At 60.8% G+C, this 56,621-nt stretch carries 53 protein-coding genes and 1 rRNA gene; 25 read left to right on the top strand and 29 right to left on the bottom strand.

The window, feature by feature from the left end; all coding sequences use genetic code 11:
• Together rrf and mrdA are read left to right on the top strand one after the other, a co-directional pair.
• Positions 1–112, top strand: a 5S ribosomal RNA gene (gene rrf, locus QCBJ_RS13000); the annotation flags it as partial.
• A gap of 303 nt (positions 113–415) precedes the next feature.
• The gene (gene mrdA, locus QCBJ_RS13005) at positions 416–2,308 is read left to right on the top strand and encodes a penicillin-binding protein 2 (RefSeq protein ID WP_102060965.1); all 1,893 of its coding nucleotides are present in this window, start codon (positions 416–418) and stop codon (positions 2,306–2,308) included.
• Position 2,309: 1 nt separating this feature from the next.
• On the opposite strand, the gene QCBJ_RS13010 is transcribed toward mrdA, so the two are convergent.
• Positions 2,310–2,711, bottom strand: a complete 402-nt coding sequence (locus QCBJ_RS13010) for a GFA family protein (protein WP_046036764.1) — start codon at positions 2,709–2,711, stop codon at positions 2,310–2,312.
• A 98-nt stretch (positions 2,712–2,809) separates the two neighbouring features.
• Here QCBJ_RS13010 and QCBJ_RS13015 point away from each other — a divergent pair, with 98 nt between their 5' ends.
• The 5 genes from QCBJ_RS13015 to QCBJ_RS13035 all read left to right on the top strand — a co-directional run bounded on the left by QCBJ_RS13015 (position 2,810) and on the right by QCBJ_RS13035 (position 7,799).
• Entirely contained in the window at positions 2,810–3,277 is a 468-nt protein-coding gene (locus QCBJ_RS13015) for an SRPBCC family protein (protein WP_064052974.1), read from the top strand.
• Between the two features lie 131 nt (positions 3,278–3,408).
• Positions 3,409–5,766 carry a DNA polymerase II gene (locus QCBJ_RS13020; RefSeq protein WP_102060966.1) on the top strand — a complete coding sequence of 786 codons (2,358 nt, stop codon included), beginning with the start codon at positions 3,409–3,411 and terminating at the stop codon, positions 5,764–5,766.
• Positions 5,767–5,835: 69 nt separating this feature from the next.
• Positions 5,836–6,414 carry a GNAT family N-acetyltransferase gene (locus QCBJ_RS13025; RefSeq protein ID WP_012723313.1) on the top strand — a complete coding sequence of 193 codons (579 nt, stop codon included), beginning with the start codon at positions 5,836–5,838 and terminating at the stop codon, positions 6,412–6,414.
• Positions 6,415–6,426: 12 nt separating this feature from the next.
• Positions 6,427–7,059, top strand: coding sequence for a glutathione S-transferase N-terminal domain-containing protein (locus QCBJ_RS13030; protein ID WP_012723314.1), 633 nt, complete (start codon positions 6,427–6,429; stop codon positions 7,057–7,059).
• Between the two features lie 164 nt (positions 7,060–7,223).
• Positions 7,224–7,799 carry a DUF4174 domain-containing protein gene (locus tag QCBJ_RS13035; protein ID WP_043205117.1) on the top strand — a complete coding sequence of 192 codons (576 nt, stop codon included), beginning with the start codon at positions 7,224–7,226 and terminating at the stop codon, positions 7,797–7,799.
• Positions 7,800–7,858: 59 nt separating this feature from the next.
• Here the strand turns inward: QCBJ_RS13035 and QCBJ_RS13040 are convergent, their stop codons facing one another.
• From QCBJ_RS13040 to QCBJ_RS30690, 13 genes are all read right to left on the bottom strand, one after another.
• Positions 7,859–8,908 carry an acyltransferase family protein gene (locus QCBJ_RS13040; protein ID WP_046036738.1) on the bottom strand — a complete coding sequence of 350 codons (1,050 nt, stop codon included), beginning with the start codon at positions 8,906–8,908 and terminating at the stop codon, positions 7,859–7,861.
• Between the two features lie 22 nt (positions 8,909–8,930).
• A complete protein-coding gene (locus QCBJ_RS13045) occupies positions 8,931–10,340 on the bottom strand; it encodes a lipid II flippase MurJ (RefSeq protein WP_093544931.1) in 1,410 nt (469 codons plus the stop codon).
• Positions 10,340–11,767, bottom strand: a complete 1,428-nt coding sequence (locus QCBJ_RS13050) for an O-antigen ligase (protein ID WP_102061058.1) — start codon at positions 11,765–11,767, stop codon at positions 10,340–10,342. The genes QCBJ_RS13045 and QCBJ_RS13050 overlap by 1 nt, the downstream gene beginning before the upstream one ends.
• Positions 11,768–11,769: 2 nt before the next feature.
• Complete coding sequence (locus QCBJ_RS13055; RefSeq protein ID WP_102060967.1) at positions 11,770–12,873, bottom strand: glycosyltransferase family 1 protein; 1,104 nt, start codon at positions 12,871–12,873, stop codon at positions 11,770–11,772.
• Positions 12,864–14,081: a glycosyltransferase family 4 protein gene (locus tag QCBJ_RS13060; protein ID WP_093544937.1), complete on the bottom strand. Its 1,218-nt coding sequence runs from the start codon at positions 14,079–14,081 to the stop codon at positions 12,864–12,866. Before QCBJ_RS13060 ends, QCBJ_RS13055 begins: the two co-directional genes overlap by 10 nt.
• An 8-nt stretch (positions 14,082–14,089) precedes the next feature.
• Positions 14,090–15,418 carry a cellulase family glycosylhydrolase gene (locus tag QCBJ_RS13065; protein ID WP_093544940.1) on the bottom strand — a complete coding sequence of 443 codons (1,329 nt, stop codon included), beginning with the start codon at positions 15,416–15,418 and terminating at the stop codon, positions 14,090–14,092.
• Positions 15,408–16,598: a glycosyltransferase gene (locus QCBJ_RS13070; RefSeq protein ID WP_012723322.1), complete on the bottom strand. Its 1,191-nt coding sequence runs from the start codon at positions 16,596–16,598 to the stop codon at positions 15,408–15,410. The genes QCBJ_RS13065 and QCBJ_RS13070 overlap by 11 nt, the downstream gene beginning before the upstream one ends.
• Positions 16,598–18,589, bottom strand: a complete 1,992-nt coding sequence (locus tag QCBJ_RS13075) for an exopolysaccharide transport family protein (RefSeq protein ID WP_046036743.1) — start codon at positions 18,587–18,589, stop codon at positions 16,598–16,600. The genes QCBJ_RS13070 and QCBJ_RS13075 overlap by 1 nt, the downstream gene beginning before the upstream one ends.
• A gap of 15 nt (positions 18,590–18,604) precedes the next feature.
• Complete coding sequence (locus tag QCBJ_RS13080) at positions 18,605–19,381, bottom strand: polysaccharide biosynthesis/export family protein (protein ID WP_102060968.1); 777 nt, start codon at positions 19,379–19,381, stop codon at positions 18,605–18,607.
• 29 nt (positions 19,382–19,410) lie between these two features.
• Positions 19,411–20,322, bottom strand: a complete 912-nt coding sequence (locus QCBJ_RS13085; RefSeq protein WP_012723325.1) for a glycosyltransferase family 2 protein — start codon at positions 20,320–20,322, stop codon at positions 19,411–19,413.
• A 1-nt stretch (position 20,323) separates the two neighbouring features.
• Positions 20,324–21,784 carry a mannose-1-phosphate guanylyltransferase/mannose-6-phosphate isomerase gene (locus QCBJ_RS13090; RefSeq protein WP_012723326.1) on the bottom strand — a complete coding sequence of 487 codons (1,461 nt, stop codon included), beginning with the start codon at positions 21,782–21,784 and terminating at the stop codon, positions 20,324–20,326.
• Entirely contained in the window at positions 21,784–23,223 is a 1,440-nt protein-coding gene (locus tag QCBJ_RS13095) for an undecaprenyl-phosphate glucose phosphotransferase (protein WP_046036744.1), read from the bottom strand. The genes QCBJ_RS13090 and QCBJ_RS13095 overlap by 1 nt, the downstream gene beginning before the upstream one ends.
• Before the next feature lie 292 nt (positions 23,224–23,515).
• The gene (locus tag QCBJ_RS30690; protein WP_080943355.1) at positions 23,516–23,788 is read right to left on the bottom strand and encodes a TonB-dependent receptor; all 273 of its coding nucleotides are present in this window, start codon (positions 23,786–23,788) and stop codon (positions 23,516–23,518) included.
• A gap of 167 nt (positions 23,789–23,955) precedes the next feature.
• Here QCBJ_RS30690 and QCBJ_RS13105 point away from each other — a divergent pair, with 167 nt between their 5' ends.
• Positions 23,956–24,585 (top strand): LysE family translocator, encoded by a 630-nt coding sequence (locus QCBJ_RS13105; RefSeq protein ID WP_102060969.1) that lies wholly within the window; start codon positions 23,956–23,958, stop codon positions 24,583–24,585.
• 618 nt (positions 24,586–25,203) lie between these two features.
• Here the strand turns inward: QCBJ_RS13105 and QCBJ_RS13115 are convergent.
• Complete coding sequence (locus QCBJ_RS13115; protein ID WP_093544956.1) at positions 25,204–25,884, bottom strand: DJ-1/PfpI family protein; 681 nt, start codon at positions 25,882–25,884, stop codon at positions 25,204–25,206.
• Positions 25,885–25,974: 90 nt separating this feature from the next.
• Between QCBJ_RS13115 and QCBJ_RS13120 the strand changes: the two genes are divergently transcribed.
• Complete coding sequence (locus QCBJ_RS13120) at positions 25,975–26,979, top strand: GlxA family transcriptional regulator (RefSeq protein ID WP_043205119.1); 1,005 nt, start codon at positions 25,975–25,977, stop codon at positions 26,977–26,979.
• On the opposite strand, the gene QCBJ_RS13125 is transcribed toward QCBJ_RS13120, so the two are convergent.
• The 3 genes from QCBJ_RS13125 to QCBJ_RS13135 form a co-directional block, all read right to left on the bottom strand.
• Positions 26,913–27,827 carry an alpha/beta fold hydrolase gene (locus QCBJ_RS13125; RefSeq protein WP_102060970.1) on the bottom strand — a complete coding sequence of 305 codons (915 nt, stop codon included), beginning with the start codon at positions 27,825–27,827 and terminating at the stop codon, positions 26,913–26,915. The two genes, QCBJ_RS13120 and QCBJ_RS13125, sit on opposite strands and share 67 nt — an antisense overlap.
• A gap of 124 nt (positions 27,828–27,951) precedes the next feature.
• Positions 27,952–29,778, bottom strand: a complete 1,827-nt coding sequence (locus QCBJ_RS13130) for a glycoside hydrolase family 15 protein (RefSeq protein ID WP_102060971.1) — start codon at positions 29,776–29,778, stop codon at positions 27,952–27,954.
• On the bottom strand, positions 29,771–30,571 hold the full coding sequence (locus QCBJ_RS13135) for a glucose 1-dehydrogenase (protein ID WP_064055447.1): 801 nt from the start codon (positions 30,569–30,571) through the stop codon (positions 29,771–29,773). Before QCBJ_RS13135 ends, QCBJ_RS13130 begins: the two co-directional genes overlap by 8 nt.
• A 253-nt stretch (positions 30,572–30,824) precedes the next feature.
• Here QCBJ_RS13135 and QCBJ_RS13140 point away from each other — a divergent pair, with 253 nt between their 5' ends.
• The 11 genes from QCBJ_RS13140 to QCBJ_RS13195 all read left to right on the top strand — a co-directional run bounded on the left by QCBJ_RS13140 (position 30,825) and on the right by QCBJ_RS13195 (position 41,393).
• The gene (locus tag QCBJ_RS13140) at positions 30,825–31,529 is read left to right on the top strand and encodes an HAD family phosphatase (RefSeq protein WP_102060972.1); all 705 of its coding nucleotides are present in this window, start codon (positions 30,825–30,827) and stop codon (positions 31,527–31,529) included.
• Positions 31,530–31,554: 25 nt separating this feature from the next.
• On the top strand, positions 31,555–32,778 hold the full coding sequence (locus tag QCBJ_RS13145) for a transaldolase family protein (RefSeq protein WP_093544965.1): 1,224 nt from the start codon (positions 31,555–31,557) through the stop codon (positions 32,776–32,778).
• Positions 32,775–33,503 (top strand): sulfotransferase family protein, encoded by a 729-nt coding sequence (locus QCBJ_RS13150; RefSeq protein WP_012723336.1) that lies wholly within the window; start codon positions 32,775–32,777, stop codon positions 33,501–33,503. Before QCBJ_RS13145 ends, QCBJ_RS13150 begins: the two co-directional genes overlap by 4 nt.
• 10 nt (positions 33,504–33,513) lie before the next feature.
• The gene (locus tag QCBJ_RS13155; RefSeq protein WP_102060973.1) at positions 33,514–34,239 is read left to right on the top strand and encodes an SDR family NAD(P)-dependent oxidoreductase; all 726 of its coding nucleotides are present in this window, start codon (positions 33,514–33,516) and stop codon (positions 34,237–34,239) included.
• Complete coding sequence (locus tag QCBJ_RS13160; protein WP_012723338.1) at positions 34,236–35,372, top strand: hypothetical protein; 1,137 nt, start codon at positions 34,236–34,238, stop codon at positions 35,370–35,372. The genes QCBJ_RS13155 and QCBJ_RS13160 overlap by 4 nt, the downstream gene beginning before the upstream one ends.
• 7 nt (positions 35,373–35,379) lie before the next feature.
• Positions 35,380–36,150, top strand: a complete 771-nt coding sequence (locus QCBJ_RS13165) for a bifunctional 2-polyprenyl-6-hydroxyphenol methylase/3-demethylubiquinol 3-O-methyltransferase UbiG (RefSeq protein WP_102060974.1) — start codon at positions 35,380–35,382, stop codon at positions 36,148–36,150.
• Positions 36,151–36,159: 9 nt separating this feature from the next.
• Positions 36,160–37,389 (top strand): nitrate/nitrite transporter, encoded by a 1,230-nt coding sequence (locus QCBJ_RS13170; protein ID WP_012723340.1) that lies wholly within the window; start codon positions 36,160–36,162, stop codon positions 37,387–37,389.
• A complete protein-coding gene (gene cysC, locus QCBJ_RS13175) occupies positions 37,386–38,000 on the top strand; it encodes an adenylyl-sulfate kinase (protein ID WP_012723341.1) in 615 nt (204 codons plus the stop codon). The genes QCBJ_RS13170 and cysC overlap by 4 nt, the downstream gene beginning before the upstream one ends.
• A 96-nt stretch (positions 38,001–38,096) precedes the next feature.
• Positions 38,097–38,741 (top strand): CGNR zinc finger domain-containing protein, encoded by a 645-nt coding sequence (locus QCBJ_RS13180; protein ID WP_012723342.1) that lies wholly within the window; start codon positions 38,097–38,099, stop codon positions 38,739–38,741.
• A 269-nt stretch (positions 38,742–39,010) separates the two neighbouring features.
• Positions 39,011–39,820: a hypothetical protein gene (locus tag QCBJ_RS13185; protein ID WP_102060975.1), complete on the top strand. Its 810-nt coding sequence runs from the start codon at positions 39,011–39,013 to the stop codon at positions 39,818–39,820.
• A gap of 643 nt (positions 39,821–40,463) precedes the next feature.
• Positions 40,464–41,393: a hypothetical protein gene (locus QCBJ_RS13195; RefSeq protein ID WP_102060976.1), complete on the top strand. Its 930-nt coding sequence runs from the start codon at positions 40,464–40,466 to the stop codon at positions 41,391–41,393.
• Between the two features lie 60 nt (positions 41,394–41,453).
• Here QCBJ_RS13195 and QCBJ_RS13200 read toward each other — a convergent pair whose 3' ends face one another.
• Positions 41,454–42,605, bottom strand: a complete 1,152-nt coding sequence (locus QCBJ_RS13200) for an MFS transporter (protein ID WP_012723346.1) — start codon at positions 42,603–42,605, stop codon at positions 41,454–41,456.
• Positions 42,606–42,954: 349 nt separating this feature from the next.
• On the opposite strand from QCBJ_RS13200, the gene QCBJ_RS13205 reads away from it, so the two are divergent.
• The 5 genes from QCBJ_RS13205 to QCBJ_RS13225 all read left to right on the top strand — a co-directional run bounded on the left by QCBJ_RS13205 (position 42,955) and on the right by QCBJ_RS13225 (position 50,035).
• The gene (locus QCBJ_RS13205; RefSeq protein WP_043205125.1) at positions 42,955–43,941 is read left to right on the top strand and encodes a DeoR family transcriptional regulator; all 987 of its coding nucleotides are present in this window, start codon (positions 42,955–42,957) and stop codon (positions 43,939–43,941) included.
• A gap of 302 nt (positions 43,942–44,243) precedes the next feature.
• On the top strand, positions 44,244–46,262 hold the full coding sequence (gene tssI, locus QCBJ_RS13210) for a type VI secretion system tip protein TssI/VgrG (protein WP_102060977.1): 2,019 nt from the start codon (positions 44,244–44,246) through the stop codon (positions 46,260–46,262).
• Positions 46,262–47,098, top strand: coding sequence for a DUF4123 domain-containing protein (locus tag QCBJ_RS13215; RefSeq protein ID WP_102060978.1), 837 nt, complete (start codon positions 46,262–46,264; stop codon positions 47,096–47,098). Before tssI ends, QCBJ_RS13215 begins: the two co-directional genes overlap by 1 nt.
• Complete coding sequence (locus QCBJ_RS13220) at positions 47,091–47,870, top strand: hypothetical protein (RefSeq protein WP_012723350.1); 780 nt, start codon at positions 47,091–47,093, stop codon at positions 47,868–47,870. Before QCBJ_RS13215 ends, QCBJ_RS13220 begins: the two co-directional genes overlap by 8 nt.
• A gap of 14 nt (positions 47,871–47,884) precedes the next feature.
• The gene (locus QCBJ_RS13225; RefSeq protein ID WP_102060979.1) at positions 47,885–50,035 is read left to right on the top strand and encodes a lipase family protein; all 2,151 of its coding nucleotides are present in this window, start codon (positions 47,885–47,887) and stop codon (positions 50,033–50,035) included.
• A 9-nt stretch (positions 50,036–50,044) separates the two neighbouring features.
• On the opposite strand, the gene codA is transcribed toward QCBJ_RS13225, so the two are convergent.
• From codA to QCBJ_RS13275, 10 genes are all read right to left on the bottom strand, one after another.
• Positions 50,045–51,280, bottom strand: a complete 1,236-nt coding sequence (gene codA, locus QCBJ_RS13230) for a cytosine deaminase (protein ID WP_046036762.1) — start codon at positions 51,278–51,280, stop codon at positions 50,045–50,047.
• A gap of 27 nt (positions 51,281–51,307) precedes the next feature.
• A complete protein-coding gene (locus QCBJ_RS13235; protein ID WP_102060980.1) occupies positions 51,308–52,513 on the bottom strand; it encodes a PucR family transcriptional regulator in 1,206 nt (401 codons plus the stop codon).
• Positions 52,510–53,778, bottom strand: coding sequence for a cytosine permease (codB, locus tag QCBJ_RS13240; protein ID WP_093544994.1), 1,269 nt, complete (start codon positions 53,776–53,778; stop codon positions 52,510–52,512). The genes QCBJ_RS13235 and codB overlap by 4 nt, the downstream gene beginning before the upstream one ends.
• A gap of 191 nt (positions 53,779–53,969) precedes the next feature.
• Positions 53,970–54,593 carry an NUDIX hydrolase gene (locus QCBJ_RS13245; protein ID WP_102060981.1) on the bottom strand — a complete coding sequence of 208 codons (624 nt, stop codon included), beginning with the start codon at positions 54,591–54,593 and terminating at the stop codon, positions 53,970–53,972.
• A gap of 3 nt (positions 54,594–54,596) precedes the next feature.
• Positions 54,597–55,043: a GNAT family N-acetyltransferase gene (locus tag QCBJ_RS13250; RefSeq protein WP_102060982.1), complete on the bottom strand. Its 447-nt coding sequence runs from the start codon at positions 55,041–55,043 to the stop codon at positions 54,597–54,599.
• Positions 55,044–55,069: 26 nt separating this feature from the next.
• The gene (locus QCBJ_RS13255; protein WP_012723357.1) at positions 55,070–55,267 is read right to left on the bottom strand and encodes a helix-turn-helix transcriptional regulator; all 198 of its coding nucleotides are present in this window, start codon (positions 55,265–55,267) and stop codon (positions 55,070–55,072) included.
• Complete coding sequence (locus QCBJ_RS13260; protein WP_102060983.1) at positions 55,264–55,638, bottom strand: hypothetical protein; 375 nt, start codon at positions 55,636–55,638, stop codon at positions 55,264–55,266. Before QCBJ_RS13260 ends, QCBJ_RS13255 begins: the two co-directional genes overlap by 4 nt.
• A gap of 125 nt (positions 55,639–55,763) precedes the next feature.
• Positions 55,764–56,120, bottom strand: coding sequence for a 6-carboxytetrahydropterin synthase QueD (gene queD / locus QCBJ_RS13265; protein WP_003190259.1), 357 nt, complete (start codon positions 56,118–56,120; stop codon positions 55,764–55,766).
• Positions 56,121–56,183: 63 nt separating this feature from the next.
• Positions 56,184–56,396 (bottom strand): AlpA family transcriptional regulator, encoded by a 213-nt coding sequence (locus QCBJ_RS13270; protein ID WP_044483140.1) that lies wholly within the window; start codon positions 56,394–56,396, stop codon positions 56,184–56,186.
• Positions 56,393–56,620, bottom strand: a complete 228-nt coding sequence (locus QCBJ_RS13275) for a hypothetical protein (protein WP_102060984.1) — start codon at positions 56,618–56,620, stop codon at positions 56,393–56,395. The genes QCBJ_RS13270 and QCBJ_RS13275 overlap by 4 nt, the downstream gene beginning before the upstream one ends.
• Position 56,621 lies beyond the last annotated feature (1 nt).

The following is a 56,621-nucleotide window of genomic DNA, read 5'->3' on the forward strand; positions in this document are numbered from 1 at the left end:
ACGACCATAGAGCATTGGAACCACCTGATCCCATCCCGAACTCAGAAGTGAAACGATGCATCGCCGATGGTAGTGTGGGGTTTCCCCATGTGAGAGTAGGTCATCGTCAAGATTAAATTCCAGAACCCCATTTGCGAAAGCAGATGGGGTTTTGTTTTGGGCGGTCGAAAAACGGGCGTGGCAATTCCACACTTCCTCTGTTGGCTTCAAGCAATCCGGCATCGTCTGTGAATACGGTATCTTCAAGAGCCCACGCCTACCCGTTACGGCCTACCAAATCATGCTCCAACCTGCCGTTGGGCAAATGGATACAAAGTGTTTCTGCATTTTTGGTATGGTGCAGCACATTTTCACAGGGATTGATCTTTCATCCGCAGGACGCGGCGTCGACCTTCTTCAACGAGATGCTGTAGAAATGCCTGAACCGATAACGATCAAGGATCACGAAAAAGAGAACCGCCTGGTCAACAAGCGCCTTCTCGCCTGCGCGTTGCTCGTGATTGGCATCACCTGTGCGCTGGTGGGGCGCATGTACTTCCTGCAGGTCGTACAGTTCGACTACCACTCCACGATTTCCGAGAACAACCGCGTCCACGTGCTGCCCATCACGCCGACGCGTGGGTTGATCTATGACCGTAATGGCGTCGTACTGGCCGATAACCGTCCCAGCTACAACTTGACCATCACCCGTGAGCGCACCACCGACCTCAAGGGCGAACTGGACGCCATTGTCAACTTGCTGCGTCTGCCCGCCGAAGACCGCGCTGTATTCGACAAGGCGCTGAAACAGGCGCGTCACCCTTTTGTGCCTGTGACATTGTTTTATGAACTCACCGAAGAGCAGATCGCGCTGCTGGCCGTAAACGAATTCCGTCTGCCTGGGGTAGACGTAGAACCGCAATTCGTTCGCCACTACCCCTTGGGCGCTCACTTTGCCCATTCGATCGGTTACGTAGGACGGATCAACGAGAAAGAATCCAAAGCCCTCGACTCGGTGGAGTACCGCGGTACCCAGTCCATCGGCAAGACCGGTATTGAGCGCTTCTACGAGTCCGAGCTGCATGGCCACGTAGGCTATGAGGAAGTCGAGACCAATGCCCAGGGCCGCGTACTTCGCGTGCTCAAGCACACCGACCCGATTCCCGGCAAAAACATCGTCCTGAGCCTCGACGTCCATCTCCAGGAAGCGGCAGAAGAAGCCCTGGGCGATCGCCGAGGTTCGGTGGTTGCCCTCGACCCGCAAACCGGTGAAGTACTGGCGATGGTCAGCAAGCCGAGCTTTGACCCGAACCTGTTCGTTACCGGTATCAGCTTCAAGGAATATGCTGCGCTGCATGACTCCATCGACCGACCGCTGTTCAACCGCGTTCTCAGAGGGCTCTATGCGCCTGGCTCGACCATCAAGCCGGAAGTCGCCATCGCCGGCCTGGACAGTGGCGTCGTCACCGCCCAAACCCGCGTGTTCGATCCCGGTTACTACCAACTGCCGGACTTTGACCACAAATACCGCAACTGGAACCACAGCGGTGACGGCTGGGTAGACATGGACGCGGCGATTATGCGCTCCAACGACACCTATTTTTACGACCTCGCCCACAAGCTCGGCATCGACCGCCTGCACGACTACTTGGCTGAGTTCGGCCTGGGTCAGAAAGTGTCGCTGGATATGTTCGAAGAGTCAGCTGGCTTGATGCCCTCCCAGGCATGGAAGCGTGCCACCCGCCGTCAACCCTGGTTCCCGGGTGAAACGGTGATCCTCGGCATCGGCCAGGGCTATATGCAGGTCACGCCGCTGCAATTGGCCCAAGCCACCGCGTTGATCGCCAACAAGGGCGTGTGGAATCGACCCCACCTGGCCAAGACCATTAATGGCGTGCCGCCGGTGGACGAAAATCCCATGCCCAACGTAGTCCTCAAGAACCCGCACGACTGGGAGCAGGTCAACCACGGCATGCAACTGGTGATGCACGATCCTCGCGGTATTGCCCGTGCCGCCGCACAAGGCGCGCAATACCGCATCGCTGGTAAGAGTGGTACGGCGCAAGTGGTGGCGATCAAACAGGGCGAGCGTTACAACCGTGAAAAGACCCTGGAACGACATCGTGATAACGCGTTGTTTGTCGGCTTCGCGCCAGCTGAACACCCGAAAATCGTGATTTCGGTAATGATCGAAAACGGCGAGGCCGGTGGTCGCGTTGCAGGACCGGTCGTGCGCCAGATCATGGATGCCTGGTTACTCGATCAGGAAGGCCACTTGAAACCGCAATATGCGACCCCGGCCAAAGCGCCTGGAGACCCAAAGGTTTAAATCAAACCGTCCACTCGTCCCATCGCTCTACGTCCTCATAGACAAGCCAGGGCACATCATGGGCTGTCCAGATGTGCGCGGTGGGCCTGGCGCCCGGATCATCATCCAGCGTCGCCACCCGCACGATGACGTGCGGTTGATGCCCACGCTCCGCCATCAGATGTGAGCCGCAGCGCGAGCAGAAATGCCTGAATTTACCCGGCGACGATTCAAAGGACGCCAACAGCTCCGCGCCCTGGGTCCAGCGAAAGTGCTCACGCATCACGCCGGCTGTCGCTACGAATGCCGCCGCATGCACCTTGCGGCAGCTGTTGCAGTGGCAGTGGCTGATGGGCATGTCGAGGCCGTCTACCTGGTAGCGCACGCCTTTGCAGAAGCAACTTCCATTCAATGGGTCAGTCATAACGTATTGCCGGTTCAAGGATGGGGTCATCATCATTGCTTACAACCTAAGGTTGCGCATTATTTGATGTCGCCTACTGTCAATGGAGGAGGTGACTTATGCACGTATTAGATCGCATAGAACGAAAAGTCCTGCTCAACGCGTCACGTAAAAAGGTGTGGGAAGCCCTCACCGATGCCGAGCAATTCGGCAGCTGGTTTGGTATCGCTCTAAAAGGCAAAACCTTCGTTGCTGGGCAAACCCTCGAGGCGCCTATCACTTATCCGGGGTACGAACACGTGATCTGGAAGGCCAAAATCGAACGCATCCTGCCGCAAACGCTGTTCTCTTTCTGGTGGCACCCCTTCGCGGTCGAGAAGGGCATCGACTACGACCAGGAAACCCCGACACTGGTGGAATTCACCATTGAAGACCGAGCGCCGGGCATTCTGCTGAGGGTGGTCGAATCGGGCTTTGACGCCGTGCCTCAGGCCCGTCGGCAAAAGGCCTTCAAGATGAACTCCCGTGGGTGGGACGAGCAGATGGGCAACATCGAAACCTACCTGAACCAGGCCCGCCAGGCCTGATCCCGATGGGCATCAGGGTTGATGCCCGTTTTTCCTGTCGAAGCCTCGCAACAAATTTACGAGATTAAGATCTGCGCACGCGGATGCCGAGTAGAATCACGCCCTGAAAGCGATTCCTGAGGTGCGGTACGGTGGATTTACAGCAGGGTTTTGTCCTGACCCGGCATTGGCGCGATACGCCGACGGGCACGGAGGTCAGTTTCTGGCTGGCCACCGACCAGGGCCCGAGGTTTATCCGCCTACCCGTGCAGACCTCCGTGATGTTCGTCCCCGAAGCCCATCGCAAGCCGCTGGATTGGCTGCTCAAGGGGGAGCGCGATATCGAATTGCGCCCGTTGCAGCTATGCGATTTCCACCACCGTCCCGTCCTGGGCTTGTATACGCGTCAGCATCGCCAGGCGATGGACGTGGAAAAGCGCCTGCGCGCCGCGGGTGTCGATGTCTACGAAGGCGACGTGCGCCCACCCGAGCGCTACATGATGGAGCGTTTCATCACGGCGCCCGTGTGGTTTGGCGGCACGCCCGATGCCAGCGGTGTGCTCTGCGACGCACAGATGAAGCCCGCGCCCGACTACCGCCCGCCGCTGAAACTGGTATCTCTCGACATCGAGACCACCGCCCAGGGCGATCTCTATTCGATTGCCCTCGAAGGCTGCGGCGAGCGCCAGGTGTACATGCTCGGCCCGCCGAACAAAACTGACGCGGTGGACTTCAAGCTCGACTACTGCGACACCCGCGCCCAATTGCTCGAGCGCCTCAACGAGTGGCTCGCCCAGCATGACCCCGACGCGATCATCGGCTGGAACGTGGTGCAATTCGACCTGCGCGTCCTCCACGAACACGCCCAGCGCCTCAACGTGCCGCTCATGCTCGGGCGTGGCGACGAGCCGATGGCCTGGCGCGAGCACGGCAGCCGCAACCATTACTTCGCCGCGGCCGCGGGGCGGCTGATCATTGATGGTATCGAAGCCCTGCGCTCGGCCACTTGGAGCTTCGAATCCTTCAGCCTGGAAAACGTCGCGCAAACCCTGCTGGGCGAGGGTAAGGACATCTCCACACCGTACCAGCGCATGGATGAGATCAACCGCATGTTCGCCGAGGACAAGCCCGCCCTGGCGCGCTACAACCTCAAGGATTGCGAACTGGTTACGCGCATTTTCGAGAAGACCGAACTGCTCAAATTCCTGCTGGAGCGCGCCAGCGTCACGGGATTGCCGGCCGACCGCAACGGTGGCTCCGTCGCCGCGTTCACCCATTTGTATATGCCGTTGATGCACCGCCGGGGCTTCGTCGCGCCGAACCTGGGCGACAAACCACCCCAGGCCAGCCCCGGCGGCTTTGTCATGGACTCACGCCCCGGTCTCTACGAGTCGGTGCTGGTGCTCGATTACAAAAGCCTCTACCCGTCGATCATCCGCAGCTTCCTGATCGACCCGGTCGGCCTGATCGAAGGCCTCAAGTACCCGGATGACAGCGACTCGGTGGAAGGCTTTCGTGGCGCACGTTTTTCCCGCACCCGGCACTGTTTGCCGGCCATCGTCGCGCGGGTTTCCGAGGGCCGTGAAGTGGCCAAGCGCGAACACAATGCACCGCTGTCCCAAGCCCTGAAAATCATCATGAACGCCTTCTACGGTGTACTCGGTTCCAGCGGGTGCCGCTTTTTCGACACCCGACTGGCCTCGTCGATCACGATGCGCGGCCACCAGATCATGCGTCAGACCCGCGAACTGGTCGAAGCTGAGGGCTACGAGGTGATCTACGGCGACACCGACTCCACCTTCGTCTGGCTCGGCAGCGCGCACTCCCAGGAGGAGGCCAGCCGCATCGGCCGAGGGTTGGTGCAGCACGTCAATGACTGGTGGCGCGAGCACTTGCACACCACATTCGGCCTGCAAAGCGCCTTGGAATTACAGTACGAAACCCACTTCACGCGCTTCCTCATGCCAACCATCCGTGGTGCGGAGGAGGGCAGCAAAAAGCGCTACGCCGGCCTGGTGGTTCGCAGCGATGGCAGCGAAGACATGGTCTACAAAGGCCTGGAAACCGTACGCAGCGACTGGTCGCCGCTGGCCCGCCGGTTCCAGCAGGAACTCTACCAGCGCATCTTCCATCGCCAGCCCCATCAAGACTACATACGCGACTACGTACGCCGCACCTTGAGCGGCGAGTTCGATGAGTTGCTGATCTACCGCAAACGCCTGCGCCGCCGGCTGGATGATTACGAACGCAACGTGCCGCCCCATGTGCGCGCTGCGCGCCTGGCCGATGAGTACAACGACCGCTTGAACCGGCCGCGCCAATACCAGCGCGGTGGCTGGATCAGCTACGTGATCAGCGTTAACGGCCCGGAACCGTTGGAAGTGCGCCAGGCGCCCATCGACTACGACCACTACGTCACCCGGCAATTACAGCCGGTGGCCGATGCGATCCTGCCGTTCGTGAATGACGATTTCAGCACCCTGGTCGGTGGGCAAATGGGCCTGTTTTAAAACGCTTGCCTCGTTTGTGTGAGTGCCTGCACTCTTGGGCACTGACGACCCAAACACGGCGCCGCTTCCATGACCCAGATCACACTGACCGGCACCACGGTCGAACTCCTGCCCCTGCAAAGGGCACACAAGGCCGCCTTGCTCGAGGCCGCCGCCGATGGCGAACTGTGGAACCTCAAGGTCACCCACGTACCGGGCCCGGACACCGTCGATCAATACATCGACACCGCCTTGGCGGGCCGCGACGCTGGCACCATGATCCCCTTCACCCTGGTGCGCCGCGATACCGGCCACGTGGTCGGCAGCACGCGGTTCTGGAAGGTCGACCGGGTCAATCGCAAGCTGGAAATCGGCCATACCTGGCTGGCGCTGTCCGCGCAGAAAAGCGGCATCAATACTGAAGCCAAGCTGCTGTTGCTGACCTACGCTTTCGACGTGCTCGACTGCGTGCGCGTGCAATTCACCACAGACGAACTCAACGAAAAATCCCGCGCGGCGATTCTGCGGCTCGGTGCCGTGCAGGAAGGCATCGTGCGCCACGAACGCATCATGCCCGACGGCCGCAAGCGCAACTCGGTGCGCTTCAGCATCATCGATTCGGAATGGCCGCAGGTGAAAGCCAACGTGCAGGCCAAACTGCAACGCTAGGAGGAAAAGCCCATGTACACGCTTTATGGCATCGACGAGTCCGGCTCCTGCATGATCGAAATCGCCCTGCAGCGCTGTGCGGTGCCATGGCGACGGGTAGATGCAGCCTCTTGGGCCGACGGCGAGGGCAGCGACGAACTGGCCCGCATCAACCCGCTCAAACAAGTGCCCACCCTGGTCACCCCCGACGGCCAGGTGCTGTCGGAAAGCGCCGCGATCCTGATCCACCTGGGCCTGGAGTTTCCCGCTTCTAACCTACTGGCGGGCAACCGCGCGCAGATCATTCGCGGCCTGGTGTACATCGCTGCCAATTGCTATTCGGCGATAGGCATCATCGACTACCCGCAACGCTGGCTGGGCGACGTCAATGAAACGGTGCAGGCGCAACTGGTCACCGGCACCCGGCGCTACCTGCACCAGGCCTGGGTGGTGTTCGCCGATCAGTTTGCCGACCAGTTGTTTGCCGCCAACAACGCGCCCAATGCGCTGGGCTTGATGGCGGCTGCAGTGTCGCGCTGGGACGAGGCGCGGGAGGCGTTGAATGGCCTGGCGCCGGGCTTTGCCCAGACACTCGCGCAAGTGGATGCCGACCCCCTCGTAGCGCCCGTATTTGCTCGGCATTGGCCGGAATGGAAGGTCTCATAATGTTTCCGCAATCAGTGGAAACAATGACAGCCACATCCACCAAACCCTTGCGTAGCGGGCGTCCTGACCTACGCTTTCTTAAAGTGGTGTAGGAATCATCCTTGAATTTGACTGTCGCAGACATGAAACTCAAGAACCCTGCATGGAATTTAAAGGAGGTGCGCATGCTCATCCGGTCGCTGACCCTGGCTACCTTGATGGCTTTTACGGGGCCGCTGTTGGCTGCTGATGATATCAACCCGCTCAAGCAGGACTTGGGCAAAGCCCGGCCGCTGGTGGTGGTGGAGCTTGATGCCGGCAACGACACCTTGGCGACCCTCAAGAAACAGTTGGACGAGCCTGCGACCAAGCAGTCCTTTGAAGAACGCAGCATGGTGTTCTACACCGTGAAGTTCGGCAGCATCGGTGCCGAAGGCGAGAAGTTCGCCAAGGACCCCAAGGACAACAAAAAGCTCACGCCGCCAGAAACCAACGCGCTGATACGCGCCCTCAAGCTGGGTGCGGGCAGCGGCACCAAGGTGATCCTGGTGGGCAAGGACGGCGAGAAGAAACTCGAGAAGACCGTGCCACCGGATACCCTCGACCTGAAGGAATTTTTCAGCGCTATCGACCAGATGCCGATGGCTGAAAAAGAAGCCGCCGCCGCCGCGGAACCTGAACCTGCAGCACCGCCGCCAGCCAAGGGCGCCAAGCCTGCCAAGCACGGCAGCAAGCCAGCCCCTCAGCCCCTCGACGACTGAAATACAAATCTCCAGGTGGGAGCTGCGGCGCCGCTCCCACAGTTGGATCTGCTGCGTCCTTAAGTCGGTGCCTTTTCCCCAACCGCCTTACGCACCGGAAACGGAAAGTAGAAAAACCGCAGGAACGCCACCCGCTTGATCACTTCCCCGATCAACAACGGCACCACCACCGCCACCACAAAACCGATGCAGGCCGCGATAAGCGCGGGCAGCCCCAGACGCTCCATCAGGTCGAAGGTCTTGTGTTGGATTTCGCCGTGGAAGATCAGCAGGATCAGCGTCGACTGGCCGATGTAGGTCATCCCGCGCGTGATCAGCGCCGACACCATCAGCACCCGCGCCAGCGCCCAGCACGCGTACACCCCAATCACCGCCATCAGGCTGGTCCACAGCCAGTGATCGTAGCGACGCTGCGCCAGGTCCATGGTGTCACCTCGGTAGAGGAACACGGCGGCAAACAGCACGACCGACACCAACAGGGTCAGCAGTGAACCCGCATGGGTGCGCAGCCAGTCCCGCAGCAGATAGCCGTAGATGAAACAGGTGCTGCTGATCAGGGTGATATCCAGGCTGAACGGTAGGCCCGGCAGTACCCAAGTGCTGCCGCCCAGGGTCACCGGCCGTTGCCAGAACCACGGCAGCGTCCAGATGCCGATCAGCAAGGGCACCAGCATTACCAGGCAACGCACGGCCAGCGGCAGACGCTGGATCAGTCGGAGCACGACCCAACTGAACAGGATCGCCACCCAGAAGTGTGGCAAAAACCACAGCGCCTGCCACGGGATGGTGTCCACCGAGGCATACAGCACGCCGCCGATATCCGGCAGCAGCGGCTGGCCACGCAGGATACTGCGCACGGTCACATAGGTGAGCATGGTGAAGAAAAACGGCTTGAGCAGGCCGTCAGCCTTGCGCACGGCCATCTCCACAAAGGGTTGTTCAGGCTTGAAGAACACCCCGGACAAAAAGAAGAACAACGGCAAGATGAACGACGCCAGTATCGGATACAGCACGTCCGGCGAGGTGGCGACGAACCAGCTGTGTGCATACACGATCACCAGGATGCCGATGCCTTTGGCGATATCCATTTGAATCCAGCGATGTTTCATCTGAGTCGTCCCGATCGATCGTTCATGCCTTGCGCCACGGCTTCAGCCACAGCCCCATCCCGAGCAACACCACGGCGCCGGCCAGGGTGCTCAGCCCCAATTGCAGCCACACGCCCTCAATCCGAAACAGCGCCAACGCCGCCGCGCCCATCAGCACGCCACTTAGCAACCATTGCCGCGCCCAGGGCAGGGCACCCAGCAAGCCCTGGCGTTGCATCAACAGCAACGCGGTGCAGAGCACTCCCGCCAGGGCCGCCAACGGAATGCCCGCCAGCCCGAATACAAACGGCAATACCCCCAGCAACAGCACATTGACCAGGCTGCCGAGCAGCTCGCACCGCAGTGGTTGGCGCGTGTCACCGGCGGCGTAGGCATAACGTGCGAGCAGTGCGTTCCAGGCGCCGAATACCAGCGGCACGGCAAACCAGGCCAGCAGCAGCGGCAACGGTGAGTCCAGCGATTGCGCGGGCAGCAGCAACGCCACCAGGCTCGGGGCCGCCGCCACCAGGCCGACGCCGGCGGGCAGGGTCAGCACGCTGGCGGTCTCCAGGCCACGCTTGAGCAGGGCCAGGCGCTCATCGCCCTGGCGGCGGCTCATCATGCCCAGCAGGACCTGGTTGAGGCTCATCAGCGCAATCAGCGGCAGGTTCATCAACTTGCGCGCCAGGTTGACCCAGGTCACCGCGCCTTCGCCCAGTAACGACGCCACCAGCCGTTCGATCAACGCCAATCCTTGGCTGGCACCATTGCTCAATAACAAGGGACCGATGCGTTGGCCCAATTCCCGCAGCGGCGCCAACGACAGCTGCCCATGCCACGGCCGCCAGCCCTGGCGCCACATCGATGGCAACAGCGCCAACGGCATCAACAGGCTGCCCGCCAGACAGGCCAGCGCCAGCGAATGCGGTTGGGTGGCGGTGCCGGCCAGTGCGAGGTAGGTCACCGGCGGCAGGTTGAACAACAATGAGCCCAAGCCTGCCAGCACAAAACGTTCGCTGGCCTGCAAAGGAATGCTGAACAGCGCATGCAGCATCAGCCCCGGCACGCACCAGGCGACAATCTGCAAGTTATTGCTGGCGAGCGCCGTGGCACTGGCCGCCAAGCCCGGCCCGAGCAATTGCACCAGCCACGGCGCCAACAGTGTCAGCAGCAGGCTGGTGACCAGCGCGATCAGCAGCAACGCCGGGAACAACACCGCCAACCAGCCTAGTCGCTCGTCGTCCTTGCGCGCCAGGTACAGCGGCAGCGCAGCGGCGCTCAGCACGCCACCGGCCAACGACATGCGCAGCGCCTCCGGTAAAAACAGGGCGATCAGGAACGCATCGCTGCGTTCTCCTGCGCCCCAGGCCGCCACCAGCAGCCATTCACGGGCAAAGCCCAGGCACAGGCCGAGCAGCGTCGCCAGCGTCAGCCAGACGGCGGAGCCCAGCATCAGGGCTGCGCGCCATCAAGCACGGATTCGCGAACGGCCACGCTTTTCACCTGCGGCAGGCGCGCCGGAAACAGTCGCCGCGCCTCCAGCACATTGATCCCGACCATCAGCCAGAACAGCGCAACCATCACCACCGCAAAGCTGAAGTAATGGTCGAACAGACCGCTGACCAGCGCCGAGAGAATCCCGGCGGTGGTGCCCAGCCACAGTGCATTGTCCTTGGTCAGGCGGATCGGGCCGCTGTCCGGGCGCGCTTCACGCCACCAGCGTACCGTCACCGCCACAAAGAACAGCATGCCGACGATGCCGGTCTTGTAGATGAAGTTCAGCCACAGGTTGGAGATGCCCAACAAGTCGGTGCCCGGCACCGGCGGGTCGACCTTGAAACCGATGCCGAACGGATACGCCAACACCGCCTGCGGGAACATGCGGTATTCGTCGAAACGCACTTCGGTACTGGCGTTGCTCGAAGAAAAAATCGTCGCCAGGCGTTCCTGCAACGGCGGATACGCGATCACCAGCGCCACCGTCAGCGCCGCGCCGATCATCAGCAAACGCCCGGTGTACGGCACCCGGCGCGTGGCCATCCACAGCAGCACCAGCGCCAGGCTGACCATCGCGCCACGGCTACTGGCCAGCAGCAACGCCGCCGCACCGAGGCAGGCCACGCTCAGGCCCAATGCGCGTTTCCAGCCTTGCTCGGTCATGCCGAAGCAAAAGGCCAGGGGCAGCAGCAACGCCATGATCCCGCCGATGGCATTCGGGTGCATCCACGGTGAGCCCATGCGCGAAGACATGGCCTCCAGGCCGAATTTCAGCATGTCGAAGTTGCCGTAATTGAACAGCGCCAGGATCGGCGCAATACCGGCCCCGGAGCGCGTGCGCACAAACACCGCGATCGACAGCACCAGCATCGCCAGGCTGCCCAGCAGCAAGGCGATCACCAGGGATTCGCGGTGCTTGTGGTCCACCAGCAATTTGGCGCAGAGGAACACCGACGAGAGGCTCAGCAGCCAGCGCAACCAATTGGCCACGCCGCTGGTGTCGGCGTGGATGGTGACCTGGCCGACGATAAACGGGAACACGCTGAACAGCATCAGCCACAACAGCATCTGGTCGGTGGGTCGGCGGGTGAGGCTCGGTGGGTCGGGCAGGCGTGTCAGCAAGTTGTGCCACAGCACCGCGCCCCAGGTCAGTGCCAGGATGGCTTCGCTGACGGTGCTGCGAATGCCCAGGTTGACGGTGGAGTACGGCATGAACGTGGCGACCAGGGCAAACAGCAACAGGCCCCAGAACGGAAAGCGCAGGATGGTCACTGCCCCGGCCAGGCCGATCACGGCGAGGAACGCCTTGGCCGGTGACAGCAGCAGGGCGAGGGCGCCAAACAGCAGCCCAAAGAGGATCGCGACGAGACTGGGCAGGTTCACGTTCACGTCAGCTCCTTGATCAGTTCGGCCAGGCGCCGTTGATAAGCGTGATGGTTGAAGCGTTCCGCCCATTGCCGGCGTTGCTCGGGCGATGCTTCATCGGCCTGTTCGCTCAGGCTGACCATCAACTGCGTCAACGCCGGGCCATCGGTGGGCGAAAAACGCGGTGCCGACGGTGGCGTGATCTCATCCAGCGACGTGCCGCTGGCCACTGCCACCGGGGTGCCGACGCTCAGGGCTTCGATCACCGGCAGGCCAAAGCCTTCGGCGTACGACGGTTGCCACAGGCGCGAGGCCCGGCGGTACAGCGCGTGCAGTTCGGCATCCGACACGCCACTCAGCGCGCGAATGCCCGGCAGTGCGCGCTGCGCTTCAGGCAGATGGTCGAGGCTGCCCACCAGCACCAACTCCGGCACGGCGGGGGACTGACGCCGCGCCTGTTGCCAGGCCTCCACCAGGAACGGCACGTTCTTGCGCAGCTCGCGGGTGCCCACCAGCAACCAATAGCGCTCGGGCAATTGCCGTGCGCTGAGGTCCGCTGCCAGTGCGGAAAAACCATCGACCTGGTTGGGCAGCACGCGAATCTTGCCGGCTGCCTTGGGGAACAACCGCGCGGTTTCATCGGCGCTGTACTGCGACGGCGTCCACACCCGGTCGGCGCTGTGCACCGCGTAGGCAATCGACAGGCGATCGCTGGTCTTGTAGATCAGCGCCTTCAAGCGGTTGGCGTGGTAGTTGTTCAGGGTGATCTGGAACAGGTCGTGCAACAGCACCACGGTGCGCAGCCCCTTCGGCTTGGGCGGCAAGGGCAGGCCCATGTTGAAGGTGCTGATGTACAGATCGATATGCTGCTCACGCAAGGCACGCGGTAGAAAACCGGCCTCGAAACGCAGGCGATTCTGCGGCTGGTGCATGGCGGTCTTGGCACAGCCCCAGGCCGGGCAGTGGGCCTGCAAGCGGGTTTCATCGCCCAGGGGCGCCACGGTAAACCGCTCAAGCTCAATGCCCGGCAGGCTGTGCAGGGCGCTTTCCAGCGCGTACACCTGGCGGCTGATGCCCGATTGCGGCGAGGTGCCGACGGTGCGGTAATCCAGGCCTACACGCATGCGGGCTCCTTTTGATTTTGCGGTGAAAGGGCGGCGTACACCGTTTCCAGTTGGCTGGCGGCGACGCTCCAGTCATGGGCGCGACGCACATAGGCGCGGCCGGCTTCGCCCATGGGCGCGGCGGCGTCGGGAAATTGCAGCAGGCGCACCACGGCATCCGCCAGCTTGGCGGCGGTTTGGCCGCCGAGGTAGTCCAGGCCTTCCACCAGGTCCAGCCCCGATACACCTTGCTCGGTACTCGCCAGCGGCAAGCCGGCCGCCAGCGCTTCGAGCACCTTGAGCTTGGAACCGCCGCCATGGCGCAACGGCGCCAGAAACACCGAGGAACTCGATTGCAGGCTCAGCAGGTTGGGCACAAACCCCTGCCACTCAATGCGCGGGTCCTGCCAGCGCTCCCGCCAGGTGTCGGGCATGCCGAAGCCGCACACGCTCATGCGCGCGTCCGGGCAACGCTCCCAGACCTTGGGCAGGATCTCGTCCAGGGCCCACTCGATGGCGTCCACGTTGGGGGCGTATTCATAATTGCCGAGGAACAGCACGCGGCGTGCCGACGGGTCAGGGCGGGCGGCAGCGAAGTGGTCGCAGTCCACGCCATTGACCACCACCGACACCGGTTTGCCGGCGATCTTTGCCAGGGTCTGTGCATCGCTGTCGGTCACTGCCACCACCTGCGTGGCCTGGCGCATCACGCGACGTTCCCAGCGGGTGTAGCGCCATTGATCGTAGCGAATGAACGGCAGCGACCAACCCGGCAAGCGGTCGTAGGTGGCGGCGCCAAGGGCTGATTCAACGTTGTGTTCCGTCAGCACAAAGGGTTGGGATTTACGCGCCAGCGCCGCTTCGTACGGCTGGAAGCTGTAGCTGTGCTCGATCTGCACCACGTCCCAGCGCTCACCCAGCAACCAATTGAAAGTGTCCTGCAATTCACCCGACAGCCCATTCACGCTGGCCAGCAGCGGGTAGGGCGCGAACAGCCCGGCCAGCAGCGTTGTGGCGCTGCGCAGCGGGCGGCGCGGCAGGATGATCAGTTGTTCGAGAAACGCTTCCAGCACCTTGCGGTCGGTGAGTGACACCGGGTGTTTGTCCTGCAGCAGTAGGGTGATCTGGTGCCCACGTGCGGCCAGGCTGCGCAGCAGATGGAACTGGCGCGTCTTGCCGCCGCTGGTGGCGGGCCAGGGTGAGTAGGGCAAAATCCACAGAATGCGCATGGCAGGCCTCACTCCCATAACAGAATTTGCAGGTTCGACTTGACCGGTACGGTCAGGCCATTGGTACCGCTCACCGGCGTTTGTGTGCCGCGCAGCGGGTCGTACAGGGTGGCGCTGGCCAGGCCCGGCAAGTGCGCGCTGCCACCCTGGGCTGACCAGAAAAACCACAGCTTGCGGCCGTCGGCGCGGGTCCAGCCGATGCTGAACAGGCCGTCCGGCAGCTGGTCGGCGACCGGCGGATCGCCCGGCGTGAGCTTCGGTCCGCTGACGTCGAGGAAATTCTTCAATGCGGTGTAGACGGGCTTGGGGTTAGTGTCGATATCCAACAAGCCATAGGACTGATCACGGATGCTGGCGCGCTGGTCCAGGTCGCTCAAGGTGAACAGGAAGATCTTGTCGTAATCCATCGCACTCATCAGCGCCAGGCGGCGAACCACGTAGTCGGCCTGTGCCTGGGGCGTGATGATGTCCTGGGCGTCTTTGGGCCCCTTGTAGGTTGACCAGCCCCACTCGGTGCTCCACAGGGTATTCACGCCGCCGTTGCGCAGGGCCTGGTTGAGCTGGGTGGTCTTGGCGATGAAGTCCAGGTTGGCCGGGTCGTTGCCTTCGGGCAATTGGGTGTAGGGGTGATAGGACACCACCGTATTCAGGCTGGCCACGCCCAGCGCGCCCAACGCGTCGAACATGGTCTGGCCATTGGGCATTTCGCTGAAGAATGCCATGCCGGCGGCCACCACGGGTTTGTTCGGGTTTACCACCCGCAACGCTTGGGTGGTGGCGGTGAGCAGTTTGGCGTAACCCGCCGGGTCTGCCGCCGGGCGCCAGAAGCCCAGCAGGTTCGGTTCGTTCCAGACTTGCCAGGCATCGACGCTGGGGTAGCGCTGGGACAGCAACGCCATGCGGTTGGCGAACACGTTGGGGTCTTTCGGTGGGTACTGGTCCGGGTACATCGACAGCGGCGGGGCACTGGTGATAAAACGCGCCGAACCGACCAGGTAAAACACCGACTTGATCTGGTTCTGTTGCAGCTTGCCTACCAGTTCATCGAGGGTCGCGAGCTTGTATTGATTCTGCGCAGTCTCCAGCTGATCCCAGTGCAAATCCAGGCGTACCCACTCCAGGCCCAGAGCCTTGAGACGGTCGATCTGCTTCTGGTAGCGCTCGGGGCTGAACCACAAGAACTGCGCGTTCACCCCCAGGAAATCCTTCCACACCACCTCCTTGCTGCCCTTGAGCACATGGCTTTCGGCGTCCGCCTGGCGACCCCACAAAAATGCGCTGAGACCCAGGGCCGCGACCACCGCGAAGGTGGCAAGGTAGGTGCGTTTACGTGCCATAGGTCGACCCTGCAATGGCTTCTTCGAAGAGCTGCTTGAATTTCTGCGCCGTCAACGGCCAAAGACGTTCGCGGCCAATCTCCCCGGCGCGTTCGGCCCAGTCCCTGGCCAATAGCGGCGTGCGTGCCAGGCGTAACAGTTGTTCGCTGAGCGCGGCCACATCACCTTCGGGGTAGATCGCACCGTTGCCGCTGGCGACTTCCTCGGCGAACGCGCGCGCATCGGAGGTGATCGCGCCGCGCCCGCAGGCGGTGGCCCAGGACAACGCGCCGCTGGTGCCGCGCTGGCGCCCCAGCAGGCCGAGTTTTTTCGATTCGCGATACGGCAGCACCATCACATGGTGCGCCTGGATGGTCTGGGCAATTTCATCGGCGGGCAGGTTCAGCCGCCAGTCGATGCAACCGGTCAGGCCCAGCGCGGCGATCTGCGCGGTCAACTGCTCCAGGTAGTTACCGCCCGCGCCAAACGCCATTTCCGCGGCGGTGCCACCGGCCAGGGTCAGGCGCACGCGGTCGCGCAATTCGGGGGCTTGCTTGAACACATCCGCCAGGGCCTGCACCAGGTCTTCGATGCCTTTGCCACGGTAGATAAACCCAAAGTACAGCAGGTGCAGCGTGTCGAGCGACGGCAACGGTGCCGGTGGAACGGCGAGGTTGGCGTGGTTGATCACCGCCACTTTGCCGGCAGGCAATTGCATGCGCTGGCTCAGGCAGTCGGCGCCCAGGCGGGTGAGGGTCACCAGCCGGGTCAGGCCCTTGGCAACCTGGCGTTCTTCGCGCAAGGTCAGCGGGTCGGCCAGCACCACGGCGGCCTGGGGCAACGGGCTGGGCAGGCGCTCCAGCAGGTTCAGCGGAAACGGCAGGTGCTCACGCCGCCACACCATGCGCTCCGGGTCATGCACGGTGGCCGTCAATGGCAATCGGGGGTACGCCTTGCGCAGTTCACGCAAGGCCAGGAATTCCCCCAGCCGCCCACCGCCCAGTTCGGCGTGCACGAGGTCGACGGCTTGCCAGTCGAACGCGCGGATGGCTGGCTGGATCGCCTCGGAGTTGCCCGCCACACCGGCCAACGGCGTCAGCACCGTCACACCAAGGTGTTCCAAGGCCGTGCGGAAATGGTTCGCGTAGTCGGCGATCCCGTTTTTCTCCGGCGGCAAGGGTGCGAGCAGGGCGATCCGCATCAGAACGCCCCCCGGTATTTACCGATGGTCTGCAGCACCTTGCTCGGCACTTCGAACTTGCGCCGATTGATGATGATGCCGTCCACCTTGCCGAACGCGGTGTTGAGGATCGACAGCGCATGCTCGACCACCGGCACGGTACTTTTGCGCGCTTCCACCACCAGCCCGATCAGGTCGGCGCGGCGCAGCGCGATAAACGCTTCGCGGTTGTCCAGCAGGGCCGAGGCGTCCAGCAGCACTACTTCACCCGGCGCCGCGGGCTCCAACCCGCCGACGCGCACATTGACGCCATTCTCACGCAGCAGCTGGCGCAATTGCTCGACCACAAAGGTCACCCCTTCGCCGTGGCGTGCCGACGTCAGCCCCAGCACCAGGCCCTCTTCGGCGATGCGGTCGGGCTGCAGCAAACTGTACAGCCGGTAGATGCTCGCATTGAACGCGTTGGCGCTTTGCGCGGTGGTGGTGTCCAGCTCCGGCAGGGTGGTCCACAGCGGCAGGCCGAATTTGCGTTCCACCAGGCCACCGTCGTGAATGCGCTGGTCGAGCAGGTAGCACAGGTAGATCACCAGCAAGCCGACGACGATGGCAAACGGGATCGCCAGGAACAGCATCACCAGGGTTTTCGGGAAGATCCGGCCCGGGTTCAGGGTGGCTTCTTCGATCACGGCGATGTTGCTGATCTGGCTGTTGTCCAGCTCGCGGTCGATGCGCGATTTTTCCAGGTTGTCCACGTACAGTGCGTAGTTGCGCTCGGTGGTGTTCAGCTCGCGGGAGAGGCGCGCCAGTTCGGGTTCGATTTCCAGGGCTTGCTTGCGTTGTTCTTCGAGGTTCAACAGTTGTTTTTGCTGTTGGACCAACTGGGTACGCAGCGCCTGGTTGTTGCTGGTTTCGTCCAGCAGCACGCGCTGCAGGTGGATTTCCAGGGTGTTCGGCGCGCGGTTCTCCGAGGCTTGCACCGTGTTGCTCTCATTGGCGACCTGAACCTGCATCGCACGGATCGAGGCATCGAGGGCTTTGACCGGCGGCGCGTTGTCGGTGTAGGTGCGCATCATGTCGGCCTTTTCCAGCAGCTTCTGGTTAAGCAGGCGACGCAAATCCTGCTGCTGCGGGTTCAGTGCGATCTGGCGCACCGTGGTGACTTCCTTGGGCTGGCCCTTGAGCTGGCTGCGCGTGCTCTGGATGGCGCTGTCGGACGAAGCGATCAGTCGCGTGGTGTTGAAGGTCTCGCCGCGCAGCACGTTGATGCGCTCGGACAGGTCTTCCAAACGGTCGGTGATGCTGGCGGCGCCGATCTCATTCAGGTGGATGAGGATCTGCTGCTTGTAGCTCTTGATCTCAGTGGCGCTGTTGGCCGCCTGGCCTTCGTAGAAGGCGTACAGGCTCTTGCGGCCCAGGGCCTGGGTGCGTTCGTTGATGTAGGTTTCGACCCAATCCTTGACCACCGCCTGGGCGATCTCCGGGTCGCCCCACTTGAAGCTGATGTCCATCACCGTGGAACCGGCGGCGTGGCTCACCTCAAAGTTCTTTTCCAGGCCGGCGGCCAGGCGTTCCACCGGGGTGGTTTTCTCAACCACACCGACGGTTTCCAGCACCACGCGGATGCCGTCGAACACCGCCCCCACGCCGCTCTTGACGTAGTATTTGGTGCGCTTCCAGAAGCCTTCCGGCGGCGGCGCGTTGTCGATCACTTCCAGGTAATGTTCAGCCACGGCGCGCACGATGGGGCGACCGGTGAGCAAACGCTCCTCGTCGACAATCGGGTCACGCTGGGTGCTGGGCATCACCAGCGCCTGGCGGTTGCTGATCTCGATCGGCAGGGTCGAATCACGCCCCGGTTTCACCAACAGCCGCGCAGTGGATTCGTACTTGGCCGGCAGCAGGAACGCCCCCAGCAGGATGATCACCAGCGCGGCAATCGCCGCCAGTTTGAACTCGTGCCGGAAGATGAAGAACAAGCGCAGAAGATCACGAAAAGAACGGATCTCGATCATTGGGATGTCGCTCCTTTAGTTGTTGCCGCCGCTGGTTCGGGTGTAGTTGTAGCCAACCCCAATGGACTTGGTGAACGGGATCAGTTGGTTCATGTAGGTGTCCACCCCTTGGATCCGCTCGCCCACGTTCGACTTGGGCACGAACACCACATCGCCACGTTGCAGGTGCACGGGTTTGCGGCCATTGGGGCCGGTGTTAAGCAGTTGGCTGAAGTCCAGGAAATACGCGCGATACGCGCCCTGGGCGTCTTCGCGCAGCAGGGCGACCATGCTGGCATTGCCTGCCGGGCTGACCCCGCCGGCACCGATAATCGCCTGCTCCAGGGTGTTGGCCGTGGCGATTTGCACCGCCGTCGGGTTGTTCACCGCGCCGCCGACAATGATTGAACTGGCGGGCGCCTGGTTGATGTTCACCGTCACGCGTGGCTCGCGGTACACCGGGGCGAGCTTGCTGGTCAGCTCCGTGGCCAGCTCCGAAGGCTGGCGCCCGGCGACCTGGATCGGCCCCAGGAACGGGTAGTTGATCTTGCCGTCGGTCTGCACGGTGTACAGCGTCAGCTCGTAGATGGTGCTGACGTTGAACGCCGACAGCGTCGGCATCTCGCCGGCATCGCGCACGATGCGCAACTGGTCGCCGATGCGGATGCGCTCCACCGCCGGTGGCAGCTGGGCAAGCTGGTCGAGGGCGCGCTTGCCGGCCTCGACGGTGTCGCTGTCCGGCGGGACGATGCGCGCCGGTGTATTGCAGGCGGCCAGGGCCATCATGGCCACGACGAGCAGGGTTTGTTTCATCAAGGGGGACTTCCTGTAGGTCATGATGCTCACCTCCAATAACCGGGAAACATGCTGATGCGCCGCTTGAGGGCGAGGGGGAGGCGACGCTCCAGATGGCCCAGCCGATAGCCGAGCAGTTTGAACGCACTGCGCACCAGCACTTCGGGGACGCGGTGCAAGGCGCCGGCCTTGCGCAAGGCTGCGAGTTCGGCCAGCACATAGCGCTTGCCTTCGCCCCCCGCATCGCCAAAGGCCTGCTTGATCCACGGCTCGCGGCCATAGAACACACCAATGTCGAAGTAGCGGTGAAACTCATCCATGAGCTTGTAATCGTGGGAGTGATGCACCAGCGCCGTGGCGGCGTAGCGCACCTTGTAGCCGTCGAGCAGCATGCGCGCCGCCACGAAAGCGTCTTCGCTGCCGATCACGTCGGCCGGGAACCCGCCCACCGCTTGCAGCACGCTGCGCCGGTACACGGAAAACGAGTCGGAACTGAAGCAGGTCTTGATCCCCAGTTCCGGCGCATCGGCCAGGCTTTTGCTGCGGCTCTGTTCCGGGTAGTTGAAGTGCCGCGATTGCGCGCCCAGCACACCGGCGTCGGGGTGGGGCAACTGGCGCCCGTAGGCCACGCCGTTGAGTGGGTCCTGCTGCAACTCCGCGAGCAGGTTGGCGAAGGTTTCCGGGGTGGCGGGAATCGCGTCCTGGGTCATCACGATCAACGCGTCGCCGCTCACCTGTTCGCTGGCCCAGCGCCGGGTGCCGCCGTGGTTGAAGTCGCGCGCGTCGATCACCTCGACCCGTGCACCAAACGCGCGAAAGCGCGCCACGGTGTCATCGCTGGAGGCGCTGTCCACCACCAGCGTTTCGTCAGGTTGCAGGGTTTGCATCTTCAGCGCCGGCAGCAAGCGGGCCAGGTGGCTGGAGGCGTTACGGGTCGGGATGATCAATGAAGTGCGCATGTCATTTTTTCACGTCTGCCGGGGCGCGCCCGTAGATGTCGTCGAAGCGCACGATGTCGTCCTCGCCCAGGTACTCGCCGCTCTGCACCTCGATCATCACCAGGTCGATGATGCCGGGGTTGGTCAGCCGGTGTTTGTGCCCGGCCGGGATGTAGGTGGACTCGTTGGCGTTGATCAAAAATTCACGCTCGCCGTTGGTGATCTGCGCCGCGCCGCTGACCACCACCCAGTGTTCGCTGCGGTGGTGATGCATCTGCAGTGACAGCGACGCCTGGGGCTTGACCACGATGCGCTTGATCTTGAAGCGACTGCTTTCCTCCAGCACGGTGTAGGTGCCCCACGGCCGTGTGACCGTGCGGTGCAGGCTGTACGCCGGATGGTTCTGACGCTTGAGCTCGGCAACGATGTAGCGCACGTCCTGGCTGCGGTGGGCGTCGGCGATCAATAGCGCATCGGGGGTGTCGACGATGATCAGGTCGCGCACGCCCACGGCGCCGAGTACGCGCTTGGGCGAGTCGATGTAGCAGTTGTGCACGTCATGCAAAATCGCTTCGCCATTGACTTGGTTGCCATGCGCATCGCTGGGGGTGAGCTGGCGCAGGGCCTCCCACGAGCCAATATCGCTCCAGCCGATGTCGCAGGGCACCACGGCGACTTGCTTGGACTTCTCCATCAGCGCCACGTCGATGGACACATCCGGCGCACTGCCGAATGCTTCCGAGTCGAGTTCACGCTGGCGTGAGGTTTTGTTTTGCAGGCTCTGGCTGTGGTCCAGCGCGGCGCGGGCGGATTCCAGCACGTCGGGGGCATGGGCGGCGAGTTCCTCCACCAGGGTGCTGGCCTTGAAGCAGAACATGCCGGCGTTCCACAGGTGCTTGCCGCCGTCGAGGTAGCCCTGGGCGGTGGCCAAGTCGGGTTTTTCGACGAAGCGCTTGACCCGGTTGCCGGTGCTCAGCGGCTCGCCCTGTTCGATATAGCCAAAGCCGGTTTCCGCGTGATCGGGCTGGATGCCGAAGGTCACCAGGTAGCCGGCTTCGGCCAGGTCGCGGGCCTGGGCCACGGCCTCGGCGAACGCCACTTCATTGAGGATCAGATGGTCGGCGGGCATCACCAGCAACTGCGCCTCACCGCCGAAATGTTCCTGCACATGCAGCGCCGCCACGGCAATCGCTGCCGCCGTGTTGCGGCCGAACGGTTCGAGCAACAGGTCCAGGGGCAGGTGGGCCTTGTTGACCAGGCGGTAGTCATCCAGGGTGCGGAACAGCAGGTCGCGGTTGGTCACCGTCAACACGCTTTCCACGCCGGGCAATTTGGCCGCGCGCTGGAAGGTTTTCTGCAGCAGGCTCTGGCCATCGCGCATGCGCATGAACGGCTTGGGCATGTTCTGCCGCGACACCGGCCACAGCCGCGTGCCCGAACCACCGGAAATGATGCAGGGAATTAATCCGTTGAGTGTGTTCATCAATACACTTCCTTGGTGGAAAGGACGGCGGGGACCGTCATGAAGACGATGTACAAGTCAAACCACACCGACCACTTGGAGATGTACTCCAAGTCGTACTCGACACGTTTCTGGATCTTGAACAGGGTGTCGGTCTCGCCCCGGTAACCATTGATCTGCGCCCAGCCGGTGATGCCCGGTTTTACCCGGTGCCGTGAGCTGTATTCGCTCACCGCCACCTCGAAGGGAACGCCTGCCGCCTTGGTCGCGGTGGCATGCGGGCGCGGGCCGACCATGGACATGTTGCCCAGTAGCACGTTGAACAGCTGTGGCAGCTCGTCGATGCTGGTCTTGCGGATGATGCGGCCCACGCGGGTGATACGTGGGTCTTCGCGGGTGGTCTGGCGTTCGGCGGTGAAGTCGCTCTGGTCGGTGTACATCGAGCGGAATTTGAACACGCGGATTTCGTTGTCGTTGTAGCCATAGCGGTTCTGGCGAAACAGCACCGGGCCCTTGGAGTCGAGCTTGATCGCAATCGCCGTCGCCAACATCACTGGTGACAGGCACACCAGCGCCAGGCTGGCCAACAGTAAGTCCTCGCAGCGTTTGATCACCGGCGACCAGCCGCGCAGCGGCAACTGCGAGGTGTTGAACATCAAGATGCCGCCCACATCGGTGATTTTGCTATGGCCGTAGCGCAGGGCAGCCATGTCCGGCACCAGCATGACATTCACCGACAGCTGCCGCAGGCGGTTGACCAGCCCGTGGATGCGCTGCTCGGCGGCCCAGGGCAGGCAGATCATCACCTGATTGACCTGCTCGGCGCGGATCAGCTTTTCCAAGTCGCGGGTGTTGCCCAGCAGGGGCAGGTTGCTCAGTTCCTTGGGAATGCGCTCGGTGCGGTCGTCGATAAACCCCACCAACCCGGAGCGGATATCACCGTTGCGCTGCAGGTGATCGGCGACATGCACAGCGGTGTCGGTAAACCCCAGGATCACCGTGCGTTGCAGGTATTTGCCGGCGCGCATCAGCCGGCTGTACAGGCGCAGCATCACCAGGCGCTCAAGGCAAAACAAGCCCAGGCTGGCGATGTACCAGACCACCAGGTTACGCGGGGTCAATTGCGGGAAAAACTGCAGGATCTGGTACATGAACAGCAGAATGCAAAACGCCGCGGTCCAGGCCTTGATCTTGATTTTCAGGCGCAGGCGGTTGCTGAACAATTCCTCGGAATAGATGCCCAGGGCCTGGAACAGAATAATGGTCAGGACCGCGAAAAAAACCAGCAGGCCCAGGAAGTGGGCGCGCAGCTCGGGGTCCATCGGGTCCAGGATGAGCACCAGGACCAGTGGGGGTAAAATGGCACTCAAGCCATGGATCAACTTGACGAATACAACAAAGAACTCAACAAAACCGGCGCGCGTTAAAAACAGGCTGTCGACGGACGACTTATCTCGCATATAAACATCCCTCATTGCACTCCAGATTCCACTGTTCGGCTATTGGCTCAATAAGGCGGCGAGCCGCTTTAGAACGTAGGCCGAACGACTACTCTGGGTAATACGCAACTTTCCAATTCAAATGCACGATACAAAAACAACTAACCATTTGAATTGATCTTGCGGGGGTAGTGACTAAAGGAGTGTTCCTTGTATGGTTAGTCAATTGATTGACGATGCTGCGGGAGTGGCGTGCTAGATAGGTTAAACGGTCTTTTTTGAGGCATTTTATTGACGTTCCTTGTCTGAAAACTCAGTCATTGGCTGTGTTTTTGAGTGTAGGAACAAATGCAGGATTTTGCCTGCTTAAAGGCGAAACCTTTTTCGAAACGAGGTAGAAAAGGGGGACAAAGAGGGTCTGGCAGGGCGCACTTAGTGCCCTGCCACCGGGGCTTTCGCCGGAGCAGAAGTTGCTTTTCAAACTCACTGTAAAATTGCGTGGTTCACCGTAGAAGTTGCCCCAGGAGGCGGTGCCGACCGTGTTGTAATAGCTTTTGTCGAACAAATTGTTGCCGTTGAGGGCCACGGTCCGGGCATCCAGGCGCAGCCGTCTTAATTAATAATGTTTCGCATCACACAGTCGTTGGGCGTAACCCTTCGCAAGTGCCGCAGCGCAATGTATCCAGCACAATTTTTTGTCCGCCCTGGGTGCACGGACTAATCTGCAGGCTTTTCCCGGTGGAAGGCTTGAGCATGATCGACCTGGCGACCCTGGCGGTTTTTTCCGGTGCTGTGCTGTTGTTGCTGTTGTCCCCGGGGCCGAACATGGCCTTTGTGATCAGCCATGGCGTCACCCACGGTTGGCGCGGGGGGATGGCATCGGCCCTGGGTATCGGCGTGGCCGACGTGCTGTTGACGGCCTTGACCGCTACCGGAGTGACGGCGTTGGTTGCCAGTTGGCCGCCGTCCTTTGATGTGATCCGGTATGCGGGGGTGGTCTACCTGTTGTGGCTGGTGTTCAAGACCTTGCAGAAAAGCCCTGGGCCGGACGCGGCGCACATCAACCGCGTGCCCTTGGGCCGGGTGTTTCTGCAGGCCATGCTCAATAGCCTGCTCAACCCTAAGGCGTTGTTGTTTTTTGTGGTGTTTTTGCCGCAGTTTGTACGTCCGGAAGCAGGGGCCATTGCGGTGCAGTTGATGGTGCTTGGGGGGGTGTTGACCTTGATTGCAGCTGTATTTCATGTGCTGCTGGGTATTTTTGGGGGTGCGCTGAGGCGGTTTTTTGCTGGTCGCTCAAAAGGTGCTTGGCTACAGAAATGGGGCTTGGCGACGGTGCTGACGGTACTGGCGGTGCGTTTGGCGGTGATGTCTCGGCCTGCGTGACTTGAGAGCACGGCTTAGCCAAATGTGGGAGCTGGCTAGCCTGCGATGTGGGTACCTCGGTGTATGAGGTTCACCGTGGACCTGTGGCGAGGGTGCTTGCTCCCGCGGGCGGCCTAACGGCCGACCGCAATCTGACTGTTGCACCGCGATCAAAATGTGGGAGTGGGCTTGCTCGCGAAGGCGGCCTGGCGGGCGATGTGGGTGCTGGGTCAGACCGGGTACATATCCGTTATTTAGGTCACGGCTGCTATGGGTTCCGCCCTTACGGCGGGTCACTTTTGGAAAAGAGCCCCAAAAGTAACCAAAAAGGCTCTTGCCCCAACACTCGGCACCTCGCTCACGCTCGGTGTGCCCGTAATCCGACAGGTATTTGGGGGGCCGCCGCCACGCGCCATCCATGGCGCGGGGCGGCTAAACCGGCATCCCTGCCGGTTTACCCCCCAAATCCCTGTCGAATTCCGGCCAGCGTGTTTGACGGGGCGCTTGAGATCAAAAGCTAGATCAAGATCAAGATCAAGAGCGGCTCGCTTCGCATCGTGGTTAGTGGAGGGGCTGCACAGTTGTGTCGATAACTTTGGTTATCGCCGGCGAGCCGGCGCTTGCAGGTGTTTTGCAGAATCAGCCTAACCGTGCAGCCGCGCGTGCGACGATCTCGCCGCGCACCCTGCGCGATTCGGTGGTGCGTTTGTTGGCTTCTTCCAGCACGTGCTGGGGCGCGGTGTCCGGGCGGCCGGAGTTGAAGGGGGGCGCCGGCGCGTATTCGATCTGCAATTGCACCAGCTGCGCCGCCGCTTCGCTGTACAGTTCGGCCGCCAGGCTCAGGGCGAAGTCGATGCCGGCGGTGATGCCGCCGCCGGTCAGCAGGTTGCCGTCACGCACCACGCGGGCCTGCACGGGGATGGCGCCGAGCGGGGCGAGCATGTCGTGGTAGGCCCAGTGGGTCGTCGCCTGGCGGCCACGCAGCAAACCCGCCGCGCCCAGTACCAGCGAGCCGGTGCACACCGAGGTCACGTAGCGCGCGGTTTGCGCCTGGGCCTTGAGGAAGTCCAGGGTCTGCGGGTCTTCCATCAGTGCGCCCACGCCGGAACCGCCGGGCACGCAGATCACATCCAGGCGTGGGCACTCGGCATAGGTCATGGTCGGGGTGAACACCAGGCCGGTGCTGGAGGTGACGGGTTCCCGGTCTTTCCACACCAGGTGCAGTTTCACATCCGGCAACGAACCCAGTACGTCATAAGGGCCGGTGAGGTCCAGCTGCTGGATGCCGGGGAACAACAGAAAGCCGATCTGCAAGGTCATGAATGAAGCTCCGTCAAAGGGGTGGACGGCTTCACTCTAGAGGCCTAGGCTTTGGCGAATACGCCATTGAGCCCACGAATCACGCCAATCATGCCTCGAATCGTCCATGTACTCGCTTTCGATAACGCCCAAGTGCTCGATGTCACCGGGCCGCTGCAAGTGTTCGCCTCCACCAATGACCTGGCGCGCCAGCGCGGCGAACCCTTGCCGTATGCCGTCTCGGTGATCGCCGCGCAGGCGCAGCCGGTGATGACTTCCGCCGGTCTGGCGCTGGTGGCCGAGCCGCTGCCTGCCGTCGATACGCCGTGCGACACGCTGGTGATCGCAGGGGGCTGGGGTGTATACGGCGCCGCCGAAGACCCGGCGCTGGTCGATTGGGTGCGGGAAAAAGCCGAGCACACGCGGCGCATGGCGTCGGTGTGCACCGGCGCCTTCCTGCTGGCCGCCAGTGGCCTGCTCGACGGTTGCCGCGTGGCCACCCACTGGACGCGTTGCGAAGAGCTGGCGCGCAAGTTCCCCTCGTTGACGGTGGAGTCCAACCCGATTTTCATCCAGCAGGGCGCCGTCTGGACCTCCGCCGGTGTCACCGCCGGCATCGACCTGTGCCTGGCGCTGGTGGAAGAAGACCTGGGCCGCGCGGTGGCCTTGGAAGTGGCGCGGCACTTGGTGGTGTTCCTCAAGCGCCCCGGTGGCCAGTCGCAATTCAGCGTGACGCTGTCCCTGCAAAAAGATGACAACCGTTTCGCCGAGCTCCACGCCTGGATGGCCGAAAACCTGACGTTGGACCTGAACATTCCCACCCTGGCCGCCCAAGCGGGCATGAGCGAGCGCAGCTTCGTGCGCCATTACCGCGCCGAAACCGGCCAGACTCCGGCGCGTGCCGTCGAATTGATCCGCGTCGAAACCGCGCGCCGACAACTGGCCGACAGCACGGCGTCGATCAAACGCATCGCTGTGCAGTGCGGGTTTGGCTGTGAAGAAACGTTGCGGCGCAGCTTCCTGCGCGCGCTGGACGTGACGCCCCAGGCCTACCGCGAGCGCTTTTCGCCCAGCAACGCCAGCAGCGCATCAAGCGTGGCTTGCGGCGCTTCCTGAGGAATATTGTGGCCCACGCCTGGCAACACCTGGCGCCGGTAAAACCCGCTGAAATGCTCGACGTCATCATCCACCTCGGGCGGCGGACCTACGCCGTCATCGGCGCCGCACAACGAAATGCTCGGCACCGAAATCGTCGGTTGCAGTGCCAGGGCCTGCTCGATGGATTCCAACGCCGGGTCGCCGGGCGCATACATGAAACGGTGGCGATAGGAGTGAATCACCACCTCGACAAAATCCGGGTTATCGAACGACGCCGCCGTCTGGTCATACAGGCCCGGCCCTTCGGCCCAGGACGGCGACCACAGTGACCACAATAGCTTGCAGAGCTCACGGCGGTTGGCAGTCAAACCGTCGACACCGCGCTGGGTGTGAAAGTAGAACTGGTACCACAAGCGATGCTCCGTCACAGGCGTGCGTGGCGTGAGGGATTTGCCGATGTCCTGGATGTTGTAGCCATCGCCGGTCACCAACCCACGCACCCGTTCGGGCCACAGCGCCGCGACGATACACGCGGCACGCCCACCCCAGTCATAGCCGGCGAGGGTGGCTTGCGCAATGCCCAGCGCATCCATGAAGTCCAGCAGGTCCTTGGCCAACGCTGCCTGCTGCCCGGAACGCATCACCTGCTCATTGATAAACCGCGTCGGGCCATAACCGCGCAGATACGGCACCCACACCCGACAACCGCGCGCGGCCAGCACCGGCGCGATCTCGTCATAGGCGCGCGGGTCGTAGGGGAAACCATGCAGCAGGATCACCGGCGCACCCTCGGCAGGGCCGTGGGCTTCATACGCCATGTCGAGCATGGAAGTGCGCACGGAGTGCAGGGGGAACGCGGTGGTCATGGTGGGCTCCTTTCAGGTGCTGGAACGCTAGCCGATGGGCGTGACGGGATGGCGCACGATTGAAGGCCGTAGCGTGACGTGTCGAGACCGTGGTCGAGGGCCTGCCCATCATGCACACGCCACCTCAGGGTTGCCAGGTGGTTTTCTCGCCGCTGAGCTTACGGTCCAGGAAGGTCGCCGCGCTGATCAGCGCCAGATGGCTCAAGGCCTGGGGCGTATTGCCCAGGTGGCGCGCCTGGCTGTCGAATTCTTCGGCGTACAAACCCAAGGGGTTGGCGTAGCGCAGCAGTTGTTCGAATTCCAAATGGGCCTTTTCCACTTGACCGGCACGGGCCAGGCATTCGACGTACCAGAATGAGCAGGCCGCAAACGCGCCTTCGGTGCCTTGCAGGCCGTCGATCTGGCTGTCGTCGTTGCGGTAGCGGTAGACCATACCGTCGCGTACCAGGCTTTTCTGGATGGCTTCCAAGGTCGAAAGCCAGCGTGGATCGGTCGCCGCGACAAAGCGCACCAATGGCATCAGCAGCATCGAACCGTCGAGCGCGGTGCTGCCGGTATGCTGCACGAAATGCCCGCGTTCTTCGTTCCAGAAATTGCTCCAGATGTCGGCGTAGATCGCTTGGCGGGTTTGGTCCCAGCGCGCGAATGGCGCCGGCAGCGAACGCTTGGACGCCAGGCGGATGGCGCGGTCCAGCGCGACCCAGCACATCAGCCGCGAGTGCAGGAAGTGATGCTGCTCGCCGCGCATTTCCCAGATGCCCACGTCCTCGGTGTTCCAGATTTCGCAGACCTGGTCGGCGACATCGACGGTGTGTTTCCAACCCTCGTGGGAGATGGCTTCCCCGTACTTGTTGACCAGGTACACCGCGTCCATCAGCTCGCCGTAGATGTCCAGCTGGATCTGGTCGAACGCCTCGTTGCCGATGCGCACCGGTTTCGCGCCGCCGTGGCCGGTAAAATGATCGAGTTCGGCCTCCGGCAATTCCTGGCGACCGTCGATGCCGTACAGGATATTGATCTTGGTCGGCTGGCTGCAGCAGTCGCTGACCCGTCCTTTGAGCCAGCGCATATAGGCGTTGGCTTCTTCGACAAAGCCCAGGCGCATGAAAGCGTAGACGGTGAACGACGCATCGCGGATCCAGGTGTAGCGGTAGTCCCAGTTGCGTTCGCCGCCCGGCGTTTCGGGCAAGCCGAAGGTGGCGGCGGCGATGATCGCGCCGTGTTTGCGCGAGGTCAGCAGCTTGAGGGCCAGCGCCGAGCGGTTGACCATTTCGCGCCAGCGTCCACGGTAGTTCGACTGCGCTATCCAGCCACGCCAGTATTTCAAGGTGTGGGCCAGTGCCAGGTCGGTGCAACGGCTGTCCACGCGTTCATCGTCCTGGCCGCCGAGGACGAACTCGGCGCCTTCTTCCTGGTCCAGGACAAAGCTGGCCACGGCGGCGCCGTCCTTGATCTGCAGTGGATGGCTGCCGGACAGGCGCAGGCCGGGTTGGCCGTCGGCACTGAAGACGACGGTGCCGTCGTCGATGTTGGCGTGGGTCGGCGTGCGGGCGTAGTCATGCCGTACCGCGCAGCGCAGATGAATATTGGCCTTGCCACTGACTACTCGCACCCGGCGGATCAGCAACGGCAGGTCATCGATTTCTTCGCTGATGGCCAGCAGGTCAGTGATCTCCACCACGGCTTCGTCGCTGAGCCAGCGGGTTTGCAGCACGTTGGTGTCGGGCAGGTAGATCTGTTCGCGGCGCGCGTTGGGCAGGTCCGGAGTGAGTTGGAAAATCCCGGCATCAGGGCTGTCCAGCAGCGAGCAGAAGATCGACGGGCTGTCGAATTCCGGCCAGCAGAAGAAGTCGATACTGCCTTTGTCGTTTACCAATGCGGCACTGCGCATATCGCCAATGATGCCGTGGGCATCGATGGCGCTCTGTGGTTCGTTCTTCAAATCAACCATTGCCACGGAACTCCGGATAAAGGCTCATGCCGCCGTCAATAAAGAGTGTGCTGCCTACGACATAGTCGGAGGCATCGCTGGCCAGCCACACCACGGCGTTGGCCACATCTTCCACATCGCCTACGCGACCATAGGGAATCAGCTTGAGCAGCTCTTTTTCTGCCGCGCCTTCGGTGGCGGCACGATTGATCGCCGTACGGATTGCCCCCGGCGCAATGCCGTTGATGCGGATGCGCTGTTCGCTGACTTCCTGGGCGAGGGTGCGCATCAGCATTTCCACGCCGCCCTTGGATGCTGCGTAATTCACGTGCCCGGCCCACGGGATCAATTGGTGCACCGAGCTCATGTGGATGATTTTGCCGGCAGCCCGCGACACGCCTTCGCGCACGCCCTGGCGATTGAAGATGCGCACCGCAGCGCGGGCACACAGGAACTGGCCCGTCAGGTTGACGCCGATCACCGCATTCCAGTCGTCAAGGGTCATGTCCACCAGGTTGGCGTCCTTCTGCATGCCGGAGTTGGCCACCAGAATGTCCAGGTGGCCGAAGGCATCCAGGGTCTGAGCAAACAGCCGTTCCACATCTTCTTCTATTGAAACGTTGGCGCCGATGGCAATCGCCCGGCCACCCTCGGCGTTGATCTGCTTCGCCAGGGCCTCGGCCGGCGCGGCCTGGCTGTTGTAATTCAGCACCACGGCCGCTCCGGCTTGCGCCAGGGCCTTGGCCGCGCCGGCGCCGATTCCTGAACTGGCGCCTGTCACCAGGGCCACTTGTTGCTCCAAAGAGATACGCATTGCTCACCGACCTTAAATACGTGAGTTCCAGTAGCTGACTGGCCGCGCGCAGGGGAAGTTCATCCGTGTGATTTTAGCGACTACAACCATGGTGAAAAATGGAATAACAGAACTATAAAAAATAACCATAAGATACTAAAAAACCGCTCAAAAGCGTTTGACAGGCTTTTTCGCCACGTGTCTTATAGGCACACCTCAACCCGCTCCGTTGGTAGTTCGGAAGTCATCGCGGGGCCACCTATAAGAGATACCTATGTGCCTTTCGGCCGATATAGGGGAACTACCTGGTCAGGTAAAAGCAGCGGCCTTAGTTGGCGTGCCTAAGTTAATTATCTTCGATTGCGACGGCGTACTCGTCCAAAGTGAAGAAATAACCCTGTCTGTGTTGATCTCCATGCTTAATGCGCTTGCTTCGCGCGACAGGTTGCTTGATGTAACCCGCTTTATTGAACACTTCCGTGGTCGCAAGATTGCGGATTGTCTGCGCGAAGCTGAACAGATATTAAATCTCACGCTGGACACTGAGTTTGAACAGCGTTTTCGCCAGCAGGCCCTGGAAGCACTGACACTCAGTTTGAAGGCGACTGAGGGGATGGTTGAAGTATTGGAAAGCCTGAAGGTTCCCTATTGCGTCGCCTCAAGTGCGCCGCGCAATAAGATAGAACACTGTCTGCGTATTGCTGGACTGTTTTCTTATTTTGAAGGGCGAATATTCAGTTGTTATGAAGTCGGTCGCTGGAAGCCTGATCCGTTGGTGTTCCTGACGGCGTGTGACACTTACAACGTCGATGTCAGTGACGCGTTGGTGATTGAAGACAGTGTTACGGGTATTCAGGCGGCGGTCGCTGCCAATATTAGTGTTATCGGTTTTGGTCCGACGTATCGGCATTCACAGTTGGTCGCAGTCGGCGCAGTGCCGATTACCGATATACGTGAATTACTGACCGTTTTTAATTGATCTCATTACTCAGGGAGGAGGCGTCGTGAACACACTTGGTTACCTGGAACAACTTAAGCGCAACGATCAATGTTCGCAAGTTTGGTGGGATTCATCGCCTGCTGTGTACCTGCCTTACAAACACCACTTGCTGGAAAAGTACCCGGCGGCGGCTACCTATATAGAAAGGTTGATGCCGGATGATTTTTCCAAACCCTGGGGCTTGTGCAGTGTGACCACCAACCCCCGATTGGTGACGGCCGTTATCCTCGAAAAGCGTGAGTATTGGTCTTCACGCTTCAACCTTGCCAGCCTCTCTCCGGATGAGTTGCGCAAGCAGCTGTACAACGAAGTCATCATCGAAGGGGCCGCGAGTCTCCAGCCGCGCTGGGTGCAATCGGCACAGGCCGAAGGCTGGATTTCCGCGCAGGTCGACCCGGTGGATGTGCGCTGCGCCGAGCGCATGACGGCCAGGGGCCTGGAGCTGCAGCGCCTGGCACCGAACGTGATGGTCAAGGTGCCGGGCAGCTTGGAAGGCATGGCAACAGTCGAACAACTGGTGGCCCAAGGCGCGTCGGTCAATATCACCTTCTGCTTCACGGTCGCTCAGTTCCAAGCCGGCATCCAGGCCATCGAGCGCGGCCTGGCGACGGCGCGCAGCAACGGTGTCGACACCGCCCACTGCAAACACGTTATCACCTTCATGATTGGGCGTTTCGCCTGCCAGCCTGAATTCACGCTGCAAGCGGCCGAACGCGGCCTGGCATTGAGCGCCGAGGAACTGCGCTGGGCCGAGTTGATGATTTACGAGCAGATCCAGGCGCTGGTGGCGGCCTCGACCGTGCCGGTCAAAACCCTGCTGTCGAGCATAAAGGTCGACGTGGACGAGCGGGGCAACAAGCACTGCTGGCACCTGGAAAAGACCGGGCAGACCGCGACCTGCTACACGCTGACCCCCGACATCGTGGAGTTTCTGGTCGAGCGTGAAAGCCACGGTAAACCGGTAGTGCCCGCCGTGGGACCACAAAAGCCGCCTGCGTCGACGTTCGCGAAGCTGATTCGCATCCCGTACTTCTATGAAGCCTACTTTGTCGACAGCATCGAGCCGTACGACTTTGGCAACCACGAGGCCTTCCTCAATGCCTGCAATGAGGCCAACAGCGCACACCGGCGCCTGGCCGACTACTGCGTTCGGCTCTGCCCGGTGACAAAACCCTTCAAGCGCGCCCTCAACGCGTTGCTGGCGGCCGAATTCGGGGTGATCGCATGAACCGGATGATCGGGTTGTGGGCACATCCACGTTCGCGCTCCACCGTGCTGGAGCGGGTGTTTATCGAGCGGGGGGATTTCGAGGTTTTCCACGAGCCCTTTGCGCATATGGCGTTTTCAGCGGATTCGGCGATTCCTTCGGATGAGTGGGACCACAGTTTGCCCACGACTTACCAGGGTATAAAAGAGCATCTACTCAAGGCCCGCGAACGCACTAATGTGTTTCACAAAGATATGTGTTACCACTGCCTGGACGATTTAAAAGTGGACAGTGGTTTTCTCGCGCAACAGGCCAATATCTTTCTTATTCGCGAACCCGCCAGCAGCATTATTTCTCATCATCGGGTGCACCCTGATATGCCGTTGCAGGCCATTGGGCATAAAGCGTTGTACGACATCTTCTGTGTGGTCACCAAACTGACAGGCAACGTGCCTTATGTGATTAATGCGGATGACCTGGCCGCCGATCCGGAACGGGTGATTCGCAAACTGTGTGATTACTTGGGTATTGAGTTTCTGCCACACGCAATGACGTGGAAGCGCGAATGCCCACAACAATGGAAAACCTGGCGCAGTTGGCATGTGGCTGCAGAAAACAGTGAGCGTATTGTGTCGCCGGAAAAAACATCGGTCGACTTGCGGGCATTCGAGCAGTTTCCGAAATTAAAGGAAATGTACGAATACCATCAAACTTTTTACGCGCGCATGAATGAGTTTTGTCAATAAGGATTGTTGTATGAAAAAGCTGATTGTGACCGGGGCAGCCAACGGAATTGGTCGGGCAACTGTAGAGATGGCGATTCAACAGGGCTACTTCGTTATCGGTGCCGACAAGGACGCCGAAGGTCTGAACGTACTGCAAGGTCTTTACGGTGCCGATGTCTTCGAGGCGCATGTTGCGGACTTTTCCGACATGAACGTTATCAAGGGTTTTATTCCTACGCTGTATGAGCGCCATGCGACTATTTATGGGTTGGTCAATAACGCCGGCATTTACCACGGTAAAAGTGTCTACGCCTATTCCGACGAACAGATAGACGAGATCCTCACCGTCAACCTCAAGGCCCTGGTGTACCTCTCCAAGGATTTCGCCGAGCGGGAAATGCGGCACGAAGCCCCGCGCAGCATCGTCAATATCGCCTCGGTGGCCGGTGAAGTGGGCAGCTGCGACGCTCTCTACGGCGCCACCAAGGCGGCGGTGATCGGCCTGACCAAGGCCAACGCCTGGAACTTTGCCCCGTTCGTGAGGGTGAACGTGGTGTCGCCGGCGCTGATTCATGAAACCGCCATCTACGGCACCATCCCCGAATACCGACGCGCCGAATATGCCCGCCAGGAGGTCCTCAAGGACCCGATCCTGCCGAGTGGGGTGGCCGAGGTCATCTTGCTGCTGGTCGGTGATGCCATGCGGCACATCACCGGCCGGGTGATTCCGGTCGACAATGGAGCCTACCCACGATGAGCCATCCAGTGCGCAAGAAAAAACTGCTGCTGGTGGGCGCCGGCAACCTGTGCCTGCAGATCCTCAAGATTCTGGCGCCGAAGAACGCCTTCGAATTTGTAGTGCTGGGCCGCACTGAAGAAGCAACGATTCGGTTATGCAACCTGGTGGCGTTGTCGTGCGCACAGCTGGGGCAGTTCATCGCGATAAAGCCGGTGATTGCCGACCTGACCGACATCGGCAAGGTCGCGCGGCTGCTGCGTGAAGAAGCCCCTGACATGCTGGTGAACTGTGCATCGCTGCAGTCATGGCGGGTCATCACCGGGTTGCCCAAGCTCTCCTTTGAAAAGCTCGACCAGGCCCAGTTCGGCCCCTGGCTGCCGATGCACCTGACGTTGATGCATTGCCTGATGCAAGCAGTAAAAGCGTCCGGCATCACCACCAAGACCGTGAACGCAGCGTTCCCGGATGCGGTCAACCCGATCCTGGCGCGCATCGGTCTGGCGCCGGACATCGGCGTGGGCAATGTGGCCAACCTGATTCCCGCCGTGCGTTTTTCCATTGCGCGGTTGCTCGAATGTGCGCCCGCCGATGTGCAGGTGCAGCTGTATGCCCAGCATTACTTCAGCCATTACGTGCCACGCGGTGGCCTGCCTCCACGTGCCAGCTACCGCCTGTTGTATGAGGTGCGCGACCGGCCGGAGGTGGCTCGCCTGCCGGCCGAGGCGATTTTTTCTACGGTGAAATCCGAGTACCGCCGCCTGGGTGGGGTGGACGGGCAGTTCCTCACCGCGTGCTCCGCCGTCACCGTCATCGAAGGGCTGTTTTCGTCCACGCCGGTGTTGGTGCATGCGCCAGGCCCTCTCGGGCTTCCGGGCGGCTATCCGGTGCAGTTGCAGGACGGGCGGATCGAGGTGCAGTTCTCCGAGGCTTGCCCAATGGACGAGGCGGTGCGCATCAACACGATCTGCCAGAGCCAGGATGGCATCGACGAAATCCATTGCGATGGTTCCGTCACGTACAACCCGCAGTGCATGGCCGTCATGCAATCGATGCTGGGCTATTCCAAGCACACCATGTCGATCGAGCAGTCCGCCGAGTTCGCCTACGAACTGGCGAGCAAGTACCTGTCCTTCAAGAATTCAACCTGGTAGGTGTGTGATGAATCAGATGTCGGGGCGTAAGCACAACGAAGTCGCCAGTTATGCCACGCAGTATTCGGCGGATTTCGTCGAGCGTTGGGATGAGTTGATTGATTGGGAAAAGCGCAAGGAAGGGGAGGACGGGTTCTTCGAAAAGCTGCTGCGACGCCACGGCGTGCAGTCGGTGATCGATGTGTCGACGGGCAGTGGCTTTCATGCGGTGCAGCTCAAGCAGGCGGGCTTCGATGTCGTCGCCACGGATGGCAGCAGCACCATGTTGACCAAGGCGCGAGCGAACTTTCGCAAACACGGTCTGGACATCCAGTCCCATTACCGCGACTGGCATTCACTGGATTCCCAGGAGCTTGGCCAGTTCGATGCGGTGGTGTGCCTGGGCAGTTCACTGTGCCATGTGTTCGCCGCGCACGATCGGTTGCGGGTGCTGGCGAAATTCAGGGCCTTGCTCAAGCCCGGTGGCCTGCTGATTGTGGATCAGCGCAATTTCTTCGCCATCCGTGCCGGCAAATTCAAAGCCAGCGGTCAGTACTACTACTGCGGTACGAAGGCTTCGGTCAGCCTGGGGCGGGTTGATGAGCACCTGTGTGAGTTCATCTATTCGTTCGATAACGAGGAGCAGTACAGGCTGCAGGTTTACCCCCTGTTGCCGGGGGAATTGAAGGGGGAGGTGCTCAAGTCCGGGTTTACCGACCATGAGAGCTACGGTGATTTCGAACGTGACTACGACATGATGGATTGTGATTTCGTCATCCACACTGCGCGCGCCGAATAAGGAGGCTTGATGAGCACACTTGTACAGAGCAATGCCCGCCCATTGGACAGCGTCGTGCTGGCGGTTGTCCTCACAGGGTTCGTGGCCAGTACCTATGGCTTTGGCGTTTACCTGTTCGCCAACCTGGTGGTGGACATGCGTCGCGACATCGGTTTCGACTACACCACGGTGGGCCTGATCACCGGCGGCGCGCAGATCGGCTTCCTGCTGTTTTCATCGGTCACCAGCGTGATCAGCCGGTATTTCGAGGGCTGGAAAATCAGCCTGGTGTCCACGGTGATGACCTCCCTGGCGCTGTTGGGCCTGAGTGTCAGTGACAGCATTTGGTTATCGGGAGCCCTGCTGATCCTGCTCGGCGGCTGTTCCGCCTCGGTGTACATCCCGTTGGCGGAAATCGTCACCAAGGGCTTCAGCCCCGGCAATCGCTCGCGGGTCATGGGGCTGATCTCCAGCGGCACCAGCTATGGCGTGTTTATCAACGGCCTGCTGGTGTCGTTCCTGACCCTGAATGGCGGCTGGCGCTCGATCTGGCTCACCGCCGGGCTGATCTCGGTGGCCCTGTGCGTGGTGGCCTGGTTTCTGTTGCGCAACCTGGCCGCCAGCCAGGACCGCGGGTTTGCCGGGGAGCGAGCCACTGCGTTTGACAGCCGCCAACCCTGGCTCAGCCGCTCGTTGTACCTGACCTGGGCAATCGCCTTCCTCAATGGCATGGCGCTGCTGCCGTTCCAGACTTACCTGGCGCCGTTCCTTCGCGATGAACTGGGTGTGTCGGTCCAGGATGCCGGGTTTATCTGGACCACCATCGGCGCCGTGGGCATGGCGTCGGGCTTTTTGGTGGGCTGGATTGCCGACAAGGTGGGGGTGCGGGCGTCGCTGGCGATGTGTTTCCTGAGTGCGGGGCTGGCCGCCACCCTGGTGTTCAGTTTCAACAGCCTCCCGCTGTTCTACCTGGCCGCGTTTTTGTTTGCGCTGGCGTTCTATCCCATCTTCGGGCTGGTCCCCAGTTACATCGGGCAAATTGTGCCGGTCAGCCGACTGACCCAGGCCTTCGGTATTGCCAACGTATTGATCGGCCTGGGTGGGGTGTGCGGCAATTTCCTCGGCGGTTTTTCCAAGGACCTGACCGGGTCGTTCTCGACCGTGTATTGGGTGGTTGCGCTGCTGCTGTTCGTGCAATGCGTGATGGTGTTCATGCTGGGTAAACAACCTGTTTCGGTGACGGAGGGTGAGCGGCCATGAGTTATTTTCCAGACAGTCCAAACCAGAATCTGCATGCGTTTGCGTTCAACCACCGGCGCACCGAACACGCGCAAACGAACCATAAGCCAGCCGTGATCTGGATGACGGGTATCTCTGCGTCAGGCAAGTCGACCATTGCCGATGCGCTGGATATTGCCCTGCAGGAACAAGGGCGGCTCACCGCCATTATCGACGGCGATTCGGTGCGTGGCGGGCTGTGCCGGGACCTGGGTTTTACCGACAGCGACCGCGATGAGAATATCCGCCGGGTCGCCGAAGTGGCGCGGTTGATGCTGGAGGCGGGGTTGCTGGTGATCGTGGCGTTGATTTCACCTTCGTCGGCCAGCCGGCATTACGCGCGCTCGATCATCGGCAATGAGTTTTTTGTCGAAGTGCATGTGGATGCGCCGTTGGAAACCGCCGAAGAGCGTGACCCCAAGGGGCTGTATAAAAAAGCCCGCGCAGGCTTGATCAAGCACTTCACCGGGATTGACTCCCGCTATGACGTGCCGGTGTTTCCGGAAGTGCACTTGAATACCCAGGCGCTTTCAGTGGCGCAGTCTGTCGAGACGATTCTGGACTGGGTGGCGCGCAACGACGCTCGCACTTAGCCGTTGGTCTTTGCGCCGAGATGCCAATGTCTGCAACTCGAAAAAACAAGGTAATCTGCGCCATCGCAGGGAGAACGTGTTTTTTCAGGAGCAGGCATGACACATTTTACGGGCACTGCAAAATCGATCCGTCTGATTGGTGGGGCCCGGGTATTGGACTTTATCAATACCACCAATGGCCGGCGTCCCGGCACCGCACTCAAGGTCATCGAAGAGCGGCTCACCAGTTTTCAGTTTTTCTTCGAATGGGCCTTGCATGCGTCATTGATCTCAGCCCGAGAGTTTGATGACTACAAGCCCATGGTGTTCGAGTCGTCGATCGCCTACCAACCGGACCTGGACGCGGTTATTGCGTTCAGGGAATGCCTGTATGAGGTGTTCTATCCGTTATCAATGAATCACGCCGCCCCCGACGAGGCCTTGCAGCAGATCAACCAGATGTTCCAGCAAGGCGTCGCCTGGCGGGTGCTGCGGTCCGTCGACGGTAAGCCCGCCTGGGCGTGGAAAGCCTGCACCACGGCGCAGGAACTGACGGCCATGGTGCTGGGACGCCTGGCTATCGAGGCCACGCAGTTGCTGGTTTCGGGTGATCTGCACGCGCTACGCAGTTGCAGTGCCACGGACTGCGATTGGGTGTTCATGGACATTTCCAAGAACAAACAGCGCAAATGGTGCCAGATGAGCGTGTGCGGCAGCCGCGAAAAACTCAGCCGTCTCAAACAGGTGAGCGCTCCCCATTAGGTTCTGATCCGCCGTTGACTCACCACATTGCCGCGCTTCCTGCTCAGGTTGGGCGGTAATGCTGTCCAACATAGGGGGTTATCTCTCAACCCTGCCGATGCTCTTCCTACTTGGGTTCTGGAAGTTTTCAGCTGTCTCAGGAACCGCTTCCCACCGTTCTGCCACACAGGATATGCCTGCCTCTGCTGGTTGCCTGGACGGCTTATTGAGCGTCAGGGTCGCTGGGACGGTGAGGTCAGGCGCCTGAACACACTGAACTGGAGAACCAAATGTCGGTATCAGCATTCAATCAGAGCGTCGCTCCCTCCACCGATAATGCCCCTCTTGCAGAGGCAAAACCCAATACTGAGCGGTCTGGTACCTCATCAAGTGCCCAGATCACGGTAGGTGTCAGTTTCACATCGCAGTCCAGCCAAAGCGGCCCGGTATTCGGTGGTCCGCCGCCGCGCCCAGTGCCGGACGGTGTGCGCCCGAACCCCGGCCCGCCGCCGCGTCCAGACCCGACGTTACCGGACCCTTATTACTCTAAACAAAGTAATGAGCAATTGGCCCAGGGGCTTCTGGATAATTATGGGGCGTTCAAGGGCCGCTGGCCTTCACGCAGTGTGACGCCCGAGAGCGTGCAGAAGATGGCCAATCGACCGTTGACCGGCAACCCCTCCCTGGACCCGAATATCCGACTGGCGAAGGAACTGTTGCGGCGTCCCGGTCTGATGCAAGCGCTCGATAGAAATGGCAGTACGGGGGCATTGGATGGCCGTTTGTCCAAGGACGACATCAGTAGTGTTGTTCGTTCCGATAACCCGTTGAAGTTGAATAACGACAAGCAACTCGTGCGAGAAATGCTGACCCATTTCAATTCTCTGAAGGGCGGCTACTTCAACAGCACGATCAAGCTCCGCGACCTTAGCGCACGTGCGTCGCAAGCGTTGACCGGCAACCCGTTCAGCGACCATCTCACCCAGCTGTCGAGGGAAGTGATGGCCCGTTCGGACCTCAGGTCGATGATGGACAACGTTGACGGTTGGCGTCGCGATGGAAAGATCTCTCAGCAGGAGTTGTACCAACTGCTTCGTTAGGTGTGGGGCAGCCCTCTGTCGCGGACTGCGCGGCAGAGGTTGGCAAACGCGTGGTACGGGAAATACAGATACACCCGCAGGAACCGTTTTCAAAAACGCACCACAGAGTAAATATCCACCGGTCATTGACTACCGATGGGGGCCTTCATCTACCGGATTAGGTCTGGACCATGAACTCGACATCATTTGAATCCCGTCACTCCCAGTACGACGTCTCGGCCATGGCTACGCTTGCGCAACAGCCAGAGACCCCGGGAACGTCCCAGCCGCAGGGGCTTAACCTCACATCCTCGCCTAAGTTCAGCTTCAAGGCGCCTACCGCCGAAGATTTTGACAAAGGCTCTCGAGCGATCACTGAAGAGCCAGGGTCCAATCCTTTGCTCTGCCTATTTGCCAACCTTTGGCACAAGTTGTCCAGCCGCTAGTGGGCTGTTCCACGCCAGGAATGGTCCGGCCAGGTGCGCGGGTTACAAACGCTCAAGATTCACTGGGGTAAGTCCGGCGTTTTGGACGGCAGTCTTCGGAACCATTGTTTTCTGAGCACCACTCAATCGGTGCTTGTGCCATGTTGATTTCGATGCATTTTCGAGGATCAGGCAATCAAGGCCCAGGCTACGGAATCTAGATAGGGTGGAGGTGAATCATGATTGGTAGTGTCAATAATCTGGGCTATACGCAAGCGGCGGGATCAACTGCGCCGAATAAGCCCTCGGCAGGTGCGGGTAGTGGTCAGTCGCGCTATGAGGTAGATGCCCGCGCATTGGGTAAGCCGCTGCCGGCGTCTCAGCCGCTCAACTCCCGTTTCGCGAACGGCGCCGATCGGCATTTTGACGGCCAGAATCTGTATGGAGGCATGACGAAAGTTGGGAACCCTTTTGTCAGCTCAGACGACCACTTGCTGGCGACCGACCTGAAGAACAACCTGCCATTATTGGACGCCTTCAAGAAAGATGGCCGACTGACCCAGGGATCTTTGCAGGAAATAGCCAAAGAAGAACCCAGCAGCAGCAAGGTGTCGGAGCGCACCATCATGTTGGCGCGAGAGATACTCAACCGTCCCCGGCTGAACGATGCGATTGTTGCCAAAGGCGGTGAAATCACCCATGAAAGCCTTGCCAAAGCGGGCGACTCACAGATCGGCAATACCAACCCCAATACCCAGAGCGCCGATCCGTACCATGCGAAAACCGATGCTCAGGTCGTGCAGGCATTCAGGGGGAAATTTGATGATTGGCGGGACAAGTCGGAAGACTTCAATCCCTTTTTTGGCTCAGAAAAACACCGGTACGTGAAAAGGGAAACGATTGCCGAGATCAGCAAGGACCCTAACGTAACGGACAACAACGGTGAAGCGGTACGGGATCCGCGCACCGGGTTTCCGTTGAAAAAATACAGTGAGCAAGAGGTGTACCTCGCCAAGAATCTCACGGAGAGACCCGGGTTAATGGACTCTCTGGACAGTCACAAGGCCAATGGTTTCAGCCTGTTCGGCAGCCGTAACGACGATGGGTGGTTGAAGAACTACAGCCTTGATCGCTGGCTGGAAAACGACAAGAAAGAGAAGGCCGATTAAAGACGCGCGCAGGCGGCACGAGTTGCTTGAAAAACGCCAGCAACTCGTGTTGTTTTACGTTCATACCCGCAGTATTTTTCCACTCACCGCCACCGCTGCCAGCAACCCTGCGATCAACAGGAAGGCCGTAGCGAGGCTGCTGCCATGGGCGATGAACCCAATCAAGGCAGGTCCGGCCAATATCCCCGCATAGCCCAGGGTGGTAATGGCCGGCACGGCAATGTGTTCTGGCATGACGTTCTGTTTGCCGACAGCGGTATACAGCACCGGGACGATATTCGAGCACCCGGCACCTACAAGTGCATATCCCAGCAAGGCCATTTCCCAAGCCGGTGACAAGGTGGCGAGGAATGTGCCGACCGCTGCCAGTGCACCGCCGGCCACAATCACCCGAGTAGCGCCCAGCCGGCGCACGATGGCGTCACCGGTCAACCGTCCGAGCGTCATGGTCAAGGCAAAGGCTGCGTAACCCAAGCCTGCATAGGCTTCGTCCAGGCCGCGCTCGGCACTGAGGAACACCGCGCTCCAGTCGAGCACTGCGCCCTCGGCCAGAAACACAATAAAGCACAGGCAACCGATAAACAGCACCACGCCACGCGGAACGGCAAACGCCGGGCCCGAACTTTCACTGCCGTACGGCAGCAGGTGCGGTGCCGCCTTGAGCAGTGCCGCCAGCGTGATGACGATCACCACCAGGGTTGCCTGCAGTGGCGAAAGGCCCAACCCGAGCAATCCCGAGACCCCCGCCGCGCCGATAATCCCACCCAGGCTGAACAGCCCGTGAAAACCGGACATCATCGTCTTGCCACTGGCACGTTCGACGATCACGGCCTGCAGATTGACGGTGGAATCCACCGTGCCTAAACCGGCACCAAACAGGAACAAACCTGCCATCAGCAACGGAATCGAACTGACCGTCGCCAACACCGGCAAAGCCAGGCAGATCATGATCGTCCCGGCACTCAGCACGCGTCGGCAACCAAAGCGCGATGCCAAGGCACCCGCTGCGGGCATGGCAATGATCGAGCCGACGCCCAGGCACAATAGCAGCAGGCCCAGTGTGCCTTCACTCAGTTCGGCACGGGCTTTGGCATACGGCACCAGCGGTGCCCAGGCGGCAATGCCGAAGCCGGCAATGAAGAAGGCGATACGGGTCGACATTTGCTCCAGCCGCCCGGGAACCACGGGCGCTGAGGTGGAGATGGCAGTCATGAAAAGTCCTTGGTTTGGCGTTCAACGAACGATGTCCGGCGCGACATCCTTGCATATCAGGCGTTGGTGCGCGAGCGGGGTTCCCTTGGCGTTTTGCCGGGCGTGAATTTTATTTTTACACACTTGGAACGGCTGGGCAGTTTGCAGCCACGTAAGAAGTATCGGGTGTGTAGGAGGCGGCCTGGAAGGTGCGTAATCTCCGTGAGGGCTTTTGAACCCCTTCGTGCTCACGGTGATTACCACCTTCCAGGCCGCCTCCCATTGTCGGTAGGTTCTGTAATACGCTGTTGCCTGAGTGTGCAGGCAACCAAACGGACGAACCGATGAAGCTGTTCAGGCAAACCACGCTATGACCCTGTTCTACGATGCTCGCGGCAACATCTATGGCGTGGTCAGCCCAGCCTTGTTAAGAAACAAGGGCATTGAGGTGCCCGACAGCGCGGCGTTGGCCGCGCGTACTCGCAGCCGTTGGACGGCATCGGCCGTCGCTTCCGAATGCGGCTGGGGCGCGATACCACGCCCGGCTGATGCCAAGGCGCATCGCTGTGATGGTTTGTTGGTCGGGCCGTTCCAGGCCGAGCCGCCGTTTGACCTGTTGATCGTTAACACGGATGGCTCTTTGGCCGAGCGCAGCGGCAATGGCTTGACGATTTTTGCCCAGGCGCTGACCGAACAGGCCCTGATGACTGACGCCTGTGAATTGCGCGTACACCACGACAAAACGGATGCGGTATCGCCCGTCGCCACTCGGGTGGAACCGTCCGTTCGTGAGGACGTTGCGGGGTTCTGGCTTGAACTGGGGTTGCCCACGTTCGGACCCTCGGCGGTGGGGGCCCAAGGGGTTGATCAAGCCTTTCTGGAGGGGGCCGAACTGAGCCACATCAGTGAGCTGACGGCGATCAACCCTCAGTGGGCCACGAGTCAATTTGTACGGGTGGGCAACCCCCATTGTGTGACGTTGGTCGAGCGGGTGTCGGCATTGCCCGACAACGCACAAATGCAGCAGCCCGCCCTGTTCGAAGCCTTGAAGGCGATTGCCTTTGCACCTCCCGCAGGCGGTGGGCAACCCTGTGCGGCTGGGGTCAACCTGCAATGGGCGGCGCGAGAGTCCCGCAATCGACTCATCGCGCGGGTGTTCGAACGCGGAGAGGGGCCCACTGCGTCTTCCGGAACCAGCGCCAGTGCCGTGGCATGCGCGGCATGGCGTGCAGGCTGGGTTGAGAGCGGTGATATTGCCGTGGTCATGCCTGGTGGCATTGCGCCGGTGCGCTTGCACACTCAGGACAAGACGTTGCTGAGCGTCAGTCTGTTCGGTGCAGCGCGGCTGCAAGGGTGAGGTTTCTTAACGGCTGACGCTGTGATTTGGCGTCGGCTGTTTCTCTGTTAGTTAGTTATCGTGACGAACTTTAATGTAGGGCATTTCTTATGACTAAGAAGTGGCGCATTGCCTCGTTTTTTCATTTGGTAAAAGACACTTCCAACTTCTTCGTACGAAACTTCTTTTTTATTTTTTCGCGGTCGATTCTTCCCCGTAATCGCTAAGCTTTGAGGCGTTCAGGCGCTTTTTTCTCGGTCACTTATTCTTTAGCGAGAGAGAGTATTTCAGGGCGGTCATTCATTAGCGGCGGGCAACAACGGATGGTTAACGCGTTTATTTCGTCACGTTTCAAACTTATTCTTCCACGCATAAATACCGACTTCCAAGTGCTGGCATTCAACGGCAGCGAGGTCCTTGATCAAGCGTTTTTCATCCACGTACAGGTCGTGAGTGAAAACCCCTCCCTAGCGCTGGAGACGTTGCTCCACCAACCCGCCTACCTGGATTTCGGCGACGCGAACGAAGGCCTGCATGGGCATATCTACGCGATTGGCCGAGATGACCCAGGTCAGCGCACCACGCGCTACCACCTGACCCTGGCACCTCGGCTGGCCTATCTTGCGCATCGGCGCGACCAGCGGATTTTCCAGCGGCGCAGCGTGCCGCAGATCATCGCCGCCGTCCTCGAACAGCATGGCATTCTGGCGGACGCCTACGTGTTCGAGCTGGGCCCCGTGGTTTATCCGCCGCGCACGTTCTGTGTGCAGTACGCGGAAAGTGACCTGCACTTCATCCAGCGGCTGTGTGAAGAGGAGGGCATTCACTATCATTTTCGTCACAGCACGGACGCTCATCTGTTGGTGTTCGGTGACGACCAGACGGTGTTTCGCCGCTTGCCGGTGCAGCGCTATTGCCCGGCTGGCGGGCCGCAGGCCGAAACGCAGGTTATCCAGCGTTTCGAGGTGCGTTTGGGCACACGCAGCCAGGCGACGGTGCGCCGCGATCATGATTTCGAACACCCTTCGTTGCTTCTGCAGGACACCGCCGGTTCTGCTCCGACGCATCCTCTTGAGGATTATCACTACCCAGCAGGATTCAGCGGCCATGTCCGGGGTAAGCGCTTGGCGCGGCGGGGGCTGGAGCGTCACCAACGTGACCGTCTTCGGGCATTGGGCAGGAGTGATCAACCCGCGCTGCGCAGTGGACATTTTCTTGAATTACGCGATCACCCCGACCCGTCATGCAACGATTTGTGGCTCATCACTTCGGTGCGTCACGAGGGCTATCAACCGCAGGTGCTGGAGGAGGCTGCGCCCCCGACTGACCGGTTCCTGGGGTATCGCAATCGCTTCACGGCGACCCCTTGGCAAGCGGTACATCGACCCCCCCTCAAACATCCCAAGCCGAGCATCCATGGCAGCCAGACCGCAACTGTGACCGGGCCGCCCGGAGAGGAGGTGCATTGCGACGCTTATGGCCGGGTGAAGGTGCGCTTTCACTGGGACCGCCTGAATACGTCAGATGATACAAGCAGTTGCTGGGTCCGGGTTGCGTCCGGATGGGCCGGTGACGGGTTCGGTGCAACGCTGATTCCGCGTGTGGGCATGGAGGTGCTGGTGACCTTCCTGGAAGGGGACCCGGACCAACCGTTGATCAACGGTTGCCTGCCGAATGCGTCGCACAGGTCGGCCTATCCCCTCCCGCAGCACAAGACCCGCAGTGTCTTGCGCAGCTGCAGTTCCCTCGGCGGCGCGGGCGCCAATGAGCTGTACCTGGAGGACCGCCGCGGCGAGGAGTTGATTTATCTTCGCGCACAGCGGGACCTGGAGCAGCAGGTCGGCCATGACAGCCGGTTGGAGGTGGCGGGCGAACGCCGGGAAGTCATCCAGGGTATGAGCACCACTCACCTGGGCAGCGAGGAGCATCGCCAGGTCACGGGTGATCGCAGCGTCGTACTCAAGGCCAGCGATCACCTCGAGGTACACGGCGATAGCCGGACCTATGTTGGCCAGACTTTGTTCGTCGAAGCGGGGCAGCAGCTTCACCTCAAGTCCGGTGCCAGCCTGGTGATCGATGCCGGGGCGCAACTGAGCCTCAAGGCGGGCGGCGAGCACCTGGTCATCCAGGCGGGGGGCATCTTCAGCAGTCGGCCCATCACCCTGGGCGGTTCACCCTCCGTGACCCGAGCGGCGAATGCGTTAGCGGCGGCCGACAGGCCAGCGATCTCCGTGGTGCAAGGCACCCTCATGAACCTGGCCAGCCAACTGGGGGCCGACTACTGCCCTGTGTGCGAGCGCTGCCGCGAAGGCCTGTGTGATCTGCCGGGGAGGGCTGCTTGATGCAGAACATGCCAGGCCAATGGATGGATCAACAGCATCAGGCAGGACATCGGTTGTGTTTGATCCTTGAGGGGCAGCATGAAGCCTGTCAGCCACTGCTGGCGATGCGCGATGTTTCACAGTATCGCAGCCTCTACGCCGAGACCGACTTGGCGGAACTGGCGGGGCAAGGCCCAGTGATTCTGTTGCTGGAGCAGATGAACGAGCCTGCATTGCTCGGCCTTTTGCAGCAGCCCGAGAACAACTGGGGCTGGCTGGGCAGCCTGCCAAGCGAGGACCTGGACGTCGTGACTCGGCACTGGCGTGACAGGCTGCTGGTGGGCCCGGAAGGTGCGCAATCGATGTACCGCTTTCACGACAACCGCGCCCTGGCACGCGCACTGGCCTATCTGCTCGTGGAACATTGGCCGCAATTCCTCGGCCCGTTGTTCAGCGTTTGCTACTGGCACGAAGGGCGCTGGCGCACGGCTGACAACCCGGCCCCCGGTGAACATCCGGTGCCCAACCCCGCGCTTTGGCTGAACACCCCCAACCCGAACGCTGAAGCCATCCTGCAGGCCAATATCCTGCGTTACCTGTTGACCGAGCACAGTGAAGACCTGGTCGTGTTAGCGGAATTCCAGGACCCGAGAATCTGGCTGGCGCAGGTATTGGAGCAGGCTCGCACCTGGCAGTGGCGAAGGCCCGAGCAACTGGAGTTTCTGGTGGTACGACGGTTGGAAGAGGCCACACGGGGCACGTTCGTTCAGTGGGGGCCGCGGGTTGGGGAGTCACCGGGAGAGCATTTTGAACGGGTGGCAGCCCAGTGGGAATTGATGGGAGGAAAAAATGGCTAGGCGAAGGTGGGGCGTGTTGATTGTGCTGGCGATGATAGGGCTGGCGGGGTGCGTGAGCAAACCGGTTGAACGGTTTACGTTGGAGGTGGATTTGCCGGCGGAGTTTCGCTTCATCGGCGGCGCCAACTATGGTCCCGCGACTGGGGAAACGTGCACGTTGCCGAGACGTCGAGGCAAAAGGCCCGAGAGGAAAATCTTTATTGCGCGTTACAAACCGGTGGCTGAACGCGTGAGTTTTGAGCTACCGCTGACGGAGATCATTGAAGGGTGCCCTACGGTTTTGCGCAGTGTGGATTTTAGAACGTATGCGAAGTGGGGGACCCGATATTCAGACGTCGGGGGAGACCTGGCAGGTTTCTCAATCACAGATCCCTCGAACGCCGATATACCTGGGATGCCAGATTCGGGCGTTCAGGAATTGCACAAGCAATGTCAGTGGTTGTTTCGGACGGCGGGGCCGCAACACGCGATCATCAAGGTTCTTTCATGCAAGGCTTTTGAGGTGGCCCGTCACCCACACGGACAGGGATCAGGACACGTGGTGCAGCGGGATCAGTTGCCGGGAAAGACACTCAGGGTGACGCTGACTTTAATTGACGAGGAAGAACCGTATTTTGACGGTACCTGGGTGGCAGTACCTGGCGGATGGAAGCGTTGTAAAGGTAGCAGCTTTGAAGACCTGTACGCGTTTTGCAACGGTAATACCACCGACTTTAAGCCTATAAAAATGCCCGATGGTCGCATCTGTGATGTCTACCCATCGTGCAAGTAACAAGGAGCAAACTCATGATGTTGGACGCACGGAAGCAACCTTTTTTCAGTGATAACAAGCCGGCTTGTCCATTGCGCGGGCATTGGGTGAGTTTTTGCCTGGCAGATGAACTCGGCGTTGGGACGGCCTACGGTGGATTGCCTTACACCCTTCACGATAGCGCGGGGCAAGAATACAAAGGCAGGCTGGACGGAAACGGATTCGCCACACTCAAAGATATTTACTGTGGGCCTGTGGCCCTTGTTTTTGACGACCTGTATTCAGGAACGGAGCCGTTGTATCAGCAACTGATGTCGCGCCGAGCTTACAAGCTCCCTATCACCGAGCTTCAAATTCGGGCGGAACACACTCGATTTGCTCGCTCCGACGGTCGGCGTACCGAGGGTGATCCGGCTCAACCAACAACGAGTCGGTTTTATCAAGTTGAAGTTCGCGACTTGGTCCGTCATGTCGCCCACTTGCCACCGGTTGCGCAGCGAACTCATCAACCCCAGCGGCACGCGTTAAAGATGCTGGCGGACCTTGGCTTCGGGCCGCCCCAATCGACCTTGGCGGGGATCGTATTATTTCCCAACATCCATACCGTCCTGGAGGTTCGGCCACTGCGAGCGTTGCGTCCGATGCTTTCAACCGAAGACAGCTTCTGTGCCTTGAACCTGTATCAGCTGGCGTTGATGGCCAGCTTGAGTTATTGCAATTTCGGCCAGGAGCCACCTCAACGGCCTCGGGACGCAGTTCGATTCCCCTTCGACCCAAGCGTCGGTCATTTTTTTGCTGAAAAGCTCTCGGGTTATCACGAAGCCTGGCGAGTCGATGCAGACCAACAGCAACGGTTCTATCCGCTCTACGAAGAGGTCCCGTATTCCCGGCGCTTCGAGATTTTGCCTTTCGATCCCACGCTGTACCCCCAAAACCGACCGGAATTGGCGGAGAAGCAGGAGCACCCCGCGAGTTTGCATTTTTTTGATGATGAAGAATTTGGTACTGACACGCAGGCATTTATCAGTCATCACGATGAGGTGATCCTGATTGCGGTACGAGGTACTGCCAGCGCTGCAGATGGGCTACGGGATGCAGACGCTCATCAGGTGGCTTTCGCCGAGGGTATCGGCAAGGCGCACGAAGGGTTTTATCAGGCTTATCGGGCGATGCGTGATTTCGTGCTGCATTACCTCACTCAGTTTCACACCGGCCAACGAATAATCATCTGCGGCCACAGCCTGGGTGGCGCAATCGCTTTGCTCTTGGCAGAAGGCCTGCGCCGAGCGCCGGAGGGGAACTACAACATCCTCCTCTACACCTACGGTGCCCCGCGCGCCGCCGACTCCGAATTCACCCTCGGTGCCTCAAGCCTGGTCCACCACCGCATCGTCAACCACAACGATCCGGTCCCCAGCGTCCCGGCTCCGTGGATGAACACCACCGCCAAACTCTGGATCCCCGGCGCCGTCACGCTCTTCAGCGCCCCCGCGTCCGGTGGGCTGCTGTTTGCCGCCGGCCTGGTACGTTTCGGTGGCAATCCCTACCAGCACCATGGCGAACAGCAACACTTCATGCCGATCATGCTCGCAGATGGCACGCATTCTTCAGTGTTGTGGAAACCTGGTTGTGAGTCCATCCAGGAAGCCGGCTGCAACCGAGCGTTGCAACTCCACGGTGACATGCCTGACCGTGACAATCTGCTGAAACAGCTGTTTCAGGCCAATCAGCACTTCATGACCGCCAGCTATATCCCAGCCGCCTGGGCGACGCTACGTCGGTGGCAACAAACCCAGGAAAGTAGCGGGCCCTTGGTCACACCGAGAGAATTTGAACGGCTCGATCACGCACTCGAAACCATGCGCCAGCAACTGCGCAACAGACGCCGCGAACTGGTCCGCCTGAAGCCCGCCAACGATCGGGGCTATGAGCACAACGAAGCCTTGAACGCCGAGATCGACCGCTTGCACACCAGTCGTGAGCGCCTTGCGACCCTGCGCTGGCGCCGTTTGGAAGCCCGTGATGTCTACGGCAGTCAAGCCCACAGCGCCAGCTTGCAACCGAGCCTCAGGCGCTGGTTCAGCCACCGTGAAAACCGCGAGCTGGCCCAGGTCGCCAGTATCCCTCCCGCCATGCCTGGCGAATGGGGGAGGGCGCAAACACTGGATATCGACTCGATTGCCTGAACAGAGCCTTTACACAAACTCCACCTGCGCCGGCTGACGTTTCATCAAGACCTTGCCGTTGCGGATCGAGTAAAGCGGCAGGCCCTGGCTACGGATGACCTCGTAGTCGCTGTCCGCCGAAAGGATCAGCAGGTTGGCTGGCCGCCCAGGCTCCAGGCCGTATCGTTCGCCCAGGGCCATGGCTTTGGCGCTGTTGTCGGTCACCAGGTCCAGCGCGCTTTGCAGGTTGCGGTAGCCAAGCATGTGGCAGATGTGCAAACCGGCTTCCAGCACCCGCAGGATGTTGCCGTTGCCCAAGGGGTACCAGGGATCGACGATGGAGTCTTGGCCGAAGCACACGTTCATGCCGGCCTCCAGCAGTTCGTTGACCCGAGTGACGCCACGGCGTTTCGGGAACGTATCGAAGCGACCTTGCAGGTGAATGCTCTCGGTGGGGCAGGAAACGAAGCTGATACCGGAGTGCCCCAACAGGCGGAAGAGCTTGGCGCAGTAGGCATTGTCATAGGAGCCCATGGCGGTGGTGTGGCTGGCGGTAACGCGAGCGCCCATGTCACGGCTGCGGGCTTCTTCGGCCAGCACTTCGAGAAAGCGTGAATGCGGGTCGTCGGTTTCGTCGCAGTGCACGTCCACCAGGCAGCCGGTGCGTTCGGCCAGGTCCATCAGGAACTTCACCGAACTCACGCCCTGGTCACGGGTGTACTCAAAGTGAGGGATGCCGCCGATTACATCGGCGCCGAGGCGAATGGCTTCTTCCATCAGTTCGCGACCGTTGCGGTATGACTCGATGCCTTCCTGGGGGAACGCGACGATCTGCAGGTCGATCAGGTGCGTACTTTCCTGGCGCACTTCCAGCATGGCCTTGAGCGCCGTGAGGTCCGGGTCGGTGACGTCGACGTGGGTGCGCACGTGTTGGATGCCGTGGGCGGCCAGGGCCTGGATCGTCTTTTTGGCGCGGGTCTTGGTGTCTGCCTGGGTGATGGTGGCCTTGCGTTCGCCCCAGCATTCGATGCCTTCGAACAGGGTGCCGCTCATGTTCCAGCGCGGCTCGCCTGCGGTCAGTGTGGCGTCGAGGTGGATATGGGGTTCGACGAAGGGCGGAATCACCAGGTTGCCGGCGGCGTCCAAGTCGTCGGCTGCGGCAGTCGTTGTACCCGATTGGGGGGTGATGCTGGCGATCCGGCCATGTTCCAGGTGCAGATCATGCAGGCCTTCACGGTTGCGCAGGCGGGCGTTGATGATGTGCATGGGCAAGTTCCTCTTGGCTAAAAACAATCAGGCAGACAGCCGCCAGATCATCAGCGCAATGCCAATGTCCAGGCGGTCATAAGCGTTATCCAGCGTCAGGCCGCACAGGGCTTCGATGCGCTGGACACGGTGTGTCAGGGTATTGCGGTGCACGGCCAGCCGTTGGGCGGCGGCCACAAGGTTACCATTCTCGTGAAACCAGGCTTCCAGGGTCGGCATCAGGCTGGGGCCATGGTGCACGTCGTGGCGCAGTAATGGGCCGAGGCGTTCATTCAGGAATTGGTCGAGCAGGGCGCGATCACGCACACCGCTGAGCAGTTTGAGCACGCCCAGTTCGTCGTACATGCAGAGCCCGGCCCGCTCGCTGAAACGCCGCGCAGCGGCCAACGCCTGGCGCGCTTCATCCTGCGCCTGGGCCAGGCGTACCGGTGGGTGCGCGGCGGCGCTGAGGCCGATAAACAGTTTGAGCGGCGCCAGGCGCAGGTTCAGCGGGTTGAGCCAGTTGGCCAATTGCTGGCGGTTGGCCAGGGCGGCGACAGCGTCCGGCGCCGGCAGCAGCAGTGTCCATTGCCCGGCCCGTCCGAGTACCGGCAACCCGGCAGACACCTGACGCAAACGCCGACTGATAGCGTCATGTTGCCGCGCCAGTTGCGCCTCTACATAGGCGGCATCGCCCTGGGCAAACAGCCATTCGCTGCCTTCCAATTGCAGTTGCACAACCTGCCAGTGCCCGGCCAGCGACAGGCCCAACTGCACTGCACGGTGCAGCAGCAAATCCAGGGATTGGTAATCGCCGGTCAGCAAGCGCTCCAACACATCGTGCCGCGAGCGCCCCAATTGCTCGGACTGGATCAGCGCCGAGCCAATGGCCTGGGTCACCAGCACCATTTTCAGCGAATAGGGCTGTTCGATCAGTGGCATGCCGGCGGCTTCGGCAGCCTCCAGCAAATGCGGGGGAATCGCCTGGATATATGCCGGCCCCGTGAGTATCACCAACCCAGCCACTTGGCGCTGACAGGCTTCATCCAGCAATTGCAGCAAGTTGGCTTCATCCCGTGGGTGATTGATCCCGGTCACGAACACCAGCTCGCCGCCCAAGACCCATTCGGCAATCCCGCTGTTCTCCGCGACATAGGGCCAGCGCACGGTATTATCCAGGCCAACGGCGCCGGCCCGCAGGCGCATTGATTCCAAGCCCGGCAGGGCCAGTACATCGGCAAGGGTCAGGCTCATGCGCGGGCGTCAGCCAGCGGCGCGCGCACCCGGAGTACGGCGGTGAGCACGATGTAGGTCAACGACGCAGCAACGATGCCCACCAACGGCGCGACCCAGGGCGAACTGAAGGCCAGCACCGTGCCCACCGCATACGCTACCAGCCCAGGCCAGTTGAACGCCGGCAGGCGAGCGTCGGCCAGGCGCGGATAGTGGCCGCGGTAACGGTAGAAGAAGTCCGCCATGATCACCCCGCCAATCGGTGGGATCACCGTGCCCAGCAGGATCAAGTAAGGCACCAGCAGGTCGTACATGCCAAGCAACGCCAGCAGGGTGCCGATCACCGCGCCGGCCAGGGTCACGGTCTTGCGCCGCTTAGTGCGCAGCAGGTTGCAGCCGGCCACCGCGAAGTTATAAATGGTGTTGTCCTGGGTGCTCCAGATGTTGAGCAGCAACATGGCCATCGCCGCCATGGCAAAGCCCTGCAGCAGTAACACTTCGACCACATCCGGTTGTTGATAGACGATCGCACCGTAGGCGCCGATCAGCACCATCAAGCCGTTGCCGATAAAGAAACCGATCAGGCTGGCCAGCACCGCCACCTTGGCCGAACGCGAAAAGCGCGTCCAATTGGTGGCCTGGGTCGCGCCGCTGACAAAGGTGCCGAACACCAGAGTGATTGCCGTGGACAAGTCCAATGCACCGCTCGGCACCACCGCCAACAACCCCTCCAGCCCGCCGACTTTCACGGTCGCCACCCACATCGACAGACACAGCAGGATGCCCATCGCCGGCACCGCGATGTAGGACAGAATCTCCAGCCCGCGATAACCAATATAGGCCGTGGCGCAAAACACCAGGCCAAACAGCACCATCAACGCCAGCACGCTGCCCTGGCTCAGTTCGAAATACTTGCCCAGCACCACCGCAGCCGTGGCGGTACCCCAGGCGTACCAGCCGATTTGGGTAAAACCGAGGATCAAGTCGCTGAGCTTGCTGCCCAGTTCGCCGAAGCAGAAGCGGCCCATCAGCACCGAATTCAGCCCGCTCTTGAACGCGATGTAACCCAGGCCTGCGGCGTAGATACCCAACAACAGGTTACCCAGGGCCACGACGCCGAGCATGTCGATAAAGCTGAACGCCACCCCCAGCTTGCCGCCGGCAAACATGGTCGCGGTAAAAAACGTAAAGCCCAGCAGCACCATGGCGGTCGACGCCAGGCCTTTGCGCGCATGCATCGGGACTTCGCTGAGGGGGTAATCATTGCCCGGTTCTTGCTGCGTCATGTGCCTTGCTCCCTGAATGAGTGACGCAGGCCTACTGCACCGTGCGTGCCAAACCGGCGGCAGTGACAGGCGCACGGTCGACGCTGTGCATCGTGCACACTATTTATAGCCAAACATGGGATAAACGCAGGAAGGGTTGTACGCCGTGCCCAGTCGGGCACGAAAGCGGTGCAGCGGTGATACAAATTGGATCAGTCGAACAGCGTGTAGGTCGTCTCGCCGCGATGAAAGGCGAATGCCGCCTCCAGATCACTCTCGATGGTGCGCCCACGGGACAGCGGCGGCAGCGCATCGAGGCGGAAAAAGCCCACTTCGGTAGTCTCGAACCCCGCCATCGGTGCGCACTGATCCACCGGTTCACACAGGAAGTACAGCTTGTAGAAGTCCCGCACGTCCGCACGATACAAGCCCTTGGCCTTGTGCGTGACGCTGTACAGCGCCCGCGCGGTGACCGTCAACCCGGCTTCCTCGCGAATCTCCTTGACGATGTTTTCGGCCGCCGACAAACCGATATCGGCATAACCGCCTGGCAACGCCCAGCAGCCATCGGTCAACTCGCGCACCAGCAGAATTCGGTCGTCCTCGATGATTGCACCCCGTACGTCGATCATCGGTGTCGAATAGCGCTGGGCAAAGTCGGTGACTAACCCGGTGATGCGCTCCAAGGGCACATTGCCCAATTGCGCGAGCATGCTGTGGGCAATCGCGGCAATTTCTTCCAGGCGCTCGCGCTCGAAATCATCGGTGCAAAAGTGCAGCCCCGTGGACGCCAACGCCTGCAAGCGTTTGGCTTGGGCCAGCCAGGTGTTTTCCATGGGTTACTCCTGGAGTTGTTTGGTCATGTATACGCGGTGCAGGCCATGTTCTTCAGCCCGGTGGGTTTCGACATAGCCACGGCGCGTGTACAGCCTGATGTTCTCGGCCATGGTTTCATTTGTGTACAGGCGGATGGCGGCGAAGCCTGCGGCGAGCGCCTGTTGCTCGGCAAAATCCATCAGCAACCGCCCGAGGCCCAGGCCCTGGGCATCCGGGGCGACGGCCAGATTATCCAGCAGCAGTGCGCCATCAGCATCCAGCAGGATGATAAAACCCTGAACCCGCCCGGCATTTTCCAGCACGTGTACGCCTCCGGCTTTCACGTGTTGGTGATAATCCTCCAGCATCGGCCCTGGCTTGCGGCCGATCCGTTCGATGTACGGCGAGTAGGCCGCCTGGACGATAGCCTCGATGGCAGCGACATCAGCAGCAGTGGCGAGGCGCATCATTGCAATGTGCTCCTTTGGACAGTCGATCAATCTGTCGGCGCTTCGAAGATCCCTTCGATAGGCCGTTCGAACACCTTGGCAATCTTGAACGCCAACGGCAAGCTTGGGTCGTAGCGGCCGGTCTCGATGGCATTGATGGTCTGGCGCGATACGCCAAGGCGCTCGGCAAGGTCGGCCTGGGACCAGCCCAGTTCCGAGCGTAACTGACGCATCAGGTTATTCATGGGTAGCGCCTTGTGCCGATGATCGTGGCCACGCACCAGACGCCACCCATGATCGGCCACACCATAAAGGCCGACAAGCGTGGGAAGCCGGCAGTTTCCAGGAAGCCGTAGCTGAAGGTCGTGAGCGCCGTGCACACAAACGCCACGGCCAGCGCGTCCAACTGGATCTTGCGGCCCATTTCATCCATGGCGTTCAGCCGGCGGATGATCGTAACCGCCATCGCGATCATCGGAATCACTGGCAGCAAGGCCAAGGCGATTTTTGCGGCGCCGTCGGACATGGACGACACATAGGCGCTGGAAATGACGACGCACAGCATGTACGCCAGCATTATCACCGCGAATTCCACCAGAAAGCGTTTGACCGACATGACCCTCTCCACAAGTAAAGGGTGCTTTACATTAGGTTTGGATTATTGCCGTATCAAGGGTGCTTTACATTGGGGTGGCAGACGTAAAAAAACCACCCGCAGGTGGTTCTTCAACGCGCAATCGCTTACTCGCCGCGATAGATGCAACCGCTGGTGCAAGTCTCGTGGATGCGAATCGCACTGAGCTCAGGCAGCAGGGGTTTCAGCTCATTCCAGATCCACTTGGCCAGCACTTCGCTGGTCGGGTTTTCCAGGCCTGGGATGTCATTGAGGTAGTTGTGGTCGAGACGTTCATAGAGCGGTTTGAAAATCGCCTTGATCTCCGAGAAGTCGCGAATCCAGCCGGTATGGGGATCGAGGTCGCCGCTCAGGTGGATCGCCACCTTGAACGAATGCCCGTGCAGGCGCCCGCATTTATGGCCTTCCGGTACGTGGGGCAGGCGGTGGGCGGATTCGAATGTAAATTCCTTGAAGATTTCCACGGTATAACCTGTAGGGCAGGGTTTTAAAGGGGTCTGTGCGATTGTCAGGTTTTGGTGTACTGATCAATGTACTGATTGGTCGTTGCTGGGCGTAATTGAGGTCATCCATTCAGCGATTGCCGACTGGCGCCAGGCGACCGAGTTGGGGCCTATTCTAACCTGTTTTGGGAATGTGCCCTCCCTGATCCGACGATAAACGGTATTCCGCCCCAGGCCGGTCGTATGAAGCACTTCATCTAGGCGCAGGAAGCGATCGATATTCTCTGCTCTGTTCATGGCTCTCTCCTTGCGCCAGCCGTGGGCCGCGCTGTCTTGATGATGTGAACTGCCAGGCCGAAGGTGATCAGCAGCCAGGCGCAGGTGCCGGCGAATGCGTAGAGCAGCGACTCTGTTGTGCCGGTGCCAACCAGGTCAGGGCCGATCCAAATGAACCAGCTACCGGTTGCGACCAGGTACAGCAAAGCGCCCAGTACAATCAGGGTGAGTTTCATAGCGAACATG

It is taken from the genome of Pseudomonas sp. QC2 (genome assembly GCF_002859085.1).
Classification (GTDB): domain Bacteria; phylum Pseudomonadota; class Gammaproteobacteria; order Pseudomonadales; family Pseudomonadaceae; genus Aquipseudomonas; species Aquipseudomonas petroselini.

Excerpts from the sequence above, each read along its gene's own strand:
- QCBJ_RS13195 (WP_102060976.1), top strand. The coding sequence starts at position 40,464 with ATGATTGGTAGTGTCAATAATCTGGGCTATACGCAAGCGGCGGGATCA.
- QCBJ_RS13130 (WP_102060971.1), bottom strand. The coding sequence starts at position 29,778 with ATGGTTGATTTGAAGAACGAACCACAGAGCGCCATCGATGCCCACGGC.
- QCBJ_RS13250 (WP_102060982.1), bottom strand. The coding sequence starts at position 55,043 with ATGATGCGCCTCGCCACTGCTGCTGATGTCGCTGCCATCGAGGCTATC.
- QCBJ_RS13085 (WP_012723325.1), bottom strand. The coding sequence starts at position 20,322 with ATGCGCACTTCATTGATCATCCCGACCCGTAACGCCTCCAGCCACCTG.
- QCBJ_RS13180 (WP_012723342.1), top strand. The coding sequence starts at position 38,097 with ATGACACATTTTACGGGCACTGCAAAATCGATCCGTCTGATTGGTGGG.
- QCBJ_RS13245 (WP_102060981.1), bottom strand. The coding sequence starts at position 54,593 with ATGGAAAACACCTGGCTGGCCCAAGCCAAACGCTTGCAGGCGTTGGCG.
- QCBJ_RS13115 (WP_093544956.1), bottom strand. The coding sequence starts at position 25,884 with ATGACCTTGCAGATCGGCTTTCTGTTGTTCCCCGGCATCCAGCAGCTG.
- QCBJ_RS13260 (WP_102060983.1), bottom strand. The coding sequence starts at position 55,638 with ATGTCGGTCAAACGCTTTCTGGTGGAATTCGCGGTGATAATGCTGGCG.
- QCBJ_RS13170 (WP_012723340.1), top strand. The coding sequence starts at position 36,160 with ATGAGCACACTTGTACAGAGCAATGCCCGCCCATTGGACAGCGTCGTG.
- QCBJ_RS13160 (WP_012723338.1), top strand. The coding sequence starts at position 34,236 with ATGAGCCATCCAGTGCGCAAGAAAAAACTGCTGCTGGTGGGCGCCGGC.
- QCBJ_RS13065 (WP_093544940.1), bottom strand. The coding sequence starts at position 15,418 with ATGGCACGTAAACGCACCTACCTTGCCACCTTCGCGGTGGTCGCGGCC.
- QCBJ_RS13215 (WP_102060978.1), top strand. The coding sequence starts at position 46,262 with ATGCAGAACATGCCAGGCCAATGGATGGATCAACAGCATCAGGCAGGA.
- codA (WP_046036762.1), bottom strand. The coding sequence starts at position 51,280 with ATGCACATCATCAACGCCCGCCTGCGCAACCGTGAAGGCCTGCATGAT.
- QCBJ_RS13060 (WP_093544937.1), bottom strand. The coding sequence starts at position 14,081 with ATGCGCATTCTGTGGATTTTGCCCTACTCACCCTGGCCCGCCACCAGC.
- QCBJ_RS13235 (WP_102060980.1), bottom strand. The coding sequence starts at position 52,513 with ATGAGCCTGACCCTTGCCGATGTACTGGCCCTGCCGGGCTTGGAATCA.
- codB (WP_093544994.1), bottom strand. The coding sequence starts at position 53,778 with ATGACGCAGCAAGAACCGGGCAATGATTACCCCCTCAGCGAAGTCCCG.
- QCBJ_RS13165 (WP_102060974.1), top strand. The coding sequence starts at position 35,380 with ATGAATCAGATGTCGGGGCGTAAGCACAACGAAGTCGCCAGTTATGCC.
- QCBJ_RS13090 (WP_012723326.1), bottom strand. The coding sequence starts at position 21,784 with ATGAACACACTCAACGGATTAATTCCCTGCATCATTTCCGGTGGTTCG.
- QCBJ_RS13185 (WP_102060975.1), top strand. The coding sequence starts at position 39,011 with ATGTCGGTATCAGCATTCAATCAGAGCGTCGCTCCCTCCACCGATAAT.
- QCBJ_RS13015 (WP_064052974.1), top strand. The coding sequence starts at position 2,810 with ATGCACGTATTAGATCGCATAGAACGAAAAGTCCTGCTCAACGCGTCA.
- mrdA (WP_102060965.1), top strand. The coding sequence starts at position 416 with ATGCCTGAACCGATAACGATCAAGGATCACGAAAAAGAGAACCGCCTG.
- QCBJ_RS13075 (WP_046036743.1), bottom strand. The coding sequence starts at position 18,589 with ATGATCGAGATCCGTTCTTTTCGTGATCTTCTGCGCTTGTTCTTCATC.
- QCBJ_RS13040 (WP_046036738.1), bottom strand. The coding sequence starts at position 8,908 with ATGAAACATCGCTGGATTCAAATGGATATCGCCAAAGGCATCGGCATC.
- QCBJ_RS13135 (WP_064055447.1), bottom strand. The coding sequence starts at position 30,571 with ATGCGTATCTCTTTGGAGCAACAAGTGGCCCTGGTGACAGGCGCCAGT.
- QCBJ_RS13010 (WP_046036764.1), bottom strand. The coding sequence starts at position 2,711 with ATGACTGACCCATTGAATGGAAGTTGCTTCTGCAAAGGCGTGCGCTAC.
- QCBJ_RS13225 (WP_102060979.1), top strand. The coding sequence starts at position 47,885 with ATGATGTTGGACGCACGGAAGCAACCTTTTTTCAGTGATAACAAGCCG.
- QCBJ_RS13055 (WP_102060967.1), bottom strand. The coding sequence starts at position 12,873 with ATGCGTGTAGGCCTGGATTACCGCACCGTCGGCACCTCGCCGCAATCG.
- QCBJ_RS13275 (WP_102060984.1), bottom strand. The coding sequence starts at position 56,620 with ATGTTCGCTATGAAACTCACCCTGATTGTACTGGGCGCTTTGCTGTAC.
- QCBJ_RS13030 (WP_012723314.1), top strand. The coding sequence starts at position 6,427 with ATGTACACGCTTTATGGCATCGACGAGTCCGGCTCCTGCATGATCGAA.
- QCBJ_RS13095 (WP_046036744.1), bottom strand. The coding sequence starts at position 23,223 with ATGCGAGATAAGTCGTCCGTCGACAGCCTGTTTTTAACGCGCGCCGGT.
- QCBJ_RS13125 (WP_102060970.1), bottom strand. The coding sequence starts at position 27,827 with ATGACCACCGCGTTCCCCCTGCACTCCGTGCGCACTTCCATGCTCGAC.
- QCBJ_RS13220 (WP_012723350.1), top strand. The coding sequence starts at position 47,091 with ATGGCTAGGCGAAGGTGGGGCGTGTTGATTGTGCTGGCGATGATAGGG.
- QCBJ_RS13105 (WP_102060969.1), top strand. The coding sequence starts at position 23,956 with ATGATCGACCTGGCGACCCTGGCGGTTTTTTCCGGTGCTGTGCTGTTG.
- QCBJ_RS13120 (WP_043205119.1), top strand. The coding sequence starts at position 25,975 with ATGCCTCGAATCGTCCATGTACTCGCTTTCGATAACGCCCAAGTGCTC.
- QCBJ_RS13205 (WP_043205125.1), top strand. The coding sequence starts at position 42,955 with ATGACCCTGTTCTACGATGCTCGCGGCAACATCTATGGCGTGGTCAGC.
- QCBJ_RS13140 (WP_102060972.1), top strand. The coding sequence starts at position 30,825 with ATGTGCCTTTCGGCCGATATAGGGGAACTACCTGGTCAGGTAAAAGCA.
- QCBJ_RS13045 (WP_093544931.1), bottom strand. The coding sequence starts at position 10,340 with ATGCTGGGCTCCGCCGTCTGGCTGACGCTGGCGACGCTGCTCGGCCTG.
- QCBJ_RS13070 (WP_012723322.1), bottom strand. The coding sequence starts at position 16,598 with ATGCGGATCGCCCTGCTCGCACCCTTGCCGCCGGAGAAAAACGGGATC.
- QCBJ_RS13270 (WP_044483140.1), bottom strand. The coding sequence starts at position 56,396 with ATGAACAGAGCAGAGAATATCGATCGCTTCCTGCGCCTAGATGAAGTG.
- QCBJ_RS13255 (WP_012723357.1), bottom strand. The coding sequence starts at position 55,267 with ATGAATAACCTGATGCGTCAGTTACGCTCGGAACTGGGCTGGTCCCAG.
- QCBJ_RS13025 (WP_012723313.1), top strand. The coding sequence starts at position 5,836 with ATGACCCAGATCACACTGACCGGCACCACGGTCGAACTCCTGCCCCTG.
- cysC (WP_012723341.1), top strand. The coding sequence starts at position 37,386 with ATGAGTTATTTTCCAGACAGTCCAAACCAGAATCTGCATGCGTTTGCG.
- QCBJ_RS13080 (WP_102060968.1), bottom strand. The coding sequence starts at position 19,381 with ATGAAACAAACCCTGCTCGTCGTGGCCATGATGGCCCTGGCCGCCTGC.
- tssI (WP_102060977.1), top strand. The coding sequence starts at position 44,244 with ATGGTTAACGCGTTTATTTCGTCACGTTTCAAACTTATTCTTCCACGC.
- QCBJ_RS13150 (WP_012723336.1), top strand. The coding sequence starts at position 32,775 with ATGAACCGGATGATCGGGTTGTGGGCACATCCACGTTCGCGCTCCACC.
- QCBJ_RS13035 (WP_043205117.1), top strand. The coding sequence starts at position 7,224 with ATGCTCATCCGGTCGCTGACCCTGGCTACCTTGATGGCTTTTACGGGG.
- QCBJ_RS13200 (WP_012723346.1), bottom strand. The coding sequence starts at position 42,605 with ATGACTGCCATCTCCACCTCAGCGCCCGTGGTTCCCGGGCGGCTGGAG.
- QCBJ_RS13155 (WP_102060973.1), top strand. The coding sequence starts at position 33,514 with ATGAAAAAGCTGATTGTGACCGGGGCAGCCAACGGAATTGGTCGGGCA.